This window comes from Bradyrhizobium sp. SZCCHNS1022, assembly GCF_032484835.1.
Lineage (GTDB): Bacteria > Pseudomonadota > Alphaproteobacteria > Rhizobiales > Xanthobacteraceae > Bradyrhizobium.
On record NZ_JAUETT010000001.1, the window covers coordinates 1 to 56,934 of the forward strand.

54 protein-coding genes (1 of these 54 only partly in view) are annotated in these 56,934 nt (G+C 63.7%); 20 read left to right on the forward strand and 34 right to left on the reverse strand.

Translation table 11 applies throughout. The features are described from left to right. Positions 1-777: 777 nt before the first annotated feature. The 6 genes from arsA to QX071_RS00030 form a co-directional block, all read right to left on the reverse strand. Positions 778-2,535: an arsenical pump-driving ATPase gene (gene arsA / locus QX071_RS00005; RefSeq protein WP_315702883.1), complete on the reverse strand. Its 1,758-nt coding sequence runs from the start codon at positions 2,533-2,535 to the stop codon at positions 778-780. 1,109 nt (positions 2,536-3,644) lie between these two features. Then, a complete protein-coding gene (locus tag QX071_RS00010; protein ID WP_315702882.1) occupies positions 3,645-4,397 on the reverse strand; it encodes a hypothetical protein in 753 nt (250 codons plus the stop codon). A gap of 185 nt (positions 4,398-4,582) precedes the next feature. Continuing rightward, entirely contained in the window at positions 4,583-5,059 is a 477-nt protein-coding gene (locus tag QX071_RS00015; RefSeq protein ID WP_315702881.1) for a DUF3237 domain-containing protein, read from the reverse strand. Then, complete coding sequence (locus QX071_RS00020) at positions 5,059-6,378, reverse strand: TRAP transporter permease (protein WP_315702880.1); 1,320 nt, start codon at positions 6,376-6,378, stop codon at positions 5,059-5,061. Before QX071_RS00020 ends, QX071_RS00015 begins: the two co-directional genes overlap by 1 nt. Positions 6,379-6,384: 6 nt before the next feature. Further along, positions 6,385-6,894: a TRAP transporter small permease gene (locus QX071_RS00025; RefSeq protein ID WP_315702879.1), complete on the reverse strand. Its 510-nt coding sequence runs from the start codon at positions 6,892-6,894 to the stop codon at positions 6,385-6,387. Positions 6,895-7,181: 287 nt separating this feature from the next. Then, entirely contained in the window at positions 7,182-8,198 is a 1,017-nt protein-coding gene (locus QX071_RS00030) for a TRAP transporter substrate-binding protein (RefSeq protein ID WP_315702878.1), read from the reverse strand. 314 nt (positions 8,199-8,512) lie between these two features. Here QX071_RS00030 and QX071_RS00035 point away from each other — a divergent pair, with 314 nt between their 5' ends. Next, the gene (locus tag QX071_RS00035) at positions 8,513-8,932 is read left to right on the forward strand and encodes a PaaI family thioesterase (RefSeq protein ID WP_315702877.1); all 420 of its coding nucleotides are present in this window, start codon (positions 8,513-8,515) and stop codon (positions 8,930-8,932) included. A gap of 5 nt (positions 8,933-8,937) precedes the next feature. Here the strand turns inward: QX071_RS00035 and QX071_RS00040 are convergent, their stop codons facing one another. Beyond that, positions 8,938-9,822 (reverse strand): LysR family transcriptional regulator, encoded by an 885-nt coding sequence (locus tag QX071_RS00040; protein WP_315702876.1) that lies wholly within the window; start codon positions 9,820-9,822, stop codon positions 8,938-8,940. Between the two features lie 123 nt (positions 9,823-9,945). Here QX071_RS00040 and QX071_RS00045 point away from each other — a divergent pair, with 123 nt between their 5' ends. Further along, positions 9,946-10,575: a pyridoxamine 5'-phosphate oxidase family protein gene (locus QX071_RS00045; RefSeq protein WP_315702875.1), complete on the forward strand. Its 630-nt coding sequence runs from the start codon at positions 9,946-9,948 to the stop codon at positions 10,573-10,575. On the opposite strand, the gene QX071_RS00050 is transcribed toward QX071_RS00045, so the two are convergent. Continuing rightward, on the reverse strand, positions 10,576-11,304 hold the full coding sequence (locus QX071_RS00050; protein WP_315702874.1) for a glutathione S-transferase family protein: 729 nt from the start codon (positions 11,302-11,304) through the stop codon (positions 10,576-10,578). 210 nt (positions 11,305-11,514) lie between these two features. Between QX071_RS00050 and QX071_RS00055 the strand changes: the two genes are divergently transcribed. Further along, positions 11,515-12,213: a YafY family protein gene (locus QX071_RS00055; protein ID WP_315702873.1), complete on the forward strand. Its 699-nt coding sequence runs from the start codon at positions 11,515-11,517 to the stop codon at positions 12,211-12,213. Next, positions 12,206-12,517 carry a YkgJ family cysteine cluster protein gene (locus QX071_RS00060; RefSeq protein ID WP_315702872.1) on the forward strand — a complete coding sequence of 104 codons (312 nt, stop codon included), beginning with the start codon at positions 12,206-12,208 and terminating at the stop codon, positions 12,515-12,517. The genes QX071_RS00055 and QX071_RS00060 overlap by 8 nt, the downstream gene beginning before the upstream one ends. A 78-nt stretch (positions 12,518-12,595) precedes the next feature. Here QX071_RS00060 and QX071_RS00065 read toward each other — a convergent pair whose 3' ends face one another. From QX071_RS00065 to QX071_RS00080, 4 genes are all read right to left on the reverse strand, one after another. Then, a complete protein-coding gene (locus QX071_RS00065) occupies positions 12,596-12,988 on the reverse strand; it encodes a hypothetical protein (protein WP_315702871.1) in 393 nt (130 codons plus the stop codon). Positions 12,989-13,116: 128 nt separating this feature from the next. Then, the gene (locus QX071_RS00070; protein WP_315703189.1) at positions 13,117-13,467 is read right to left on the reverse strand and encodes a DUF3307 domain-containing protein; all 351 of its coding nucleotides are present in this window, start codon (positions 13,465-13,467) and stop codon (positions 13,117-13,119) included. A gap of 366 nt (positions 13,468-13,833) precedes the next feature. Further along, complete coding sequence (locus QX071_RS00075; protein WP_315702870.1) at positions 13,834-14,718, reverse strand: DUF6537 domain-containing protein; 885 nt, start codon at positions 14,716-14,718, stop codon at positions 13,834-13,836. 19 nt (positions 14,719-14,737) lie between these two features. Continuing rightward, on the reverse strand, positions 14,738-15,406 hold the full coding sequence (locus QX071_RS00080) for a cyclic nucleotide-binding domain-containing protein (protein WP_315702869.1): 669 nt from the start codon (positions 15,404-15,406) through the stop codon (positions 14,738-14,740). Positions 15,407-15,683: 277 nt separating this feature from the next. Between QX071_RS00080 and QX071_RS00085 the strand changes: the two genes are divergently transcribed. The 4 genes from QX071_RS00085 to QX071_RS00100 all read left to right on the forward strand — a co-directional run bounded on the left by QX071_RS00085 (position 15,684) and on the right by QX071_RS00100 (position 19,295). Beyond that, a complete protein-coding gene (locus QX071_RS00085) occupies positions 15,684-16,799 on the forward strand; it encodes a cyclic nucleotide-gated ion channel (protein ID WP_315702868.1) in 1,116 nt (371 codons plus the stop codon). After that, positions 16,796-17,596: an enoyl-CoA hydratase/isomerase family protein gene (locus QX071_RS00090; protein ID WP_315702867.1), complete on the forward strand. Its 801-nt coding sequence runs from the start codon at positions 16,796-16,798 to the stop codon at positions 17,594-17,596. Before QX071_RS00085 ends, QX071_RS00090 begins: the two co-directional genes overlap by 4 nt. A 179-nt stretch (positions 17,597-17,775) precedes the next feature. Next, entirely contained in the window at positions 17,776-18,510 is a 735-nt protein-coding gene (locus tag QX071_RS00095) for a LuxR family transcriptional regulator (RefSeq protein ID WP_315702866.1), read from the forward strand. A gap of 101 nt (positions 18,511-18,611) precedes the next feature. Further along, positions 18,612-19,295 (forward strand): acyl-homoserine-lactone synthase, encoded by a 684-nt coding sequence (locus QX071_RS00100; RefSeq protein ID WP_315702865.1) that lies wholly within the window; start codon positions 18,612-18,614, stop codon positions 19,293-19,295. On the opposite strand, the gene QX071_RS00105 is transcribed toward QX071_RS00100, so the two are convergent. The 8 genes from QX071_RS00105 to QX071_RS00140 form a co-directional block, all read right to left on the reverse strand. Beyond that, a complete protein-coding gene (locus QX071_RS00105; RefSeq protein ID WP_315702864.1) occupies positions 19,231-19,470 on the reverse strand; it encodes a hypothetical protein in 240 nt (79 codons plus the stop codon). The two genes, QX071_RS00100 and QX071_RS00105, sit on opposite strands and share 65 nt — an antisense overlap. A 379-nt stretch (positions 19,471-19,849) precedes the next feature. Next, positions 19,850-20,497 carry a nitroreductase gene (locus QX071_RS00110; protein ID WP_315703188.1) on the reverse strand — a complete coding sequence of 216 codons (648 nt, stop codon included), beginning with the start codon at positions 20,495-20,497 and terminating at the stop codon, positions 19,850-19,852. Between the two features lie 167 nt (positions 20,498-20,664). Beyond that, on the reverse strand, positions 20,665-21,912 hold the full coding sequence (locus QX071_RS00115) for an acyl-CoA dehydrogenase (RefSeq protein WP_315702863.1): 1,248 nt from the start codon (positions 21,910-21,912) through the stop codon (positions 20,665-20,667). A 120-nt stretch (positions 21,913-22,032) separates the two neighbouring features. Continuing rightward, complete coding sequence (locus tag QX071_RS00120) at positions 22,033-23,277, reverse strand: acyl-CoA dehydrogenase (protein WP_315702862.1); 1,245 nt, start codon at positions 23,275-23,277, stop codon at positions 22,033-22,035. Between the two features lie 123 nt (positions 23,278-23,400). Beyond that, positions 23,401-24,528, reverse strand: coding sequence for an acyl-CoA dehydrogenase family protein (locus tag QX071_RS00125; RefSeq protein ID WP_315702861.1), 1,128 nt, complete (start codon positions 24,526-24,528; stop codon positions 23,401-23,403). A 131-nt stretch (positions 24,529-24,659) separates the two neighbouring features. Further along, positions 24,660-26,534 carry an AMP-binding protein gene (locus QX071_RS00130; RefSeq protein ID WP_315702860.1) on the reverse strand — a complete coding sequence of 625 codons (1,875 nt, stop codon included), beginning with the start codon at positions 26,532-26,534 and terminating at the stop codon, positions 24,660-24,662. Positions 26,535-26,752: 218 nt separating this feature from the next. Continuing rightward, positions 26,753-27,511: an SDR family NAD(P)-dependent oxidoreductase gene (locus QX071_RS00135; RefSeq protein ID WP_315702859.1), complete on the reverse strand. Its 759-nt coding sequence runs from the start codon at positions 27,509-27,511 to the stop codon at positions 26,753-26,755. Positions 27,512-27,605: 94 nt separating this feature from the next. Then, entirely contained in the window at positions 27,606-28,265 is a 660-nt protein-coding gene (locus tag QX071_RS00140) for a TetR family transcriptional regulator (RefSeq protein ID WP_315702858.1), read from the reverse strand. A 138-nt stretch (positions 28,266-28,403) separates the two neighbouring features. On the opposite strand from QX071_RS00140, the gene QX071_RS00145 reads away from it, so the two are divergent. The 4 genes from QX071_RS00145 (at position 28,404) to QX071_RS00160 (ending at position 33,079) form a co-directional block, all read left to right on the forward strand. After that, on the forward strand, positions 28,404-29,576 hold the full coding sequence (locus tag QX071_RS00145) for an acetyl-CoA C-acetyltransferase (protein ID WP_315702857.1): 1,173 nt from the start codon (positions 28,404-28,406) through the stop codon (positions 29,574-29,576). Between the two features lie 171 nt (positions 29,577-29,747). Beyond that, complete coding sequence (locus QX071_RS00150) at positions 29,748-31,289, forward strand: acyl-CoA synthetase (protein ID WP_315702856.1); 1,542 nt, start codon at positions 29,748-29,750, stop codon at positions 31,287-31,289. A gap of 216 nt (positions 31,290-31,505) precedes the next feature. Beyond that, positions 31,506-32,579, forward strand: coding sequence for an alpha/beta hydrolase (locus tag QX071_RS00155; RefSeq protein WP_315703187.1), 1,074 nt, complete (start codon positions 31,506-31,508; stop codon positions 32,577-32,579). A gap of 113 nt (positions 32,580-32,692) precedes the next feature. Further along, a complete protein-coding gene (locus QX071_RS00160; RefSeq protein ID WP_315702855.1) occupies positions 32,693-33,079 on the forward strand; it encodes a hypothetical protein in 387 nt (128 codons plus the stop codon). 74 nt (positions 33,080-33,153) lie between these two features. On the opposite strand, the gene QX071_RS00165 is transcribed toward QX071_RS00160, so the two are convergent. Next, the gene (locus tag QX071_RS00165) at positions 33,154-33,876 is read right to left on the reverse strand and encodes a hypothetical protein (protein ID WP_315702854.1); all 723 of its coding nucleotides are present in this window, start codon (positions 33,874-33,876) and stop codon (positions 33,154-33,156) included. 201 nt (positions 33,877-34,077) lie between these two features. Between QX071_RS00165 and mbfA the strand changes: the two genes are divergently transcribed. The 4 genes from mbfA to QX071_RS00185 all read left to right on the forward strand — a co-directional run bounded on the left by mbfA (position 34,078) and on the right by QX071_RS00185 (position 38,057). After that, entirely contained in the window at positions 34,078-35,049 is a 972-nt protein-coding gene (gene mbfA, locus QX071_RS00170; protein WP_315702853.1) for an iron exporter MbfA, read from the forward strand. 12 nt (positions 35,050-35,061) lie between these two features. Then, a complete protein-coding gene (locus QX071_RS00175; protein ID WP_316201060.1) occupies positions 35,062-35,934 on the forward strand; it encodes a hypothetical protein in 873 nt (290 codons plus the stop codon). Between the two features lie 30 nt (positions 35,935-35,964). Further along, a complete protein-coding gene (locus tag QX071_RS00180; protein ID WP_315702851.1) occupies positions 35,965-36,507 on the forward strand; it encodes a cytochrome b in 543 nt (180 codons plus the stop codon). Positions 36,508-36,587: 80 nt separating this feature from the next. Next, complete coding sequence (locus QX071_RS00185) at positions 36,588-38,057, forward strand: amidase (RefSeq protein WP_315702850.1); 1,470 nt, start codon at positions 36,588-36,590, stop codon at positions 38,055-38,057. Positions 38,058-39,122: 1,065 nt separating this feature from the next. On the opposite strand, the gene QX071_RS00190 is transcribed toward QX071_RS00185, so the two are convergent. Then, entirely contained in the window at positions 39,123-40,907 is a 1,785-nt protein-coding gene (locus QX071_RS00190; RefSeq protein WP_315702849.1) for an acyl-CoA dehydrogenase family protein, read from the reverse strand. Positions 40,908-41,143: 236 nt separating this feature from the next. Here QX071_RS00190 and QX071_RS00195 point away from each other — a divergent pair, with 236 nt between their 5' ends. Further along, positions 41,144-41,845, forward strand: coding sequence for an SDR family NAD(P)-dependent oxidoreductase (locus QX071_RS00195; RefSeq protein ID WP_315702848.1), 702 nt, complete (start codon positions 41,144-41,146; stop codon positions 41,843-41,845). Between the two features lie 99 nt (positions 41,846-41,944). On the opposite strand, the gene QX071_RS00200 is transcribed toward QX071_RS00195, so the two are convergent. Then, the gene (locus QX071_RS00200; RefSeq protein WP_315702847.1) at positions 41,945-42,568 is read right to left on the reverse strand and encodes a GNAT family N-acetyltransferase; all 624 of its coding nucleotides are present in this window, start codon (positions 42,566-42,568) and stop codon (positions 41,945-41,947) included. Positions 42,569-42,593: 25 nt separating this feature from the next. After that, positions 42,594-42,773 (reverse strand): DUF1127 domain-containing protein, encoded by a 180-nt coding sequence (locus QX071_RS00205; protein WP_409977457.1) that lies wholly within the window; start codon positions 42,771-42,773, stop codon positions 42,594-42,596. Between the two features lie 117 nt (positions 42,774-42,890). On the opposite strand from QX071_RS00205, the gene QX071_RS00210 reads away from it, so the two are divergent. From QX071_RS00210 to QX071_RS00220, 3 genes are all read left to right on the forward strand, one after another. After that, the gene (locus QX071_RS00210; protein WP_315702845.1) at positions 42,891-43,802 is read left to right on the forward strand and encodes a transcriptional regulator GcvA; all 912 of its coding nucleotides are present in this window, start codon (positions 42,891-42,893) and stop codon (positions 43,800-43,802) included. Positions 43,803-43,949: 147 nt separating this feature from the next. Then, a complete protein-coding gene (locus QX071_RS00215) occupies positions 43,950-45,263 on the forward strand; it encodes an MFS transporter (RefSeq protein ID WP_315702844.1) in 1,314 nt (437 codons plus the stop codon). 70 nt (positions 45,264-45,333) lie between these two features. Beyond that, on the forward strand, positions 45,334-45,816 hold the full coding sequence (locus tag QX071_RS00220; protein WP_315703186.1) for a CinA family protein: 483 nt from the start codon (positions 45,334-45,336) through the stop codon (positions 45,814-45,816). Positions 45,817-45,835: 19 nt separating this feature from the next. Here the strand turns inward: QX071_RS00220 and QX071_RS00225 are convergent, their stop codons facing one another. From QX071_RS00225 to QX071_RS00270, 10 genes are all read right to left on the reverse strand, one after another. Next, positions 45,836-47,173 (reverse strand): HlyD family type I secretion periplasmic adaptor subunit, encoded by a 1,338-nt coding sequence (locus QX071_RS00225; protein WP_315703185.1) that lies wholly within the window; start codon positions 47,171-47,173, stop codon positions 45,836-45,838. Positions 47,174-47,195: 22 nt separating this feature from the next. Continuing rightward, positions 47,196-48,926 carry a type I secretion system permease/ATPase gene (locus QX071_RS00230; protein WP_315702843.1) on the reverse strand — a complete coding sequence of 577 codons (1,731 nt, stop codon included), beginning with the start codon at positions 48,924-48,926 and terminating at the stop codon, positions 47,196-47,198. Between the two features lie 180 nt (positions 48,927-49,106). After that, positions 49,107-49,376 (reverse strand): GlsB/YeaQ/YmgE family stress response membrane protein, encoded by a 270-nt coding sequence (locus QX071_RS00235; RefSeq protein WP_315702842.1) that lies wholly within the window; start codon positions 49,374-49,376, stop codon positions 49,107-49,109. A 119-nt stretch (positions 49,377-49,495) separates the two neighbouring features. Continuing rightward, complete coding sequence (locus QX071_RS00240) at positions 49,496-50,479, reverse strand: ABC transporter ATP-binding protein (RefSeq protein ID WP_315702841.1); 984 nt, start codon at positions 50,477-50,479, stop codon at positions 49,496-49,498. Between the two features lie 253 nt (positions 50,480-50,732). After that, positions 50,733-52,145 carry an amidase gene (locus QX071_RS00245; RefSeq protein ID WP_315702840.1) on the reverse strand — a complete coding sequence of 471 codons (1,413 nt, stop codon included), beginning with the start codon at positions 52,143-52,145 and terminating at the stop codon, positions 50,733-50,735. Further along, entirely contained in the window at positions 52,142-52,339 is a 198-nt protein-coding gene (locus tag QX071_RS00250; RefSeq protein WP_315702839.1) for a hypothetical protein, read from the reverse strand. Before QX071_RS00250 ends, QX071_RS00245 begins: the two co-directional genes overlap by 4 nt. Before the next feature lie 24 nt (positions 52,340-52,363). Next, on the reverse strand, positions 52,364-53,410 hold the full coding sequence (locus QX071_RS00255) for an oligopeptide/dipeptide ABC transporter ATP-binding protein (RefSeq protein WP_315702838.1): 1,047 nt from the start codon (positions 53,408-53,410) through the stop codon (positions 52,364-52,366). Between the two features lie 4 nt (positions 53,411-53,414). After that, entirely contained in the window at positions 53,415-54,317 is a 903-nt protein-coding gene (locus QX071_RS00260) for an ABC transporter permease (protein ID WP_315702837.1), read from the reverse strand. 2 nt (positions 54,318-54,319) lie between these two features. Beyond that, positions 54,320-55,273: an ABC transporter permease gene (locus tag QX071_RS00265; protein WP_315702836.1), complete on the reverse strand. Its 954-nt coding sequence runs from the start codon at positions 55,271-55,273 to the stop codon at positions 54,320-54,322. 186 nt (positions 55,274-55,459) lie between these two features. After that, positions 55,460-56,934: the 3' portion of an ABC transporter substrate-binding protein gene (locus QX071_RS00270; protein WP_315703184.1), read on the reverse strand. Its footprint extends 142 nt past the window's final position; only the last 1,475 of its 1,617 coding nucleotides appear in the window; its start codon lies beyond the right edge, outside the window; its stop codon occupies positions 55,460-55,462.

Below are 56,934 nucleotides of genomic sequence, written 5' to 3' on the forward strand. Positions count from 1 at the left end.
CTTCGCGAGCCTCCTCGAAAACGCAAGTATCAATCGATGCTCGCGCTACCTTAACGCCTATGGGGAAGGCCGGGCGCCGGCTGGCGCCCGCGGCCCGCCTGCAGAAAAAAATGCAGGCGGCAGGTACCACAGGCTCAGCCGAGACAACCCGGCCTTCCCTGCGCGATGGTCTTCACGCTTATACGTAGTCTCCCTGGTGCGCCGGGCTTTCTGGCCACCATTCGCGACAACGCGCTGACGCGCGTTGCGCGGGACACCAGCGTCGGGGTGTCAGGACGCTACGACTTCACGTCCGCAAGCTGCCGTTCGTCGGCGCGCCAAACACGCGCTGCGGCATCATCGCGGCCATCGCTCCCCGCCCCGCGTGTCGTGACGATCGCGCGCAACGCCCCTCTCGTCGAGGCGGGATGAAAGGCATGATGCACGATTTCTGGAAAAACGAAAGTTGAAAATTACGTCGATTGGACGGCGCGCATCGCCATGCATTGAGAGCGCTTACAAAATGAGCTTTTCCGCGCAGGCAATTTCTCGCTTCTCAACGGCGTCGCCGGCAATGACTTCCCACAAAATTGGCGAGGTGATTCGCCCGACAGGCGGGAGCCAGGTCCCGTCATTGCGAGCGAAGCGAAGCAATCCAGGCCACGGTACGGGCCCATTGGCGCGCAGCCTCGCCCCTTCAGTCGCAGGGCAACCGCATATGGCGCCTTGCCCATTCGCGCCGGAGCTTCCTCATCGCCATCGCGAGCTTGTGCCGGCCATTGAGGGAATCGGAGTCGATCATGACAACGCCTCAAGCTCCTTCACACCGATAGGAGGCTTGCTTCGCCAGCCGATCATGAATGCTCGTTTTGCCAGTCCATTCTGAACACGAGCAATCTGTATCCTCTCTCTCGCGAGCCGCATCCGCAGCAAGGGATCGTGAGTTCCCGAACCTACGAGGCATTTGTTGATGACCCAACCGAACGGCTCGACGCCGGCGCGCCGCAAGTCCTCCTGAAGAGCAGCGGCCTCTGAAACTGGAGTTGTCTCGGGCAAGGTCACCAGGACCACCCGGGTGAGGGCAGGATCTTGCAGCCTCATCAGCGGCGTAACGATACGCCCCGGTCCGCTTGGGTCCAGTTGGCTTGTCATCTGGCGATGATAAGCACCGGTCGCATCGAGCAAGAGCAGGGTGTGGCCTGTCGGAGCCGTATCGAGCACCACAAACGCGCTTCGTGCCTCCGCGACAATGTGGGAGAAGGCATGGAACACTGCGACTTCCTCAGTGCATGGCGAAGCCAGGTCCTCAAGAAGCAGCGCCCTGCCCTGTTCGTCTAGGTCGCGGCCACGGCTCGCCAATATTTTCGCGACATAGCGTTCCGTCTCAACGCGAGGATCAATCCGATCCACGGTGAGGCCCGGCATCACTCCCTCGACGACGAAAGTGACGTGGGCTGCAGGATCGGTCGTGCTGAGGTGGACGGCATGCCCGCGCTTGGCGAGCCCCACGGCGATGGCAGCGGCAATCGTCGTCTTTCCGACGCCTCCCTTGCCCATGACCATGATGAGGCCATGCTTGCCCCGGGAGATCTCATCGACCAACCGGTCGAGACCTGGCAGGTCAACCGGCTCGGCATCCGGCGCGCTGGCCGTCATCGGAGGCGATGCACTGGATGCCGACAACACCGCCCTAAGGGCCGTCAGACCCACGATATCAAAGCCAAACAATGGGATTTCGTCGCGCGGTAGTTTCGTCAGCGACGCTGGCATCGCGGCGAGAGCCTCGTCCTGATCCCGCTCAAGGGCAACTGCCACGGCATCGGTTCGGTCCGTGGCACGAAAGCGCCCGTTGACGGCGAGTGTCTGGTTCGAGAGATTGAGCGCATCGAGCTCGCCCGAAGTTCTGGCCGCCTCGCGTATCGCCCCGCGATCGGCCCGGGTGACGAGGACGATGGTCGTCCGCTTGGGATCGCCCAGTGCCTGAAGTGCCTGGCGAAAGCGATCCTCCTGCATCTTCAACCCTGAATGTGGGCCGAGGCAGGATGCCCCTCGATCATTGTCTTTCAGAAAGCCGGTCCATGCCTTTGGCAGGCTAAGAAGCCGCAACGTGTGTCCGGTCGGGGCCGTATCGAAAACGATATGGTCGAAGCCCGTCATATCGCCATCCAGCAGTCCTACGAACTCATCGAAGGCGGCGATCTCAGTGGTGCAAGCGCCGGAAAGTTGCTCGCGAACAGTCGATTTCTCCTCAAGAGTAGCCGCTGGCCCGAGTTGCTCGAGCACGCGGGTTCGATAGCTCTCGGCTGCTGCCTCCGGGTCAATGTTCATCGCGAAGAGCCCAGCCACGTGCGGCACCGACAGCGGGCTATCGGTTAGGCTGATCTCCAGCATCTCGTCCAGGTTCGATGCAGGATCGGTGCTGACCAGGAGGATACGCAAACCACGATCGGCGAGACCGATGGCAGTAGCACACGCCAGCGAGGTCTTGCCGACACCGCCCTTGCCGGTGAAAAAGAGAAACGGTGTCGGAGCGTCGAGCGTGCGCAAGCGGAGCATCAAAATCCATCCTAAGGCTGGCGCGCTGATGTGAGGGGGGCGTGCATCGCCTCGCGATGGAGATTAGTTAGTAAGCCTCTGACCAACCCCTGTTGCGATGGATCAATAACCAGACGGCCCCCAAGCGCAATGAGACACAGGGCGGTCATGGTCCGCTCATGGCTCAATAGCGAATGAGCGACAACCCTCGTGAGATCTGCTGAGTCGGGCATTGCGGACGAAGTTTCCGCCGCGTGAGGGCGTCCCCGGGGTGACGGGAGCGTGCCTGCGCCCTTGCGTCTACAACACCACATGCACATCGACCACCACGCGGTTGGCGACTGCAATTTCGTCTTCTCCTGCGGAGGCCAAAGAGCATATCTTCGGGAACGGCTCGACCCTTCCCGCGATCACGGTTAGCTCCCCTCCCCGTTGCGGGCAGGGCTATCGCATATGGCTGGAAATAGTCCGTAGGGTGGGCAAAGGCGCGAACGCGCCGTGCCCACCACCGATCGAGCGCGCTGCGTGGCGGTGGGCACGCTTCGCTTTGCCCACCCTACGGACTACATCTACCAAAGCTCAATTTGTCTTCCCGATAGGTTGATCCCGAACGCCGATCAGGAGCACCGCCGTCTTTACTTCTTCGTTTGGCTGGAACCGGTCGGGGCCGTTGTGCCGGCGTTGGAGCTCTTCTTTCCGCTTTTCGTGTCCGTCTTAGTGGCCGGGGCCGTCTGACTGAACGCAGATGATACATTCGCGGCCATGAACGCGATTGCAGCCAATATCGCTAGGGCTTGTTTCACGTCGTATCTCCTTCCCATGGTGCTCCCAGTGGATTGCAAATATCGTGATATTTGGCGGCCAGAACGTTGATGGAGATCAATCGACGTTTTAGCGGCCAAGAGAATTGAGTCGATTACTTCCGGCTATGGCACCTGGCTGACCTCTAGGCACGGCTCTGCCGACGTTCGTTTGTGGCCTTTAGCGAAGTAGCGACAGCTCTCATGAGGTAAGCTTGGTCGGACGCAGCGGAGAGATTCAGCGCGTGAGCGCGTCCCGCGATGACGGCGGCGTAGCCGCGGCCTTGCGCCTACAGCACCACATGCATCCCGGATTGCCTCGTGCCGCGGCTAGTTCGCCTTGACGATTTGCGCGATGGCTAGAAGATTATGAGGACGCACGCGAATGACGCCGCCGCTTGGGCTGTCGATATCTGCGATGAGGAACAGCGAAACGGAGACCACGACCGGCAAGACAAACAGGAGGAGCTCCCCTTGTCGGCGTTCGCCGTACCCCACCAGCAAGTTGCAGCAGATTGCCATGAGCGCCATCATTGCCCATGCCCCGACGGGTATTCGATTCCACCAGGCCGCCTGCGTATATCCCTGCGCGTTGAGGACGTCGTTCATGCCGGAAATCGCCAGCGCCGTCGTCGGTGTCGGCTGGCTCGCTGCTGCCAGCGCGACCAGAGCCCAAAGTTGGTCCTGCACCTGCACGGTCTGCTGGTCGATGCCGGCTTCATCGCTCTGCTCGTAGAAGGCAATGCGCAGCTCGAGATATCTTCTCAACATGGTGCGCGCGCGCACACGGCCGTCCGGGAGCAACAGATCGGCGCGCAGATATTCGGTGCCGATGGCATTTGCTTCCGCCTCCTCCAACGCCTTGCGCTGATCGTACCTGTTGACCGCCATCGAGAACGTAAATCCGATGATGAGAGCCAGCAGCGTCAGCGTAGCAGCCTGCACGGTGTTGAAATCGTGACGCTCGCCTTGCTTGAAGGAAACGGCGCGCTTGCGAAGGAAGTCGCCGGCGTAGGCGGCGACGGCTTGTGCAATCAGCGCAATCGCGAAGACGACGAAGGGGCTATCGAAATGAGCGGACATTGATGGCCATGAGGAGGCATGGCGCTATTGTGGGCACCGTCCGCGATGGACCGTTGATTTAGGTCAAGGTTCGGTTGTTCACTACGAGCGAATTGGCGACAGCTCTCCTGGGTCCGCTTGGTCGGGCATAGCGGATGAGATTTCGGCGCGTGACCGCGTCGCAATGACGGAGGCAGCCTTCGCCTTCATAACACCACATGCACATCGACCACCACGCGGTCGGCGTGGCGGGCGGCCGAGGCGACGAAGAGGTGCTGCATCAGCCAGCGATATTTCTCGTGGCCGGTCTCGAAACGCGGCGTGGTGCGGAAATAGATCCGGGCGGGATCGACCGGCTCGCCGCGCTTGAGCTTCTGCAGCAGCTCGACCGGCCCGAAGCGGATGCCGCGGTTCTCGACGTAGACGATCGCACCGTCCTCGGTCTCGAAGGCGTATTTGGCCTCGAGCTCGATCAGCTCGTTGGGCCGAATGATCTGGAAGTCGGCGCCGAAGGCGCAGACGTTGCCCCAAATGCCTGCGCCATCCAGACCCGGGCCCTTCACCTCGCCGCCCGTGATCGGGATGATCCGCCTGACGCCAGTGCCGATCTCGCCGGCGGAGGTGACTTGGCCGATCCGCGCGGTGATGGTGAAGACGTATTTCGTCTGCAGCACGGGTGTCATCAGCGGGCCATCATCTGTTGCGGCAACCAGGTGGCGAGCAGCGGAAAGGCGATCAGGATCACCAGCCGGATCAGGTCGGTGACGACGAAAGGCAGCACACCCTTGAAGATCGTGGAGAACGACACGTCCTTCACCACGCTCTTGATCACGAACACGTTCATGCCGACCGGCGGATGGATCAGGCCAAGCTCGACCGTCATCACGATGATGACGCCGAACCAGATCGGATCGAAGCCGAGATGCTGGATCACCGGGAAGATGATCGGCACGGTCAGGATGATCATCGCCATAGCATCCATCAGGCAGCCGAGGACGAGATACATCACCATGATCAGTGCCAGCACGCCGTATGGCCCGAGCCCTAAGCCGGTGAGGAACTCCGTCACCTTCTGCGGCGTCTGCGTCACCGTGAGGAAATAGCCGAAGATCAACGCGCCGATCAGCACCGTGAACACGGCGGCCGCGGTGCGGGTCGCCTGCAGCAGCGAGGCCAGGATCTTGTCCTTGTCGAGCCTCCCGGTGACGACGCCGATGATGAACGCGCCGGTGGCGCCGACGCCGCCGGCTTCGGTCGGCGTGAAGCGCGGCAGGAACGGCAGGCCATAGAGGCCGCCGATGACGAACAGGAACAACAGCACCGGCGCCCAGATGTCGCGCAAACCCTGGAAGCGCTTGCGCCAGGGCAGCGACTCGCCCTTGGGCAGAAAGCCGGGCATGACGCGACCGATCACCGCGATCGTGATCATATACATGCTCATCGCGAGCAGGCCCGGAATGATGCCGGCGATGAACAGCTTGCCGATGTCCTGCTCGGTAATGATGCCGTAGACCGCCAGCACCGTCGACGGCGGCAGCATCGCGCCCAAGGTGCCGCCGGCCGCGATCACGCCGGTGGCGAAGGATTGCGGATAGCCGAAGCGGCGCATTTCCGGATAGGCGACCGCGGAGAAGGTGGCGGCGGTCGCGACCGACGAGCCGCAGATCGCGGCAAAGCCGCCGCAGGCGGCCACGGTGGCGATGCCGAGCCCGCCGCGCATGTGCCCGACGAAGCCGTTGGCGGCACGGAACAGCTCGCGGCTCATGCCGGAATTGGAGACGAAGGTCCCCATCAGCAGGAACATCGGGATCACACCGAAGGTGTAATCCGTCACCGTGCGCATCGAGGTCTGGCCGACCAGCTTGAGCGCGGCGGGACCTGAAACGAGATAACCGAAGCCGGAGACGCCGACGAGCCCCATCGCCATGCCCACCGGCACGCGCAACAGCATCAGCGCAAACAGCGATACGAAGCCGATGAGGGCGACCGCATCCGTGCTCATCAAGACTTACTCCGTCACCTTGACCTTGGGGTCATGGATGTCCTCGGGATGGAAGATCAGCCGATAGGTCCTGATCGCGATCAGCAGCACCGCCGAGACGTCGCCGATCCAGGCGATCGCGAAGAACGGCCAGGTCGGCATGTGCAGGTCGAAGGTCAGCACGTTGTCCTGATAGGTGCCGCGCACCTTGTCGAACAGCGTATAGGTCTGCACCGTCACCACGAACAGCAGCACGAGGGTCGCAAAGATGTCGATCCAGCGCTGATAGCGCGGCCCGACATTGCCCCAGACCAGATCCACCGTGATGTGCGTGCCGCGATACGAGGTCGCAGCAATGCCCCAGAAGATGAGGATGCCGAGCAGCATGCGCCCGATATCGAACGAGTCCGGGATCGAGTAGTTCAAGGTGTTGCGCAGCAGCACCGACAGGAAGATGTCGAGCGCGACGATGCCGACGAAGAACGCGGCGATCCACTCGATCCCGTCGATGATCCGGTCCATCACAGCGCGATTCATGACATCTCTATCCGTGCGTCAGGCATGCACCGTCCTTAGAAGTTCGTTCGCGAGCTGTTGCGTAGCAAGCGGATGGCCCCTGTCTTTCCGCTCCCGTCCGCCGCAGCTCGAAAGAGGAAAGGCGGATGCGGGAGGTTCGATCGTCTCGGGCCTCATGGTTCGAGACGCGCCGCGAGCGGCGCTCCTCACCATGAGGATCTTAGATTCGCCCGGAACTCGGCCCTCGTCCTGAGGAGCCCGCCGGAGGCGGGCGTCTCGAAGGACGGATGATCTGGGACCTGCGTGCTCTATTGCGCCAGCGCGTTGTACTTGGCGAGCGAGGCCTTCAGCTCGGCCATGGCCGCATCGGCATCGACGCCGGTCTTCTTGACGCCGTCGGCCCAGGTCTTGAACAGCGGCTCGGAGGCCTTCTTCCACAGCGCGGTCTGCTCGGGCGTCAGCTTGTAGACCTCCTGACCGGACTCGGCCTTGATCTTGTCGACGCCGGCGTCCTCGAACTGTCCCCAATGCGCGCCGACCTTGCCGGCCATCTCGGTGGTACAGTTGTCGTCGATCGCCTTCTTCTGGCGGTCCGACATCTGGTTGTATTTGTCCTTGTTCATGACAAACACGAAGGTCGTGACGTACATCGGCGCGTCGATGTGATACTTGGTGACCTTGTCGACGCCGAACAGCACCAGCGAACCTGCGGGGAAGAAGACGCCATCGGCGACGCCTCGCTCGATGATGTCGCGCACCTCGGGCGCCGAGGACTGCACATTGGTCCCGCCGAGCTGGGTGACGAAGTTCGCGATCGTCGCGTCCGCCGGGCGGATCTTCATGCCCTTGATGTCCTCGGGCACCAAGACCTTCTTGGTCCTTGTGTGCAGCGACGACGGGGTATGGACGAAGGCGAGACAGTATTTGACGTCCTTCATCTCCTTCTCGGCATATTTGCGGTACCACGCATCCAGCCCTTCGGAGCCGCCCTTGGCGTCCGAGACCAGGAACGGCAGTTCGCCGGCGCCGACGATCGGGAAACGGCCAGGCTGATAGCCGGGATTGACGTAAGTGACGTCGGCGATGCCGTCGCGCGCCATGTCATAATGGTCGAAGGCCTTGCCGAGCTGCTGGGCCGGAAACACCTTGGACTTGATGGTGCCGCCGGAGGCCTTTTCGACCGCCGCAGCCCAGTCTTCCAGCGATTTCTGCAGCGGATGGGAGGCCGGAACCCAGTGCGAAATCTTCAGATCGAACGTCTTTTCCTGCCCGAACGCGGGCGTCACGGCGGCAGCAAGCCACAACGCCAAAAGCGCCTTCCTCATCGAGATCGTCTCCTCATGCCGGGCCTTCGAGGGCCCTTTGGTTCATTGTTATATGATATAAACATCAATGCAAGCGCCGCGGCATCGCGCGCGACTGCCCGGCGAGGCCAAGCTATAGCATCGCCAGATGCAGGGAATGCGAAGAAAGTTGCAGGCGCAACCGCGCGCTCTGAACGCACCGTTGGCGGCGGACAACCCAAAGTATCAAGCGGAAGACGGCGTGACGCAAAAGCCGTTTAAAACTTTGTAGGCGGTGCAAACCGCGCACAGCTGGCGTTCAATGCGGGCAACCGACAGAGCCGGGGAAGACGCATATGAGTTTCGAGGCGATCCCGCCGGGATTCGAACCGCATTTCCGCAAGAGCCCGTTCACCGATCCTTGGGAGCCGCTCTACGCGCGCAAGACGGAGAAGGCCGTCATCCTGGGACTCAGGCTTGCCACACCGCACACCAACGCGCGCGGCCTGATTCATGGCGGGCTGATCGCGTCGCTCGCCGATAATGCGATGGGCTATAGCTGCGCCCAGGCGCTCGGATGGGAGGTGTCGCTGGTGACGATCAATCTTGCGGTCGACTATGTCGGCAGCGCGCAGACCGGGCAATGGCTGGCGGTGGAGAGCGACGTGATCAAGACCGGCCAGACCATCTGCTTCGCGCAGAGCCTGATCAAGGCGGATGAGACCATAATCGCGCGTGCGAACGGCAGCTTCCGCGTGGTGCCGAAGAGGGTGTGAGAGGTTCAGCCGAAGCGCCAGTCGCAGGTTTCGGTGACGAGATCGATGAAGGCGCGCACTTTCGCCGACAACAGCCGCGAGGTCGGATAGACGATGTGGATCGGCAGCTTGGGCTGTTCGAACTTCGCCAGCACGATTCGAAGCCGGCCGCGCCGGATCGCATCTGCCGCCTGATAGGCCAGCACGCGCGTCAACCCACCGCCGGCTTCCGCATATTGGACCGCCACGTCGGCATTGTTGGTGACGAAGCGCGGCACGGTCGGCACGCGCAACTGGTGACCATCTTTCACGAAGCGCCAATCCGACGCAGGCCCGAACTGGATCGTCTGGTGTTCAGCCAGCGCCTCCGGCGACCGCGGCTCGCCGCGCGCTTTCAGATAGGCGGGCGAGCCGACGACGATCCGGCGCATCTCTCCCACGTGGCGGGCGACCAGCGAGGAATCCGGCAGCTGGCCGATGCGGACCGCAAGGTCGACGCCGTCCTCGACCAGGTTGACGACGCGATCCTCCAGCCGCAACTCACCCGCGACCTCGCGATAGCGCTTGAGATAAGCGCTCATCACCGGGCCGACGTGAAGCCGGCCGAAACCGACCGGGGCTGACACCACCAGCCGCCCGCTCGGCTTCTGGCGCTCGCCTTCGGCCGCAAGCTCCGCCTCTTCGATATCGGCAAGAATGCGCCGGGCGCGTTCCAGGTAGCGGCGGCCGGCATCGGTCAGCGCCACCGAGCGCGTGGTCCGCTGCATCAGCCGCGCGCCGAGATGCTTTTCGAGCGCTGCCACCAGCCGTGTCACCGCCGACGGCGAAAGCCGGAGTTTTCGCGCCGCCGGCGCAAAGCCCTGAAGCTCGGCCACGGTGACGAAGGCCTGCATGGCGTCGATCCGGTCCATGCGGATTATTGCATATCCGGCAACGATGAAGTGTCAAGCGGATGGATTGTTTCAGAGGACTGCGCCGACCATTTTCCGAAGGGAGGCGGGCCGGACGACCGGTCCGGTCAAGGAGCAACTCCAATGACGGATACCCTGATCTATCCGAGTGACGTGGCCTTCTCACCGGCGGTGAAGGCGATCCAGACGCGAAAGGGCTCGCGCGAGACCTATGCGCATGTCGAGCAGGGCCGCGGCTGGCGCACCGCGATCGATCCCGATCTGGCCGCGTTCCTCGCCGAAACCACGAGCTTCTATCTTTCGACCGCCTCGGCGGACGGCCAGCCCTCAATTCAGCATCGCGGCGGGCCGAAGGGCTTCCTCAAGGTGCTCGATGCGCGCACGCTCGGCTTTGCCGACTACAGCGGCAACCGGCAATACATCACGCAGGGCAACCTGTCGGAAAACCCCAAGGCGCACATCTTCATCATGGACTACGCGCACCGAAGGCGCGTGAAGATCTGGGGCGAGGCGCGCGCGATCGAGGACGATCCGGCGCTGGTCCGCAGCCTCATGCCACAGGGCTACAAGGCGCGGTCGGAACAGGCGATCCTGTTCACGATATCGGCATGGGACACCAATTGCCCGCAGCACATTCCACAAAAATTCGACGCGGCCGATGTCGCGGCAGCACTGGCCGCTCGCGACGCCCGTATCGCAGAGCTCGAGGCCGAGCTGACCCGATTGAAGGGCCAGCCGGCGACGACGTTTTGATCAGGCCGCTTCCGCCGCCGTGCGCCACGCAAACTCCGGATAGTACTGCGCCATCATCCGCTCGACATAGGCTGCGAGGTTGGCGAAGCCTTCGGTGCGCCGGCGCAGCTCCGATTCGAAGTACGGCGTCAGCAGGCCGGCCAGCATTGCAAATGCGGTTGCATCGGTGCCGCACGGCCTGTCGCCCAGCAGATAGGGCTTGTCGCCGAGTTGAACCGACAGCGCACGCACCGAGCGCGCGGCGAGCTCGACATCATCGCCGGGCGCATGGCGGCCGAGCCCCGAGATCAGGTAGTTCTCGGCAACCCGGAATTGCGCGTCCTCGCGCAGCCGCTCGCGCCTGTCGTCGGGCGCGCCGTCGAAGAAATGCGACGGCCCCTTGGCGAAGTTCACCGGATCGACCCAGCGCGCGCCGACCAGCCCGAAATAGATATGGTGCTCGAGCATGCGCTCGAACGCCCAGGCCTGCGCACGGGCCGCCGTATCGTAGCCGTCATCGAAGTCGATCGCGTATTTGCGCTCGAGATGGGCGCGGATGAAGGTCGAATCCGCGATCAGTTCGCCGTCGTCCTCGATGAACGGCAACTGTCCCTTCGGCGAGGACGGCGGCATCGCCCGCTGCTTGCGATAGGCGAGGCCCGCCATCTTCAACTGCACCTCCGTCTTGGTGACGAAGGGGCTGATCTCCGGCAGGCTGAAGCCTGCGCCCAAGCCAAACAGCGTGATCATCGAAGCGCTCCCGATTTCTTCAACAGCCGCCGAACGCTATCGAGACCCTGCTGCCACCATGGTGTCAGCAGCGGCTGTAGCGCCGTCCAAAGTCCCAGGCCATAAGCCATCATCATCGATATCACCCCTTCAATTGCAGCATGAGCTCGGTATAAAACCCAGCTGCTGCCAACATGCTGTCAGCATCAGGGAGCCTGCGCAGGACGAGCCATGAGACGCGCCGACCGGCTGTTTCAGATCATTCAAGTGCTGCGACGATCGCGAAACCCGCTGACCGCGGACGCGATCGCGGCCGAACTGGAGACATCGAAACGCACCATCTATCGCGACATCGCAACCCTGATCGGCCAGCGTGTGCCGATCCGCGGCGAAGCGGGGATGGGCTATATTCTTGAGAAGGGTTTCGACCTGCCGCCCTTGATGCTGACGCCGGACGAGATCGAGGCGGCCGTGCTCGGTGCACAATGGGTGATCGGACATGCCGACCCGGTGCTGGCGCGCGCCGCCGAGGACCTGATGGCCAAGATCGCGGACACCGTGCCGGAGCGGCTGCGGCCGTTCGTGCTGGAACCCGCAAGCCGCGCGCGGCCACCCTGGGCCCGCGAGCCCGACCGCATCGACATGGCGCGCACGCGCACCCAGATTCACGAGGGCAAGAAGATCGCGCTGCGCTATTGTGACGAGCAGGGCCGCCACAGCGAGCGCACGATCTGGCCGATCGCGATCGGCTATCACGAGGCGGTGCGCATTCTCGCCGCCTGGTGCGAGTTGCGGCGCGACTTCCGCAGCTTCCGGACCGACCGGGTGGTCGAGGCGGATTATCTCGACCAGAGATACCCTGAAAGACGCGAGGCGTTGCGCGCGAAATGGCGGCGCAGCCTGGTCTGGGAGGCACCAAAGGATGTCTGACCTGCAAGCTTCCACGGCGAGCCCGTGCCAGGCCTGCGGCGCCTGCTGCGCCTATTCGGAGAACTGGCCGCGCTTCACGATCGAGGAGGATGCTGCGCTGGATCTGATTCCGGCGGCGTTCGTCAACGCGCGGCTGTCGGGCATGCGCTGTGACGGCAATCGCTGCGCGGCGCTGCAGGGGACGATCGGCGAAGCCACCGCCTGCGGCATCTATGCGTTGCGGCCGGAGGTGTGCCGCACCTGCATGCCCGGCGATCCCGAATGCAACATGGCGCGCCGAAAATACGGCCTGTCGAAGCTCTGATCACGCACCGGCTCGCCCAGCCGGAACCGTTCACCGAGGTCTTGCGCAGGAAGGGCTCACGTGACGTGGGCTGGCCGATCAGCCTGCGGCCGGCGCCAGATCATCGTCGAGATCGTCATCCAGGGGAGCGAGGACCGAGAGAGGCTTGGTCGAGAGCGAGATCGGCTTGCGACCGCCCGAGGCGGCGCCCGCGCGCAAACCCTTGCTGTCGCGCGATTGGGCGTAGAGCACGCCGCCGACCCTTCCGCCACATTGCAGCAGGTCGCGCTCGCTGCAGCTTGCGGCGATCGCGAGGGCCAGCGAATGCAGATGGCTTCGCCGGTAGCAGAACAGCGCCAGCATCGCCCTTACGTCACCTGACACGCTGTCGACCAGTGCCGGCAGGCCGTTCTCATTGGCGCGATACATCTCGCCCAGCAGTTCCTCGCCGACCGGGCAGGACTCGTCAAACGCGTCGCGGTTTGGAAACATCGGTCGATCCCCTCATGCGCAGATTGCATGGGAATCGCTAACGAAGGATTAACCACGATGGCCAGTAGTTGTACGGAGACCATTGACACAGCGTCGATCGCTGCGCGGCGACCCGTTTATGAGCCGGATCAGCCGTTCGCAGCCATGAAAATCGACAGTCCGAACCCGGTCAGGTGATGCAACGCCTGATCGACCCCGATCAGGGTCCAAAACCAGGGATGCTCCAGCGTCATACCGAAATGGGACGAACAGATGCCCTTGGCGCGATCGATGGTGATGTGGATGACGAAGTCGACGAAGGCGACGAACCAGAATCTTGGCGCAACGATCAGGATGAGAGCCAGTGCGACGGCAAGGTGGATCAGGCAGTGCACCAGGAGCGGCAGAGCCCAGCCCTTTCTCTGATCCTTGCCGTGGGCCATCCAGGCGTTCTGCAGGACGAAATCGCCGATGATGTGCTTGAAGGTGAGCAGCAGCATCCAGCCGAGCAGCGCACCGAGCGGAACCGACGACGACAAAGAGGGAAAAGACAAAGCTGACGCTCTCGCTACGACTCACCTTGGACGCACCGGGAACGGGAGGCGTTCAGCGGCATCGGTTCGAAGGCCGGCCAGTTCGACGCGTGTGCTGCATTTATGACATCTCTGATGCAAATTTGCACGAAAAAGGGAACTCAGCAGCCGACCTCGCTGCACCGGCCCGTCCATAGGGTAAATTTGTGCATCGCACGATCAGAAGACGGTCCGCGTGCTCGCTCTCTAGAAAATTGGTCTCGCCATCTGGAGGATTGCGAAATTGGATACTGCCGGAATACGCCAGCCCCGGACTGCGACCTCGTCGCAGCTTCATTCGGCGGCCTTAGCGCCGGGATGGTCTGCGAGAGTCCGCGCCCGGATCTGGGCGATGGTGCGCTTGAGCGAGGCCTGACGGGGATCGGGCATCGCCGCCGCCCGCGCTTCCGCGATCGCCTCGGCGAGATCGGCAAGCGGCAACCCGCCATCGAAGGTCGGCTTGGCCAGCCCTCCGACGATTGCGTGCCAATCGGCGAGGCCCTGCCAGTAGGCGTCGCCCTGCCCCTGGATCATGGTCGCAGTTTCAACGACCGCGGCGGCCGAGGCTGGCTGCTTATCCAAGCAGCGGGCAATCATGTGGAGCCAGCGCTCGACCCAAATCCGCTCCTCGGCGTATCGCACCGACTGCAGTCGCCACCGCTTGAGCCCGGCGAAAAGCTTCAACCGGCCGACTGCCCGTTTGGAGGCGGTCGAAAAGCGGACCGATACGCGCCTCCGGCGCAACCAGCCGATCTTCTCGAACGTGCTCATCAGCGAATCCGCGGCGAACTTCGGCAGCACGCCGACCAATTCGTCGAGTCGAAACCGCCGCACCTCTGCGGCGGCGTGAGCTCGGGCCGCATGGCCCGTTTCCATTGCCGTCAGCTTGAGCTGCGCGATCCGGATCAAATCCTCATAGGCCATCCGCAGCGCGAGCAGGCGCGCGATCTCGCACAGCAGAGCCGCATCGACATGCGGCCGACCGATGAAGCGCTTGACGCGATCGACATAGAGCTGGGCATAGCTCGGCCCCTGATAGTCGATCAGCAGATGAACGCCTTCCGCGACGATGGCCGCCGCAGCCTCGGGCAGATTCTCGGGCAGGAATGGTACGGGCGCATCGTCATCGCCGAGAACATCGGCAAGCAGGTAACGCAGTGAGGAGAGAATGCTCGTCACAGCCGCACCAGCCTCCCGATCAGGCCGACTTCACGGTCACAGCGGCCGCGGCGGTCTGCTGGGCCAAGCGTCGCTCCAGGGTTTCGATGTTCTGGAACAATCGCGCGCTCGCGAGCCGCAGGAAATAGAAGGCGAAGGCGGGGTTCTGCACGTAGAGCTGCTCGACCTGGTCATAGCTGACCGAGAGGATCAAGCCGTCCTCGTCGCATTCCAGCGTCTGTGTCCGCGTGTTGGAGGGCGAGATCATGCCGAACTCGCCGACGATGGCGCCAACCGGCAGCACGATGCCGGATTCGACCAGGCGAAAGCGGCCACTGACGATGTAATACATGCTGTCCGCCTTCTCGTCCTTGTAGAACAACACTTCGCCGGCGGTGCATTTCCGCTCGGTCATGAACGGCTTGAGCCATTCCATCGACAGATCGCTGTTGACCGACCGCTTCACGTCACGAACCAGCTGCAGCATCTGATGCAGGCGGTAGCTGTTCAACGGCAGCAGCACGCCGTGAAGCGCCAAGACCGCATAGTTGTGGGTCGGAATAGCGGTCGCGATCAAAACGACATTGGTCAGGATCGCAAAGACCCGTAGCGGGATCATCGTCCGCATCGAGAGCGTCGCAACCACGAAGATCGACGCAAACAGGCTGCCGGCGGCGCCTGCGTGCTGTACGAGGTGTGAGGTATCCATTCGGATCAACCAGACTTTCTGGATCCACGGCGGAGGCGGAGCCGTACCAGCGTTTCCGCCCCCATCTCAATATGTCAGCCAGGACTCGTGATATACGGCGAAAAAGCGACGTTTTAACCGGCTTCCGGCGGTTTGCGGTGAAATTCCGCTCCGCAGGGCGCCCGATAGCGGACATAGGGCGCGTCGTTGACGCGGCTTACCCTGACAGGCACCTTGGCCTGCCATTATCCGTAAACACCCCAGGCGGGATTTTCATCGCGACAGGCCCCCATTTTCGATGTCCAAACCGTTGCATTTTCCCGCTTTGGCGGCGTTCATGGCCGCCACGGCCGGTCGTCAGGCGACGAGGGCGAGCTATGCGGCGGTCGTCATCGGCGTTGCCGCCATGGTCCTGCTCACGGTGGATGCGGTATATGACGCCGCGCCGCGTTCCATCTGCGGCGTGCTCTGGGCTTGCCTCGCCTTCTTTGTCTTCGAATGGGGGGTGAGAGTTCACGCGGCGCTGCAGTCCCGCTACGCGCTCGCCTATCTCTGCTCCGAGCCTGGCGTGCTTGACAGCGCCTCGGCCTTGGCCGTGCCGGTCACGCTCCTGTTCGGCGTCGACCAGCGGTCCGCCTGGGTCTTGGCCATGGTTTGGATGATGAAGATCATCCCAGCTATTCCGGGATTGCAGCAGCTGAGCAGGGTGCTGGTAGTGGAAGCGAGACCCCTGCTGAGCGTCCTCGCCCTGTTCCTCCTGGTCCTGTTTCTGGGCTCCGTCGCCGAATACATGCTGGAGCACGAGGCACAGCCGGCCACCTTCGGCAGCGTGCCGCAAAGCTTGTGGTGGGCGGTGGCCACCCTCACCACCACGGGCTATGGCGACGTCGTACCGGTCACGCCGCTCGGACGGGTGATCGCAGCCATGGTGATGATCTCGGGTCTCGGCGTGTTCGGACTATGGACCGGTATTCTCGCCACCGGCTTTGCCGCCGAGACCAAGCGGGACAACTTCCTCAAGACCTGGGAATCCGTCGGCAAGGTTCCGTTCTTTGCGACGCTCGGCCCCTCCGCGATCGCTGACGTGACTCACATGTTACGCACGATCGACCTGCCGGCGCGGACCATGGTGATCCGCAAGGGTCAACCGGGCGACTGCATGTACTTCATCGCCACCGGCGAGGTGGAAGTCGACCTGCCCGGTAAAAAGGTACGGCTCGGTGAAGGCGCCTTTTTCGGCGAGATGGCGTTGCTCGGCAACAATCTGCGGTCGGCCAACATCTCGACGACCAAGCTGTCCAAGCTCCTGGTGCTCGACCTCGTCGATTTCCGGCTGCTGATGGCCCGCCATCCCGATCTTGTTCAGAGCATCGACGCCGAGGCCAAACGGCGCGCATTGGAGAATACGACATGACGAATGCACAGGCCGACCAGGCCGCCGCAGAGACGAGCACCCCGCCGCTGCTGTCCATCGAGGGCGCCCGCGCGACCATCCGCCTCAACCGGCCGCGGCACCTGAACCGGCTGCAACGCGAGGACCTCGAGGCGCTGCTTGCGCTATTCGATCGCATCGAAGCCGACGCGGCCATCAGGGTGCTGGTGCTGACCGGCACCGGCCGTGCGTTCAGCGCGGGCTATGACCTCGGCTCGATCGCCCAGCGTGCCGAGAGCACCGAGCAGGACAACCCCGGCGCCAATTTCGAGGTCGTGGTCAACCGGCTCGAAGACCTGGCGCTTCCCACCATCTGCCGACTCAATGGCGGCGTCTATGGCGGCTCGACCGATCTCGCCCTCGCCTGCGATTTCCGGATCGGGATCGATACGGCTGAAATGTTCATGCCGGCCGCGCGGCTCGGGCTGCACTACTATCCGAGCGGGATCAGGCGTTACGTCTCGCGGCTGGGAGCCGACAATGCGAAGCGTTTGTTCCTCACGGCGGAGAAGATCGATGCCCAGGAGATGCTGCGCATCGGCTATCTCACGACCATGGTGCCGGCCGAGACGCTCGATGCTGCAGTCGACCGGCTCGCCAGCCAGCTTGCCGGCAATGCACCGGTCGCGATGGCCGGCATGAAGCGCGCGATCAACGAATTCGCCCGTGGCTGCCTTGACCAGGAGGCCGCCGCACAGCGGCACCGCGATAGCATGTCTGGCGCGGAGATCCGGGAAGGGATCAAGGCCTTTGCAGAGAAACGCCCGCCGAGATTTTGAACAGGCATACAAGTTGAGCAGTATACAAAGACGAGCAGATTGGGCGGTCGGCGGCGCGCATTTTAGTTAGATACGCCGCATCCCGCACCGGTTGCTAACAGCATGTGTAGCTTAGCTGTAGTTTATCATTGACAGCCATCCGTCGGCGGCTAGCTTGACCGTGGGCGGAGATCTGCAGCATGGACGGGACTGATGCATATTGGGGACGCCGCGCGCTCGACTTTGTCGACGCCCTCGAGAAGTCGACGACGAGCGCAAGCGTCATCTCCCAGTTCGAAAGACTCATCGGCGAGATCGGGTTCTATGCCTACATCATCGCCGGCATACCGACCTCGAGCCAATCGCTCGATCAACTGACGCTGGCCAATGGTTGGCCGGAGGGATGGTTCGAGTTCTACACGCGCCAAAACCTCCATATCGCCGATCCGATCCCGCGCCACTGTCTGGCGACCCTGAACCCCTTCCTGTGGTCGGAAGCGCCGTATGATTGCGAGCGAGATCGTTCGGCACATGAGGTGATGATGCGGGCGCGGGACTTCGGCCTTCACCAGGGCTTCTGCATCCCGATTCATTACGACGATGCCGTCGGGGCGATCAGCCTGGCCGGCGAGCAACCGCATCTCGACGCCGAGAGCAAGAGTGCGGTGCATCTGATTAGCATCTTCACTTACGGCCGCTTGCGCGCGTTGGCGCGTCCATCGGTCGCCAAACCGGGCCGGCGACTGTCCGAGATCGAGGCCGAGGTCCTCCGCTGGGCGGCCCGAGGCAAGACTGCTTGGGAGACGGCACGAATACTCGGCCTCTCCGAACGCAACGTGCGCTGGCATCTCGAAGAGGCGCAGCGCAAGCTGATGACCAACAACAAGACCGCGACCGTCGCGACGGCGCTCGTTAACGGAGAGATCATCCTCTAATTGTGTCAATGAAGAGGTGATGTGCTGGCGTTTCTACCAGTAGAAGATCTCGATCACTTGGGCATGCTCAAGCTTGATAAACTATTCAAGCGGGAGCTGCGATGCCTGAGATCCACGTCGTTCGAAAGGATAACAGACACCTCTACGAGTCCTACTTCGACCCGTACTTCCGGCTGCGCCATGACATCTACGTCAAGCAGCGCAAATGGATGGCGTTGGACCGGCCGGATGGGCGAGAAATAGACCAGTTCGACACCGAGGATTCGGTCTACTTGTTCTGCCTCGATCAGGGACAACTGATCGGCGCGATGCGAGCGGTACCGACTTTGCTGCCGACCTTGATGAGCGAGATATTCCCGTATCTCAACATTCGCGGGCCCATCCACCGCCCCGACATCTACGAACTGTCGCGCATCTTCGTCATTCCGGAGCGGCGCGGCGAACATGCTGGACCACGGATCGACATGCTGCTGCTCACCGCGATCATGGAATACGGCATTTCGATCGGCCTGAGCGGTTTCTCCATCGTGCTGGAGAGCTGGTGGCTGCCGCGCTTCGAGCGCTGCGGCTGGAAGGCTCGCCCGCTGGGGCTACCGCGCATGATCGACGGGATGTCGGTGCTGGCGGTGCTTGTCGATTGCGATGAAGCAACTTGGAAATCGCTGTGCCAGCAGATCGGCCTCAACCGGCCGACGCTGACGTGGCAAGGTCTCGATGACCTCAGTCGTCAGGCTCTGCCGGATATTTTTCTTCCTCTTCCACCAGCCATTCAGCCATCGCGATGAGTTGCTTGCGATGCCGCTTCAGACGCAGCTTGTGGAACGATTTCAGGAGACGATGGCCGAGCACCGTCGTCTCGTCCAGTTCCAGAGCTGCGCGCTCAGGCGACATCTGCGTGGGATCCATCGCTGACTTTTTGAGGGTTTGAGCCGTGACCGAAGCTTCACTCGAGAAGATCATTGAGCGTCTGCAATTTTGCATCGTCGACGCCCGAGCCATGCAACTCAAGATGTTGGAACGGGTTTTGTCAATATCGCTGCTGGAGGCTCACGAACTCAAGGAGAGCTTGGGCAAGCACCGCAATGGAAGCCTTTGCCACTAACGGGCGAATTTGAACTTCCGATCAATTTTTCCGCGCACGCGTCATCGGAACTTCAAATTCAAGTCCCTCATGAGACGCCCTCATTAAAGGCAATGACTTGCAGGGAGTCGCAGGTGCAATGATCTGCCGGCGCGCTTCGGTTCCGAAATTCGCCGGCACGCCCCATGGGCCGACGCCGGATTGAGGGCGCGCCTGGCGCAATGCGGTAAACGAGGCCGTTGATCGTCGAAGACGTCGTTAGTCATCTAAGAAGCGAACAGCCTCGGAGATGGCGGCGCGGCTGGTGCGGTATGAATTCGCCTTGTGGTCGCGGTCGGGATAACCGAACGAAATGCCGCAAACCACTTTGCGGTCTTCGTCCAGGCCGAAATGCTCCCGGACCACGTCGGAATGAAAGGCGAGCGCCGCCTGCGGGACAGTCGCCACGCCGAGCGCCTGTGCCGCCAGCATGAAGCTCGTGACATAGCCGCCGCAGTCGACCGCACCATAGACCCCCAGCGCCTCGTCGGTGTGGATGATCGCAACATGCGGCGCGCCGAAGAAATTGTAGTTCTCCAGCGCCTGCTTCGCATAGCCGGCCTTGTCGCCGCGCGCGATGCCGACCGCATTATAGAGCTGAAAACCGCTCTCTCGCCGCCGCTCCAGATAGACCCCCCTGTATTCGCGCGGAAACTCGAAATCTCCGACTGTAGGCCTGCCGCTCGAGGCCGCAGCGTACATGGCCTGCCGGAACTTGTCGGTCGCCTTGCCCGAGGTGATTTCGACGCGCCAGGGCTGGCTGTTGCACCAGGAGGCGGTGGTTTGCGCGGCCGACAAAATGCGTTCGATGGTCGCGCGCGGCACCGCATCGCGCCGAAAGCTGCGGCACGAGAAGCGCGCACGCATCAAGGATTCGAGCGTGGTGATGGCGTCTTGTTCGGGTTTGGCGGCGATCGTCATGCAGAACCTTTCCTGACCGATGGCACGGCTGCTCGAAACTCAATATTATTCCGAGGCCGCGGCGTCGCCATGAAAATAGCGGCGCCATTTTGCACCGAACACCGGCACCGAATCTAGCGTCGCCCCTTCGTCGGCACCTTGTTGAACGGGACGTCCTTGTCGACCCGGATATCGCCCGGCAGTCCGAGCACGCGCTCGGCGATGATGTTGCGCAGGATCTCATCGGTGCCGCCCGCGATCCGCATCGATGGCGACGTGAGCAGCATCTGCTGGAACTGCCCATGCGTCGTCGCTTCGTCGGTGCCTGTGAGAACGCCGGCTGCGCCTTCGAGGTCCATTGCGTAGGCCGCGATGTCCTGCAGCATGGTGCCGGCCACCAGTTTGCCGATCGAATTCTCCGGCCCAGGCCGTTCGCCCTTCGAAAGCGCCGACATGGTGCGGTAGCTGGTGTATTTCAGTCCACTCGCCTTCACCGCCCATGAGGCAAGCTTGCTGCGCACTGCGCGGTCGTCGATCGCAAGTCCGGTCTCGGTCATCAGGTTGGCGCAGAACGCGAACATCTCCGGGAAGCCCGTCGCGAGCCGGGCGCCGATAGACATTCGCTCGTTCATCAACGTCGTGAGCGACACGTTCCAGCCGTCGCCGATGGCGCCAAGCCGCTGACTGTCCGGGATCACCACATCCGTGAAATAGACCTCATTGAATTCCTGCATGGCATTGGCCTGCCTGATCGGACGGACTTCGACGCCTTTGCTCTTCATGTCGAGGAAGAACATCGTCAGCCCCTTGTGCTTGGGCACGTTGGGATCGGTGCGCGTGATCAGGAGGCCGTAATCGGAATAATGCGCGCCGGAGGTCCAGATCTTCTGGCCGTTGATCACCCATTCGTCTCCGCGCCGCTCCGCACGGGTGCGAAGGCCCGCGACGTCGGAGCCGGCAGCGGGCTCGGAAAACAGCTGGCACCAGATCTCCTCGCCCGAGGCGAGCTTCGGCAGATAGCGGCGTTTATCGGCCTCGCTGCCATAGGCCATCACGGTCGGGCCGCACATCCCCTCGCCGATCTGGAACGGCTGCGTCAGCTTGCCGTAGACACCTTCTTCCTGCTGCCAGATCACACGCTCGATCGGCGAAGCGCCGCGGCCGCCATACTCCTTCGGCCAGTGCAGACAGGCCCAGCCCCCCTCGAACTTCTTCTTCTGCCAGTGCTTGCCGACCTCGACGATATCGGCGTGCTTGAGGCGGATGCGCCCAAGCGACGAACTGGCAAGCTCCGCCTCGAGCTCCTTCGGCGCGTTGGCCGCGATCCAGCTCCGCGCCTCGGCGCGGAACGCGGCTTCTTCTGGGGTGTCATCGAAGTTCATCATCCCATCCTTCCCGGCACCGTCATTCCGGGGCGCGTCGCAGACGCGAACCCGGAATCTCGATATAATAAGCTCTAGATTCCGGGTTCGGTCGCTGTGCGACCGCCCCGGAATGACCCGTTAGTTCCGTCCCTTGGTCGGGACCTGATTGAACGGCAGATCCTTGTCGACCCTGATGTCGCCGGGCAGACCGAGCACGCGCTCGGCGATGATGTTGCGCATGATCTCATCGGTGCCGCCCTCGACGCGGGTGCCCGGCGCACGCAAGAGCATCGCCTGGAATTTGCCGGCGAGCTCGGCTTCGGGTCCGCTCAGCACGCCCGCCGCCCCCTGCAGATCGAGCGCGAAGGTCGCAATGTCCTGAACCATGGAGGCGGCGACCAGCTTGCCGATCGAATTCTCCGGGCCTGGCCGCTCGCCCTTCGAGAGCGCCGAGATCGCGCGGAAGCTGGTGTATTTCAGGCCGCTCGCTTTGACGGCCCAAGTCGCGAGCTTGGATCGCACGTTGCGATCCTCGATCGCCAGCTGATCATCGAGCCTCAGATTGGAGCAGAACTCGAACAGTTCCGGAAAGCCGGTGGCAACGCCGGCGCCGATCGACATACGCTCGTTCATCAAAGTGGTCAGCGCGACGTTCCAGCCGTCATCGACCGCACCGAGCCGCTGCGAATCCGGGATCACCACGTCGGTGAAATAGACCTCGTTGAAATCCGAGTGCCCGCTTGCCTGCTTGATCGGGCGCACCTCCACGCCCTTGCTCTTCATGTCCAGGAAGAACATCGTCAGTCCCTTATGCTTCGGGACCGTGGGATCGGTACGGGTGAGCAGGATGCCGTAGTCGGAATAATGTGCGCCCGAGGTCCAGATCTTCTGGCCGTTGATGACCCACTCGTCGCCGCGCTTCTCCGCGCGCGTGCGCAGGCCCGCGACATCGGAGCCGCCGGCGGGCTCGGAAAACAGCTGGCACCAGATCTTCTCGCCCGACGCCAGCGGCGGCAGATAGTGTCGCTTATGGTCTTCGGAGGCGTAGGCCATCATGGTCGGACCGCACATGCCGTGACCGATGATGAACATCGCGGAGAGCTTGCCGAAGGGGCCCTCCTCCTGCTGCCAGATCACGCGCTCGATCGGCGAGGCGCCGCGGCCGCCATATTCCTTCGGCCAGTGCAGACACGCCCAGCCGGCATCGGCTTTCTTCTTCTGCCAGGCCTTGGCGACCTCGAGGATATCGGCATTCGTGAGCGCGGTACGGCCGAGCGAAGACGCGCGCAGCTCGGCTTCGTATTGCTTCGGCGCGTTGGCGGCGATCCAGGCGCGCGCTTCAGCGCGGAAGGCAGCCTCTTGCGGCGTATCGTCGAAGTTCATTTCGTTCCCCTTTCCGTCATTCCGGACGACACGCGAAGCACGTCGATCCGGAATCCAGAAGTTGTTCATCTCGGGATTCCGGGTTCGTCCGCGACGCGGACGCCCCGGAATGACAGCCATGGTTCAAGCGGCATTGCGCTTGCGCATGCGCTCGATCAACTGATCTTCCCAGTAGCTCAGGCTGCCGAGGCCCAAGGCCAGCGCATTGGCGCGGCGATAATACATGTGACAGTCGAACTCCCAGGTGAAGCCCATGCCGCCATGAACCTGGATGTTGTTCTTGGCGCAGTGCTGGAACGCCTGCGTCGCGCTGATGCGCGCCGAGGCTGCCGCTTCAGGCAATTCAGGCGCATTGGTCGAGAGCGCCCAGGCGCCGTAATAGCAGTTGGAGCCCGCAAGCGTGGCCGATACATACATGTCCGCCAGCATGTGCTTGACCGCCTGAAACGAGCCGATCGGCCGGCCGAAGGCGATGCGGTCGAGCGCATAGTCGCGGCCCATCTCCAGCGCACGGTCGGCTCCGCCGACCTGCTCGAAGGCAATCAGGACCGCAGCGCGGTCGAGCAGTTGCGTAACGAGGCTCCAGCCTTCGCCGGGCGTACCGAGCGGCTCGGCCTTGCAGCCGCTGAAGGTCAGCTCGGCCTGGCCGCGTGTCGGGTCGAGATTGGTAAGCGACTTGGCTTCGATGCCGCCGGCCTTCACGTCGACCAAAAACAGCGAAACATCGCTGTCGCGGCCGGTGGACGCGGTGCGCGCGGCGACAACGACAAAATCCGCGATCGCGCCATCGGCGACCGGCTTCTTGCTGCCGTTCAGCACACCATCCGATGCTTCCAGCTTGATCGCCTTCGACGACGGATTGCCGGCGCCTTCGAACAAAGCGAGCGTGCCGATCGCCTCGCCGGAGGCGATCTTGGGTAGCCATTTTCGCTTCTGCGCCTCGCTCCCCGCGAGCATCAGGGCCTCGGCCGCCAGATACACGGTCGAGGAGAACGGCACCGGCGCCAAGGCACGGCCCATCTCCTCGGCGATCACGCAGAGCTCGAGATGGCCCGCGCCGGCACCGCCGAATTCTTCGGGAATGGCGACACCGAGAAAGCCCATCTCGGCCAGCCCCTTCCATAGCTCACGATCGTAAGACTCTTTGCCATCGAGCACGACCCGCACCGCCTTGGGCGGGCACTTCTCGGCGAGGAATTTGCGGGCCTGATCGCGGAGCTGCTTCTGGTCGTCGGAGAAATCGAAATTCATCGCCCACCTTTTTTGGCTGTCATTCCGGGGCGCGCGTCAGCGTGAACCCGGAACTCGATATGAATAGGCTCTGGATTCCGGGTTCGAGGCTTCGCCTCGCCCCGGAATGACATCGTATTGCGAGACGTCGTTCACTGCAGCACGATCACGTCGTCGGCGGGAGGATCGGCATAGAGCTTATCGACCAGCGCCGCGCGGCGCTCGAGGCCCGCGCGCTGGTTGATGTAGCCCTTGTCGGTCAGCTCGTGCCCGTCGATCGAGGGCGGCTCCACCATCAGCATCGCGCGGGCGATGCGCCGGCTGGTCGCGCCCTCGCACTCTTCGTTGTGAGCTTCGAGCCCGCGCTTGAGGCAGGCGATCACCGCAGGGTGTCTGACGACATCGTCAAAGCCGGCATTGGGATCGCCGACCAATTGCCGGCACGCGTGCAGATTCGGCCAGGCCAGCAGGCCGACATGGTCACGGTCCTGTCCCGTGACGAGAGCGTCCTGGATCACGGGCGTGGCGGCCGCGATCGCATCGGTGCGAAGCGAGCCGACATGCACGAAGGTGCCGGTCGTCAGCTTGAAATCCTCGACGACGCGCCCCGCGAAGATGATTCCCTGGACCGGATCGTCGGGATCGACGAACACCCCGGCATCACCGATGCAATAGAAGCCTTCCTCATCGAAGGCCTTCGCGGTGAGCTCCGGCTGACCAAAATAGCCCGGCATCACGTTGGCCCCGCGCAGCCGCAGCTCGTATTTGGCGCCCGTCGGCACCATCTTCAATTCGACGCCGGGGAACGGCAGTCCGATCAGGCCGACGCGTTCGGTGTTCCAATAGGTGCCGGTGGAGGTCGGCCCGGTCTCGGTCGAGCCCCAGCCGGTGTAGAACACGATACGCTCGCCGGTCGTCTTCACCGCAAGCGCCTGCATCCGGTCATAGAGATCGTCCGGCAGGCGCGCGCCGCCATAGGCCATGATGCCGAGATCCCTGAAGAAGCTGCGGCACAAGGCGTCGTCCCGCTCCATCGCCGCAGCGAGTGCGGCATAGCCTGCCGGCACGTTGGCGTAGTAAGTCGGGGACACCTCGCGCAGGTTCCGGATCGTCTCCTCGAACTGGCCGGGCAGCGGCCGGCCGTCGTCGATATAGAGCGTGCCGCCTTCGATCAGCAGCGGATTGAACAGCGCGTTGCCGCCCATGGTGTGATTCCATGGCATCCAATCCAGCACGGTCGAGATCGGCGCATCAGATCCGCGCGGCCGCACCTGCATCATCATCGCGGCATTGGCGCACATCATCCGCTGGGTGTTGATGACGGCCTTGGGCATGCCGGTCGAGCCCGAGGTGAACAGCAGCTTGCCGATCGTGTCCGGCGTGATCCTCGCAATCGAGGCTTCGACCTCCGCGGTGGCGGGCGTGGCGGCCAGCTCGGCAAAGCCGATGCTCTCGATGCCGTCGCACGGACGCGCGACATGGATCACGGTAACGCCATCGAGCTCGAGTGCCTTCAGCGCTTTCTCGAAGGTTGGCCCATCCTGCACCATCACCGCGGCCGGCTTGATCAGGTCGAACAAATATCTGAGCTTGAGGTGATCATGGCTCATCAGCGAATAGGCCGGCGACACCGGCGCGGCCGGCAGTCGTGCCTGCATGGCGGCCTGCGTCAGCAGTGCGTGCCCGATCGAATTGCCCGAGAGGATCGCAATCGGCCGCCCCTCTTCGAGGCCAAGGTCGAGCAGGCCTTGCGTCAGGCTGTCGACCATGCGCTTGGCTTCACCATAGGAGATCTTGCGCCATTGCCGCTCCGGTCCCGTGCGCTGTGCCAGCCAGGTGCGCTCGGGTGCCAGCTTCGCCCATTTGGCGAGGGATGCCGGAATGTGCGGCTCGTAATCCTGCAGCGGGATCCGCGACTTCATGACGATGGCGCCATCGGGGCGCCGTTCCACCGCGATATCGCGCTTCAGCCAATCCACTTTGCGAAAGGCCGGTTTATCCAGCACAGCCGCAGCGTTTCCGTCCATCTTGCGTCTCCCGAATGCAATCGTCCTTTGCGGATCTGATGTTCGTTCGTCGGTGTTAGACGAGCTTGCTGTCCCCGTCGTCCCGGCCACGCGAAGCGCGAGCCGGGTCCCATAACCACGGGATGTCGTTATGGAGCACCATGTCGGCCGCCTGATTCCTATGGTAACGTCACGCGGTATGGGTCCTGCTTTCGCAGGGACGACAGCAGAGCGCGTAGTTAGCGCGGCGCCATGCGGATAGCGCCATCGAGACGAATGGTCTCGCCGTTGAGCATGGGATTCTCCACGATGTGGACCGCGAGATTGCCGTACTCCGACGCATCGCCGAGCCGCGCCGGATGCGGCACCTGCGCGCCCAGGCTCTTGCGCGCCTCTTCGTTCAGGCCCATCAGCAGCGGGGTCAGGAACAGACCCGGCGCGATCGTATTGACGCGGATCTTCTGGCTGGCGAGATCGCGCGCCGCAGGCAGCGTCAGGCCGACCACGCCGCCCTTGGATGCCGAATAGGCGATTTGACCGATCTGGCCTTCGTAGGCCGCGACGCTCGCCGTGTTGATCGCGACGCCACGCTCCTCACCGATGGGTTCAGCGGTGACGAGACGCTCGGCGAACAACCGCAGCACGTTGAACGTGCCGATCAGGTTGACATTGATGATGCGCGCGAATTTGGCGAGCGGGTAGACGCCGTCCTTGCCGACGATACGTTGCGAGCCGCCGATGCCAGCGCAGTTCACCAGCACGCGGGCGATGCCGTGGGCGGCCTCGGCCTTGGCAATGGCGGCTTTGACCTGCTCCTCATCGGTGACGTCGGCGTGGAGGGCGACACCCTTGATCTCGGCCGCAACCTTCTCCGCGTTCTCCTTGCTCTGGTCGAGCACGGCGACCTTGGCGCCCTTGGCCGCCATCGCCCGCGCGGTCGCGGCACCGAGCCCCGATCCGCCGCCGGTGACAAGAACGGGAATGTCTTTGAGCTGCATGGGTGTTTTTCTCCCTCAACGTTTCTTCGGATTGGCGAGTGGCGAATAGGGAGTAGCGAATAGGGAAAAGGAAGTTTTGCCCTGCTCGCTTTCGCTATTCGCCACTCGCCCTCTTGAGTATTCCGCCGCAGATCAGCGCCTCCATATGGGCAACGTATTGGCGGCAGACTTCATCGGTCACGGGCCCGACGCCGGTCGCGCGCGACATGGCGTGGCGGCCGAAGAACAGATGATCGCAGGCGCCGATCAGGCTGGTGTAGAACAGCACCGGATCGACCTCGCGGAACTCTCCGACTTCGATGCCCTCCGCGAGCAGGCGGCGGTGAAAGTCCAGGAGCGGCGCGACGAAGAATTTCGACACCTCATCGGCCGCCTCAGCACTGCTCTCGTGCAGCAGGTAATGGATCAGCCGGTTCATATAGGGAAAGCGGTAATAGGCGCGGATGATGCCGCCGATATGCAATTTCAGCTTTGCGGTCGGCGAGATCGGCTGGGCCAGCAGGTATTCGAGATTGGCCACTTCGGTGGCGGCGTCGCGCGCCAGCAGCACGAGCAACAATCCGTCCTTGTTGCCGAAATGGTATTTGACCAGCGCAGCATTCGCGCCGGACTTCTGGGCAATGTCGCTGAGCGAGACGTCGATCGAGGAGCGCTCGATCATCAGCTCGCTGGCCGCGACCAGGAGCTTCTCCGCCGTGGCATTCCGCCCCGCGGGAAGCTTATTCGGCGCGCTGCTCTGGAGCTGAGGTCCCATCTTCGCCTTCCAAAAGATCGAGCCAGATAAGCCGAAGGCGTCCCAGATCACAAGATTTAATTGATCGATTGACTAAGCCCTAATTGCTCGTTTAAATCGAGACCAATCACAGAAGACCAAGTCTAGGGAGGAAACGCCATGGCGGAAGCCTATATCGTCGCGGCTGCGCGCACTGCGGGCGGCCGCAAGGGAGGCCGCTTGGCTGGCTGGCATCCGGCCGATCTCGCCGCCAAGGTCTTGAACGAGCTGGTCGAGCGCTCCGGCGCCGCTCCCGACCAGATCGAAGACGTCATCATGGGATGCGTCATGCAGACCGGCGAGCAGTCCAACAACATCGCGCGCAACGCGGTGCTCGCGTCCAAGCTGCCCGAGAGCGTGCCGGGCACCTCGATCGACCGGCAGTGCGGCTCCTCGCAGCAGGCACTGCATTTTGCCGCGCAAGCCGTGATGTCGGGCGCGATGGATGTAGTGATCGCCGCCGGCGTCGAGTCGATGACGCGGGTGCCGATGGGCCTCGCCTCGACCTTGCCGGCCAAGAATGGTTTTGGGCATTATAAGAGCCCCGGCATCGAGAGCCGCTATCCGAACATCCAGTTCAGCCAGTTCACCGGCGCGGAAATGATGGCCGAGAAATACGGCCTGTCCAAAGACGAGCTCGACGAATTTGCCTACAACAGTCACCAGCGCGCGATCGCTGCGACGCAGGCAGGCTATTTCAAGGACGAGATCGTTCCGCTCGAGATCACTCGCGCCGACGGCTCGAGCGACACGCACCATATCGACGAAGGCATCCGTTTCGATGTCAGCCTCGATGGCATCAAGAGTGTGAAGCTGATCGCCGAGAACGGCAAGCTGACGGCGGCGACCGCAAGCCAGATCTGCGATGGCGCCTCCGGCGTCTTGGTTGTCAACGAGCGCGGGCTGAAGTCGCTCGGCGTCAAACCGCTCGCCCGTGTCCATCACATGACGATGACGGGCGGCGATCCCGTCATCATGCTGGATGCTCCGCTGCACGCGACCAAGCGGGCGCTCGAAAAGGCCGGCATGAGCATCGACGACATCGACCTGTTCGAGGTGAACGAAGCCTTCGCCTCGGTGCCGGCGGCGTGGCTGAAAACCACGGGGGCCGATCCTGACAGGCTGAACGTCAATGGCGGCGCGATCGCACTCGGACATCCGCTCGGCGGCTCCGGCACCAAGCTGATGACCACGCTCGTGCATGCGCTGAAGCAGCGCAACAAGCGCTATGGCCTGCAGACCATGTGCGAAGGCGGCGGAATGGCGAACGTGACGATCGTGGAGCGGTTGTAGGCGTCAGCCGCATCGATGGTGTCGTCCCCGCGAACGCGGGGACCCATAATCATCTGGTTCAATTTGGCGACGAGTTGGAGCCTCAGCTCGGTGTACCCACAGAGTTCTGTGGCTATGGGTCCCGGCGCAGGGCCGGGACGACACTTTATCAATTCTCTCCGTGGTGTGCCCGTGACCCATCCATCGATCCACGCCCGCAACTCACCCGACAAGATCGCCTACCAGATGGCCGGAAGCGGCAAGGCGATCACCTATCGCGAGCTCGACGAGCTCTCCAATCAAGGCGCCCATCTGTTTCGAGCCCTAGGCCTCAAGCCGGGCGATCACATCGCCTTCCTGATGGAGAACCGGCTGGCGTTCATGGAAATCGCCTGGGCGGCGCAGCGCTCGGGACTCTACTACACCGCGATCAGCCGGTACCTGACCAAGAACGAGATCGCCTACATCATCAAGGATTGCGGCGCGAAGGTCTTCATCACCTCGCCGAAATGCGCCGAGCAGGTCAGGGAGCTCGTGACCGGCGCAGCGGACGAGCCGCTCTTCTTCATGCTCGACGAGGCTGAGCCCGGCTTTCGCTCCTGGGACAAGGAAGCCGCGGCACAGCCGAGGGCGCCCATTGCCGACGAGGTTGCGGGTTACGACATGCTTTATTCGTCCGGCACCACAGGCCGGCCGAAGGGGATCAAGAAGGCGTTCGAGAACAGCCGCATCGATCAACCGAACCCGTTCCTGCGCGTGCTGTGCGCCGACATGTGCGGCATGAACGCCGACAGCATCTATTTGTCGCCTGCGCCGCTGTATCATGCCGCCCCGTTGCGCTTCAACATGATGGTGACGGTGCTCGGCGGCACATCGATCATCATGGAGCATTTCGACGCAGAAGAGTTCCTTCGGCTGGTCGAGACACACAAGGTGACGCAATCGCAGCTGGTGCCGACGATGTTCGTGCGCATGCTGAAGCTGCCGGACGAGGTGCGGACCCGCTACGATGTCTCGTCATTGAAGGGCGCGATCCACGCCGCCGCACCATGCCCGATCGACGTCAAAGCGAGAATGATCGACTGGTGGGGCCCGATCCTGATCGAGTATTACGCGGGATCGGAAGGCAACGGCGTCACCGTATGCACGTCGGAGCAATGGCTTGCCCATCGCGGCAGCGTGGGGCGAGCCGTGGTCGGCAAAGTCAAGATCCTCGGTGAGAACGGCGAGGAAATGCCGACCGGCGAAATCGGCTCGGTCTATTTCGCCGACGCACCGCAATTCACCTATCACAACGATCCCGAGAAGACGCAGCGCGCCTACAACGACAAGGGCTGGTCGACGCTCGGGGATGTCGGCTACCTCGATGCCGACGGCTTCCTCTATCTGACGGACCGCAAGTCCTACATGATCATCTCCGGCGGCGTGAACATCTATCCGCAGGAAACCGAAGACGTCCTGATCACCCATCCTGACGTCGCCGACGTCGCCGTGTTCGGCGTCCCGAACGAGGAGATGGGCGAAGAGGTCAAGGCGGTAGTGCAGCCGCATGACATGAGCCGTGCCGGCAAGGAGCTCGAGCAGCAGCTCATTCTGTTCTGTCGCGAGCATCTATCCGCTATCAAATGTCCGCGGTCGATCGACTTTGAGCCGGAGCTGCCACGCACGCCAACCGGAAAGCTCATCAAACGCCACCTGCGCGAGCGCTACTGGCCGAAGAAGGCCACGGCATAGCCCTCCTTCCGCAAATTCCGTCATGCCCGGCCTTGTGCCGGGCATCTACGTCTTGCGAAAGAAGACGTGGATGGCCGGGCTCTCCATAGAGGCTTCGGTCGCGCGGGCGGTCAAGCCCGGCCATAGCGGAGAAACACAACAATGACCTCCCTTCCACCGCCGCCACTCCCTCCTACGATTCGCTCCCGCCAAGTCGAAGCCATCAATGGCCTCTCGGTGCATGTGCTGGAAGCCGGCTTCGAGACCAAAGGTCGTCCTTGCATCCTGCTGCTGCACGGCTTTCCGGAGCTCGCTTTCAGCTGGCGCAAAATCATGCCGGCCCTCGCTGCGGCGGGCTATCACGTGATCGCGCCAGACCAGCGCGGCTATGGCCGGACGACAGGATGGAGCGCGGACTACGACGGCGATCTCGCGCCCTTCCGACTGACCAATCTGGTACGCGACGCGCTCGGTTTGGTCTATGCGTTCGGCTATCGCAAGGTCGATGCCGTGGTCGGGCATGATTTCGGCAGCGCCGTCGCGGCGTGGTGCGCCATGATTCGCCCCGACGTCTTCCGGTCGGTCGTGATGATGAGCGCGCCGTTCGCGGGGCCGCCGTCGCTGCCATTCGACACGGCCGAAAGGCCTGCCGCGCCTCCCGCAGAAGATCCCGTGCATGGCGCGCTCGCCGCGCTGCCGCGGCCGCGCAAGCACTATCAATGGTACTACACGACGCGACAGGCAAACGCCGACATGCATCGGGCGCCGCAAGGGCTGCATCAATTCCTGCGCGGCTATTATCACCACAAAAGCGCGGACTGGCCGGGCAACCAGCCCTATCCGCTTCGCGCGTGGTCGGCCGCGGAGCTTGCCAAGCTTCCTACCTACTATGTGATGGACCTCGACAAGACGATGGCGGAAACGGTTGCAGAAGCGATGCCGGACCAACGGACGATTGCCGCGAACAGATGGCTGCCGGATGTGGAACTCGGCTTCTACAGCACCGAATATGAACGCACCGGATTCCAGGGCGGACTGCAATGGTATCGCTGCGGGACATCCGGGGCTTTCGACGCGGAGCTGCAGATGTGGTCCGACCGCCGCATCGAGATTCCATCGGCGTTCATCTCAGGCAAGCAGGATTGGGGCACGTATCAGAAACCTGGTGCGTTCGAAGCGATGCAAACGCGCGTCTGCACCAACATGACGATGTGCGAGTTGATCGATGGTGCCGGACATTGGGTGCAGCAGGAGCAGCCGGAGTCTGTTAATCAGTTGCTGCTTCGCTTTATGAACGAATTGACAGCATGAATGAATTGACAGCCTGAATTTCGACGCCGTGCTGAACCAATAAGCGAATCGAGGAACGAACATGATGGGCTGGCGTTTCCGCATCCGGGCGATGCGCATCAAGAGGAGAATTTATGGATAAGAAGATCGCAGGCTTGTTGGGCGCGGTGGCCGCTATCGGCGCGCTCGGCACAGCACAGGCCTCGCCGGCACCGGCACCCGCCGATGTCTTGAAGGCCAATTCCTACGCCGATCTGCTCGAGCCGATTCCGAATGCAGCGAAGGTGCTGCAGGCGCTCGACGAGCAGGCGCCGGCAACGGAGCCGAAGGTCGAGTTGGCGCAGTGGTACCACCACCACCACCATCATCACCACCATCATCACCATCACGGCTATTGGGGCGGCGGTGCCTACTACGGGTACGGACCACGCGTCTATGTGGTCCCGCCGCGCCGCTGGTACCACCACCACCATCATCATCACCATCATCATCACCATCACTGGTATTACGACGGCTATTGATCGCAGGCCGAATGGTGTGACGATGAGGCGCCGGCCCCGACGGGACCGGCGCCTTCTTCTTAGGGCGGCAGGAGTCAGGACTTGCGAGCCTTGTCCTTCGCGGCGCGGTGCAGATGACGGTAAGTGCCGTCGAACACCGTGTCGGTGGTGGACGTCCATTCCGTGCCCTGCGCCAAGTTCGGACGGCTCGCATGGATTCGGCGCGCCTGCAGCTCGCGCTCGGCCGCTTCATCCGGGCCCATCGGCTCGATCGCAAAATTCGCCTCCTCCGGGATCACGATCACCTGGGCGAACGGCTCGCCGGGCCGGAAGATATGCGTGCGTCCCTCCGCCGGCGCTTTGAACACGCAGAAGAACAGCATCGGCCACCAATTGCGGATCAGCGCGGGCACCGCAATCGGCACGGTATCGGTGCGATCGGTATAGAAGCGGGGATGCGGCTCGGTCCGGATCGCAAACCCCTTCGGCGCCTTGAGATCGAGCAGGATCTGATAGGTGTAGAAACTATCGCCGAAGTTGCGGAACGGCGGCCATTGCAAGGTAGGCGACGGAGGTTCGCCCCAATCGCCTGTGAGATTCAGCTTGCCGTCCCGCGTGGTGACGTGCAGTTCGAAATCATATGGATAGAACAGCTCGATGCCATATTGCGCGCCTTCTGAGAATGGCACGCAATGCCAGACCTGCTCATGCGACCCGTCTGCGCGCGGCTCACGCTCGCCGGCCCAGCCCGGGATGTCCATCTTGGTCCGCCGTGGCGCGAGCCGCGGATCGTTCATGCGAAATTTAACGGTCTCCATAACAACTCCCGGGCTTTGATCCGAAATGCGGAACTCGAACGGCGACCGCATCAACGGGTTCCGTGGCCGCGCGGCCACGCCTGCAAAAGTTTCGCGTAACCGGCGCGGCAGCAATTTGACCGGTTGGCGGCAAATCCCATATAGCTTTTAGAAACGTTCTAAAAGAGAAGGCGTTGAACTGGGCCATCCGGGGACTTTGGAATGAAGAATTTCGCCGATCTGACCGAGCGCGAGATCCTGGCGATCGCGATTTCGGCGGAAGAGGAAGACGGCCGCATCTACATGACCTTCGCCGAGGACCTGGCGGAAAGATACCCGGATTCGGCAAGACTTTTCGAGCAGATGGCCGAGGAAGAAAAGGGCCATCGTCACATGCTGCTGGAGCTGTATGAGCAGCGCTTCGGCCCCAATCTCCCCCCCATCCGCCGCGATGACGTCAAGGGATTTCTGCGCCGTCGCCCGATCTGGCTCACCAAGAACCTGTCGCTCGACACCATCCGCAAGGAAGTCGGCACGATGGAGTTCGAGGCCGAGCGCTTCTACGCCAAGGCCGCCGAGCAGGCCCAGGACGTCGGCGTGCGCCGATTGCTCGGCGATCTCGCCGAGGCCGAGAAGGGACATGAACAGGTCGCGGCGAAGCTGACCGACAAGATCCTGACCGAAGGCGTACGCGAGAAGGAGGACGAGACGCGGCGCCGCATCTTCGTCCTGCAATATGTCCAGCCTGGTCTCGCCGGATTGATGGATGGCTCGGTCTCGACGTTGGCGCCGCTGTTCGCGGCCGCCTTTGCCACCCATCAGAACTTCCAAACCTTCCTGGTCGGCCTCGCGGCCTCGATCGGCGCCGGCATCAGCATGGGGTTTGCCGAGGCACTCTCCGACGACGGCTCACTGACCGGCCGCGGCTCCCCCTGGCTTCGCGGCGCCGTCTGCGGCGCCATGACGGCGCTCGGTGGCCTCGGCCACTCACTGCCTTATCTCGTGCCGGACTCATGGTCGAACGCGTTCTGGATTGCGACCGCGATCGCCGGCATCGTCGTGTTCTTCGAATTGTGGGCAATCGCCTACATCCGCGCCCGCTACATGGATACGCCGTTCCTACAGGCGGTGTTCCAGATCGTGCTGGGCGGCATCATCGTGCTCGGCGTCGGCATTCTCATCGGCGCAGCCTAACTGGGGAAATTGATGGTACGCTTTTTCGATTCGACGCCTGGTCGCGCCTCGATCTCGCTCGCCTTCGCAACATGGTGGTTGGCGCTGTCGCCGGCTGCTCACGCCACCGATGAAATCCAGGTCTACAATGCCGGAATCGCTGCCCCCGGGCAGTTCACGATCCAGCAGCACCTGAACTACATCCCGCTCGGCATCAAGGAGCCGCCGTTTCCGGGCGGCATCGTCTCCAATCACAGCCTGAACGGCACGCCGGAATTCGCCTATGGCGTCACCGACTGGTTCGAGCTCGGGCTTTATCTGCCGTTCTCGGTGCAGGACAACCGCTTCTACTCGGACTACTTCAAGATCCGCACCCTGTTCGTGACGCCGCATGCCGAGCAGAAGACCTTTTTCTACGGCCTCAATTTCGAGCTCTCCAACGACGCGCCGGGCTTCTCGCAGACGCGCTGGGCATTGGAAGTTCGTCCCATCATCGGCTGGCGCAACGCCGACTACGAGTTCATCGTCAACCCGATCGTCGATGTCGGCTTCGGCAAATATGGCGAGGCGGATTTTGCTCCCGCCGTCCGCCTGGTGCGCAAATTCGGCGAGGATCTGTTTGCCGGCTTCGAATATTACGCCGATTTCGGCAAGATCGGCTCCTTCTCGCCGCTCCAGGAGCAACAACACACGCTGTTCGCGGTTACCGACTTCAAGGTCGGCGTGTTCGATGTCAATTTCGGCGTCGGCTACGGCCTGACGTCGTCTTCCGATCGTTGGGTCGTGAAGAGCATCGTCGGCTATGCCTTCCCGGTGCCGGGTGGGGATCCATCGTCCAGCGAGCACACGCCGACCGGCGGCATCAATCCGATGGCGCATTCTTCAATGCGCAACTTCCAGCCGTAACGACGCCGCATCAGGAAAGGATAGCAGGCCATGACGCCTCAGCTGCATTACGGTACGCCCGCCAAAGTGTTCCATTGGCTGGTGGTCGCACTGCTCGCCATACAATATCCGATCGGCTGGCTGATGCCGGACCTCCATCGCGGCATGCAGCCGGGCGCACCGATGACGTTCCATGTCTCGTTCGGGCTCACCATCCTGATCGTGATCGTGCTGCGTCTCATCTGGCGGCTGACCCATCCGGTCGCGCCGGAGAGCACGCTGCCCACCTGGCAGCGGCTCAGCTCCGAAGTCGTGCACTGGATGCTCTACGTCGCGGTGCTCGCGACCACGCTGACCGGCTGGCTGTTCGCCTCGTTCCGCGGCTGGTCGGTATCATTCTTCTATCTGTTTCCGATACCGATGCTGGCCTCCGACAACGCAGCAGCCGGCCGCGCCATCGACGGGCTGCATCAGGCGGCGGAATGGCTACTGCTCACGCTGATCGTGATCCATGTCGGCGCGGCGCTGGTCCATATCTTCGTCTATCGCGACCGAATCATGGAACGCATGCTGCCGGGCAAGCCCGCCGCGTAGCAATTTGGTCCAGCAAAGGCCGCCCGCTTCGGCTAAAGAACTCTCCTGGCACATCCGATGCGCAAAACGGGGAGTTCGCCTTGGCCACATCGCAATGGAGTTTCGCAACCGCCGTCGAGGCTGCGCAAGCGCTCGCAGCAAGGCAAGTCTCGGCCGTCGAGCTGGCGCAGGATGCGATCGCGCGCATCGAGCGGCATGACGGCAAGATCAACGCCGTCTGCGTGCGCGACTTCGATCGGGCACTGGAGGCCGCCCGCGCTGCCGATGCCGCGCTGGCCCGCGGCGAGACCAAGCCGCTGCTCGGACTGCCGCTGACAGTCAAGGAATCGTTCAACGTCGCCGGCCTGCCGACCACCTGGGGCTTTCCGCAGCACAAGGATTTCAGGCCGACGGAAGACGCGCTGGCGATCACGCGGGTGAAGCAGGCGGGCGGCGTCATTCTCGGCAAGACCAACGTGCCGATCGCGCTCGGCGACTGGCAGAGCTACAACGAGATCTACGGCACCACCAACAACCCCTTCGATCTCGGCCGCACGCCCGGCGGCTCGTCGGGCGGCTCCTCGGCGGCGCTCGCGGCCGGATACGGTCCGCTGTCGCTCGGCTCGGACATCGGCGGCTCGCTGCGGGCGCCGGCCTTCCATTGCGGGGTCTATGCGCACAAGCCGACCCATGGCCTCGCGGCCACGCGCGGACATCTCCCGCCCGCCTTGCCCGCCGTGCCGGTCCAGCGCGATCTGAGCGTGATCGGCCCGATGGCGCGCTCCGCCGCCGATCTTGCGCTCCTGCTCGACGTCATGGCCGGGCCGGACCCGCTCGACGCCGGCAAGGCCTATCGGCTGGAGCTGCCGGCCCCCCGCCACACCTCGCTGAAAGATTTTCGGGTGCTGCTGATCGCAAGCGATCCGGTGATGCCGACCGACAGAGCGGTGCGCGGCGCGATCGAGACGCTCGCGGCCAATCTCGAGAAGGCCGGTGTGACGGTGATACGCGAAAGCCCGCTGCTGCCGGACTTCGCGGCCTCCAGCCGGCTCTACATGCGGCTGCTGCTGTCGGCGCTGAGCGCCGGCATGCCGCCGGACGCCTACGCCGGCGCGCAACAGGCCGCGGCCAACCTGCCCGCCGAGGATGTGAGCCTTGCCGCGGAGCGGCTGCGTGGTCTCGTGCTGAGCCAGCGCGACTGGCTGATCGCCGACGGCGCTCGTGCGCGACTGAAGGCGCAATGGGCCAAACTGTTCGAAAGCTTCGATGCCGTGATCTGTCCGATCATGCCAATCCCCGCCTTCCCGCATGACCACTCGGCGGACCAGGAGCAACGCCGCATCGAGATCGACGGCGTCGACCACGTCTATACCGATCAGCTCGCCTGGCCCGGCATCGCCACCCTGCCCGGCCTGCCCGCCACCGCGATTCCGCTCGGCTTGGCGGACGGGCTCCCGGTCGGCGTGCAGATCGTCGGGCCATGGCTGGAAGACCGCACCCCGCTCAAACTCGCCGAGTTGATCGAGCGCGAATTCGGCGGCTTCGTGCCACCACCGATGTTCGATGATTGAGAATATAGATCCGGCTGTCGTCCACGCCTATTCCTGTTTCACATCTCAAACAGCGGGAGGACACGATCTCGCGTTCTCGCGGCGAATACGCCCGAGCTTTGCATCGATCGGCCGCTCTCAGAAAATCGAGAGGGCGCAGGGAATGCCGGGTGAAGGCCTCACCCATGGCCCGCCTGCAGAAAAGAAAGCAGGCGGCAGTCACCACAGGATCAGCCGATCAACCGGCATTCCCTGCGCGATGGGCTTACGCCTTATACGTGATCTCCTCGGGGACCGGCTTTGTTGCCCCCGTGTCGCGACAACGCGCGAGGCGCGTTGCGCTCGGCGCCAGCACCGGGACGCCAGGACCACACGATTTCGTCGTCCGCGGCTGCGGCAGTCGTCCACTGTCGCGCCCACGGCCATCGCATCCCTGCCCCACGGATCGTGACGATCGGCCGAAACGCCCCTCTGCTCGGGACAGGATAGCGATAGACAACCATGATTTCTGAAAAAGAGAAACAGAGATATTTTTCGCGAAGAGACTGGACAGGCCAAATCAGCTTGAAGCGGCTGGCGAATTTCGCCGATTGGCGCTGGCAATTCACCAGCATTGGACGGCTCGCAAAGCTCGCTCGCAGTGCATTGACTGCCTGTCGGGCGACTCGCTCTCGTCGCAGTGACGCGCTTCAAGCGTCTACGGATCACGCTTTCTCCACCATGCGATTGCGTGCTCAGCGGATCGGTTTTTGAAAAACGCAGCAAGCTTCACAGCCTTGTTGCCGAAAGCGATGACGTGCTTGGCGCCAGCGCCTCACCAGGAGCTTGCGCCGATGACTACGCCCTCTCCCCTTGCGGGAGAGGGCTACACCAACGCCTGCGTCACATTCTCTTGGGTGAGGGGTTCGTCCCCACAAGCGCATCGTCGCTGCGGAGACAGACCCCTCACCCGGCATGATCGAGCTTCGCTCGATCATGCCACCCTCTCCCACAAGGGGAGAGGGTGCACCGACTCGGAGCGACCGCTTCGAAACAACATCATGTATCGCCAATATCGCGCCTCGTCGTTGCGGCATGCTTGCGAGGCTATTTCGGTCCAAGCAGTTCGCCAACCTCAGCCATGCCGGCGACGCGGTCGCCGAGTAGCAGCGTCGCGATCGCGTCATCGGTCTTTCGATCCTCAAGCCGGAACGGATCGGCCGGCGTCAGCCGATGCTCCACGACGAGCTTCGACAACAGCAACCGGCGCGCGTCGCCACGCATCTCGTCGATGTGCCCGGCCTCCCAGGCGAGGCTCACAGCGCTGGCGACGTGATAGAGCAGGCTGGTGGCGCGACGCGCTTCGGCTTCGTTGTTGGGATCGGCGGCAACAGTCCTCGCAAAGCCGATGGCGCGATCGACCAGCCCGCGCAGCTGATCGCGCCACGCCGTCGGCACCCGGCCGCTCTCATCCAATCGCGCGTGCAGATCGGCCGCCAGCGCCGCTTCCGCACCATGGCGGCCGACCGCGCGCTTCAGTGCATCGAGCGCGACGATGTTGCCGGTGCCCTCCCAGATCGAGCCGAGATGCGCATCGCGCAACAGGCGGGCAGTGGCGAACTCCTCGACATAGCCGATGCCGCCGCGCATCTCCAAGGCGTCGCCGCAGACCTTGCGGGCGTCGCGGGTGGCGCGGAATTTCAAGGTCGGCGTCAGGATGCGGAGCAGCGCCGCGGCATCCTGGCTGCCGGCCTCGGCACGGTCGAGCGCATCTGCCGTGAGGAAGCTCATCGACAGCGCCTGCTCGGTCGCGAGCATGATCTTCAGCAGCTGACGGCGTCCGAGCGGCAGGTCGACAATGCGGCTGCCGAACACCACGCGGTTGGTCGCAACAGTCATCGCATCATGATAGGCGCGGCGCATCAAGGCGGTGGATTTGACGCCGTTCGAGAGCCGGGAGGAATTGACCATCTCCGCCATCTGCACGAAGCCACGATCGAGCCGTCCGACTGCATAGGCGATCGCGCCCTCCAGCTTGATCTCGCCGGAGGCCATCGAGCGGGTGCCAAGCTTGTCCTTCAGCCTGACGATGCGATAGTGGTTGGGCGAGCCGTCGTCGAGGAAGCGCGGCATCAGGAACAGACCGACGCCGCGCGTGCCGGTTTCAGCGCCTTGCGGTCGCGCCAACAGCATCACCACCTTGGCGTCGGCGTTCGAGCAGAACCATTTCTCGCCATGCAGGCGCCAATGGTCACCCTCCGGCACCGCAACCGTGGTCAGCGTGCCGACGTCAGAGCCCCCTTCCTTCTCGGTCATGAACTGGCCGCCCTGGGTCAGCTTAGCCATGTCGGTCTGGGTCAGGCCGCCCAGATATTTGTCCTTGAGCGCCTGGCTGCCGAAGCTCGCCAGCAACTTGGCGCAGCCGTCGGTCACGTTGATCGGGCAGCCGAGCCCGAACTCGGCCTGGTTGAACAGGAAGGTGAAAGCGTGCTTGGCGACCACGGGGTATTTGTCGGGCCAGCCCAGAATGCCTTTGCGGAGCGACATCGCGTGAATGCCGAACTCGCCGAAGGCGGCGCGCTCGAGCTCGCGGTAGGCGGGATGATATTCGAGCCACTGCACGTCGCGCCCGAAGCGGTCGCGTTGATGCAAGACGGGCGGATGGCGGTCGGCCAGTCGCGCGCACTCGTCGAGATAACCACCGGCCAGTTCGCCCAGCCGGTGGAGGTGCGGCTGGAGGTGGCGAAACAGAGCATCGGGCAGATGGATGCGCAGCAGATCCGGCAATGACGGATCGGCGCGATAGAAGTTCAGGCCGGTGGTGTCAGGTGCTAGCAGGCCGGGCCGGCTGCCGCCCGTCATCACGTCATCGCGCCGCAGATATTGATGCATCCGGCAACGTCCTCGTTCGTTTCCACCTATGGATTTTTGCGGGACTTTTCGACAGTCCTTTCGCCGAAATAGACCATGTTCGACGCCGCGACGCCAGAACGGCTGGTGGAAGCGGCGTTCGAACTTTCGTCAACGCCGGCTCCGCCGCACGGAAATATTTCGCCGAAGCGCCATAGGCAGCCGGCCGCGGGTGCATTAGCTTTCAGCCTCTGCCGCTTTCGAGAAGGACGAGCCCGATGGACATCCCGACCTACAAGATCGCCCTGATCGTCGGCGCCGGTGAAGGCCTGAGCGCCTCGTTGGCGCGGCTGTTTGCCCGCGAGAAGATTCGCGTCGCGCTGGCGGCCCGCAAGACCGAAAAGCTCGGCGCACTGTGCAACGAGACCGGCGCGCGCGCCTTCGCCTGCGACGCCGCCAATGCGGAAGAGGTCGAGCGGCTGTTCGGGCTGGTCGAGCGCGAGCTTGGGACGCCCGACCTCGTGGTCTACAATGCGAGCGCCCGCGCGCGCGGCCCGCTGGTCGATCTCGTCCCCGCCGACGTGCAGCAGTCGATTGCGGTCAGCGCGTTCGGCGGCTTCCTGGTGGCACAACAGGCGGCACAACGGATGCTGCCGAACAAGCATGGCGCCATCCTCTTCACCGGCGCCTCGGCCAGCGTGAAAGGCTACGCGCAGTCAGCCCCGTTCGCGATGGGCAAGTTCGCGCTGCGCGGATTGGCCCAGAGCATGGCGCGCGAGCTGGCGCCGCAGGGTATCCATGTGGCGCATTTCGTGATCGACGGCGGCATCAGGAGTGCTGCGAGGCAAGAGGCCCAGGACCGCCCCGACTCCATGCTCGATCCGGACGCGATCGCGGCGAGCTATTGGAGCGTGCTGCAGCAGCCGCGCAGCGCCTGGACCTGGGAAATGGAACTGCGGCCCTGGGTGGAGAATTTCTGAGTCGTCATTGCGCACCATCCGGTCCACGCAAGGCGAGCCGGATGGCAGCCTTCGCAAGGCAGCCCGGCATTGATCGACAATTCTGGATTGCGTCGTCGCTTACGCTCCTCGCAATGACGCCTCTACCCCACGGGTTGGGCTCGCAACGAGGCGCAGACTGGTGCAGCCCGCGGCCGGATCAAGCGCCACCGGCTTCTCGAACCGCACCAGGGTCCAGTCCTGCGGATGCTGATGCAGGACGAAACCAGCCGCCTTCGCCACCGCGATCATGACCTCGTTGGTACGCAGCGTATCGCCGAACAGGCTGACGGCGCCGAGCGCCGCGGCACGGCTTTCCAGGTTCTTGAGCAGCGCCGGGCCAATGCCGTGGCCCTGCCAGCGATCGTGGACCGAGAGCCCGAACTCGAGACCGCGAGTCTCGGCATGCAACGCATAGCGCGCCTCGCCGACGATCCCCTCGCCGCCAACGCCATCCATCGTCGCGATCAAGGTGAAGCGGTCATCCCTCCCGGTATCGACGAAATCGTCGAGCACGGCCTTCGGCAACTCGCTCATCGCGCCGAGAAAGCGATTGTTGCGCGAGCGTGAGCTCAGCGAGCGCACATAGGCCTGCAGATCGTCGGCATCGGCAGGCGCGACAAAGCGCAACGCGACTCTCTCACCACGGCGCGTATGGATGACGTCGGGATGCCCGGTGGCTTCGGCGAGCTTCGGCTGAAACATGACGCTCTCCGGCGCGGCGGCTTGATCACGCCCGCCAGAACGGCTTGTCGATCTCGGCGGCGATATCGCTGCGCGACAGACCGAGATCATGCAATTCGCGTTCGGACCAACCGGCCAGCTCGTGCCGGGTCCGGGAGCGATCGCGCCAGAGCTGAAGCAGGGCGGCAAATCCGGCCAGTGCCCCGAGCGCATGATGATTTGTCATTGTGTGAGGGACGCAAGTAGACATGAGAGCCTCCTGCAATTAACTTCCCGTGCAATATCTGCCGCGCTTCCGTCGGCTACAAACGACACTTTGTACCGGTTCGGATGAAATAAATTCATGCAAAAGCTGACGCAAAGGCTCGCCCGCCTGCCCTCGCTCAATGGCCTGCGCGCGTTCGAGGCCGCGGCGCGCCACCTGAGCTTCACCCGCGCCGCCTCCGAGCTGAACGTGACCCAGACCGCGGTCAGCCATCAGATCAAGCGATTGGAGGATGAGCTCGGGGTCCGCTTGTTCGTGCGGCAGAACCGCAGCCTGGCGTTGACCCCCGAAGCGCGCGACTACCTGCCGCTGGTGCGGGCCGCATTCGATGACCTCCGCCTCGCGACCGAGCGGCTGGTGCGCAGAGACGGTGGCAAGGTGCTGACCGTCTCCACCATGGCCTCACTCGCGGCAAAATGGTTGCTGCCCCGACTCTCAACTTTCCAGGAGATCCATCCCGAGATCGACGTGCGCATCACCACCTCCAGCAGCCTGGTCGATTTCGCAACCGAGGATGTCGACGCCGCTATCCGTTACGGCAGGGGGCACTGGCCGGGTGTGCGCTCCGAATGGCTGATGGGGGATGAGCTGTTTCCGGTCTGCAGCCCGGCGCTCCTGAACGGCAGCAAACCGCTGCGCTCTCCTGAGGACCTTGCCCATCACACTCTGCTGCACAGCAGCTATGATGATGACTGGCGGCTGTGGCTGACCGCTGCCGGACTGCCCGCATCGATCTCGAAGCAGCGAGGCGTCAGCTTCGACCTGATCTTCATGACGATCCAGGCCGCGATCGACGGACTCGGCGTTGCAATCGGCCGCACATCCTATGTCCAGGACGACATCACCAAAGGCCGCCTCGTCGTGCCGTTCAAGATCGCGTTGCCGGTGGACGCCGGCTATTATCTCGTCGCGCCGGAAGGCCGGACCGATCCGCCGAAGCTGCGGGCGTTCCGTGCCTGGCTGAAAGCGGCGGCTCAAAACAAGGCCTGAGCATCGCACTGCTTTGCCTATGCTGCGCCGCCGCATTGTTTTCCGGTTGGCCCAGCCACGAGGGCGTGGCAAATAGCCTCAGGTCATCATCACGGCTGGCGAAGATCTTCTTCCGCACGGGCCATTCGACGGGAGGAGCGAGTCCAGATGTCGCAGACCACGACAACTCAGCCGGCTACGATCAAATCACGTATCGGCGCGATCATGCGCGCGACCAGCGGCAATTTCCTCGAGCAGTTCGACTTCTTCCTGTTCGGCTTCTATGCGAGCGCAATCGGCAAGGCATTCTTCCCTTCTCACGATGAGACCGCCTCGCTTCTCAATACGTTCGGCGTGTTCTGGCTGGGCGCCTTGATGCGGCCCGTGGGGGCGATCGTGCTCGGCGCCTATATCGACCGTATCGGCCGTCGCCAGGGCCTGATCGTGACGCTGTCGATCATGGCGATCGGCACCGTCGTGATCGCCTTCTGCCCGAGCTATGCCAGCATCGGCGTCGCCGCGCCGATCATCGTCCTGCTCGGTCGCCTGCTGCAGGGCTTTTCCGCGGGCGTCGAGCTCGGCGGTGTGTCGGTCTATCTGTCGGAAATCGCCACGCCCGGCCATCGCGGCTTCTACACGTCCTTCCAGTCGTCGAGCCAGCAGGTTGCGATCTTCGTCGCTGCGATCCTCGGCTATCTGCTCAGCGAATCCATGCCGGCAGCGACCGTGGCAGCCTGGGGCTGGCGCATCCCGTTCTTCATCGGCTGTCTGATCATCCCGCTGATCTTCTTCCTGCGGCGGACGCTGGAGGAAACTCCGGCGTTCCTCGCGATGAAGAAGCACCCGACGGCACACGAAGTGTTCGCCTCTGCGCTCGCCAACTGGCGCATCGTGCTGCTCGGCATGATGATCGCGATCCTGACCACGACGACGTTCTATTTCGTCACCGTCTACACGCCGACCTTCGGCAAGAACGTGCTGAAGCTGTCGACGGGTGACGCGCTGCTGGTCACGCTTCTGGTCGCGGTCACGAATTTCATCTGGAATCCGGTCGGCGGCGCCCTGTCCGACCGTTACGGCCGCAAGCCTGTGCTGCTCGCGATCGCAACCCTGTCGCTGCTGACAGCCTATCCGGCGCTGCACTGGCTGGTATCGGCGCCCACCTTCGGCAAGATGCTGGCAGTCGAGATGATGTTCTCATTCTATTTCGGCACCTATAGCGGCACCATGCTCGGAGCCCTGGTCGAGATCGTTCCGGCCCATGTGCGCACCACCTGCTTTTCGCTGGCCTTCGCGCTTGCGGCTGCGCTGTTTGGCACCTTCACGCCGTTCGCCTCGACCTGGCTGATCGAAAAGACCGGCGACAAGGCCTCGCCCGGCTTCTGGCTGATGTTTGCGGCCGTGCTCGGCATCATCGCCGCATTGACGGTCTATCGCAGCGGCGGCCGGACTGTGGAAGTCCGCGATGCGGTGACTGCATGAGCCTTCGCGGACGGAGCCGCCGTGCTCCGTCCGCGGACACGTCGAGGCAATCGTGATGCATGATGTCGTGATGCATGATCTCGTCACCGTTGCAGAAGAGGTTGCGCGCCGGCTTGTCGCGCGCAAGCAGACGATAGCGGTCGCGGAATCCTCGACCGGCGGGCTGATCTCAGCAGCGCTGCTCGCCGTCCCCGGCGCGTCCGCATATTTTCTCGGTTCCGCGGTCGTCTACACGCGCGAGGCAAGGCGCATCCTGATGGACATTCCGGACGACGCGATGCGCGGCATCCGCTCGGCCTCGGAGATCTACGCGAAGCTCTTGGCCGAGCGCATCCGCGAGCGGTTCTCTGCCGATTGGGGTCTGTCCGAGACCGGCGCAGCCGGACCGACCGGCAACCGCTATAGCGACGCCGCCGGACATAGCTGTTTTGCGGTGGCGGGCAACGAGACCACTGCGGTCACGCTGGAGACCGCGAGCAGCGATCGGCAGGCCAACATGCAGGCGTTTGCGAAGAGCGCCCTCGAGCTGCTGTTGAAGCGGCTGGATCAGTAGCTCGCCGTCGTGCGGCTGACTACTTCTCCCGGAACGCGCGCATGAGCTGATCGCTGAGCGGCTTCATCAGGTAGGACAGCACGGTGCGGTCGCCGGTCTGGACGAAGGCCTCGACCGGCATGCCCGGAATCAGCTTGACGTCGCCGAGCCGCGCGACCTCTTCCGGCGGCATCGAGACGCGGATCGTGTAGTAGCTCTGGCCGGTGCGCTGTTCGGTTGTCACGTCGGGCGACACCCGGCTGACGATGCCGTTCAATTCCGGCGTGGTGCGCTGGTTGAACGCCGACAGCCGCAGCAGCGTCTTCTGCCCGACCTGCAGCTTGTCGATGTCCTGCGGGTTGACCTTGGCCTCGACCTGCAGATCGTCGCTCTGCGGCACGATCAGCATGATGGCGTCGCCTGCGGTGACGACGCCGCCCACCGTATGCACGGTCGACTGCAGCACCATGCCATCCTGCGGTGCGCGGATGTCGACGCGGCGGAGCTGGTCCTCGGCCGTGACCTTGCGCTCGACGAACTCGCCGATCTTGTCGTTGGTCTCGCGCAGGTCCTTGGAGACCTCGCTCACCATGTCCTTGTCGACCTGAATGATCTGCAGTTCGGTCTCGGTGATCTTGCCCTTGGTTTGGGCACGCGATGCGATGTATTGCGCGCGCTCGCCGTTCAGCCGCGCGGCATCGCGCTCCAAGGCGGTCAGGCGCGAGATCTGCACCAAATGCTGATCATAGAGCTGGCGGACGCCTTCCAGCTCCTTCATGACCAGCGAGATCTCCTGGTCCTTCGACTGCACCTGCGCGGTGAGACCTTCGACCTCCTCGTTGAGCTGGGTGACGCGCTCGCGCAGTTGCGCCTTCTGACCGGTGCGGCCGGTGACCCGCACCTCGAACAGCTTGCTCTCGCTCGCCATCAGGCTTTTGACGTCGGGATCGCCAGCGCGCATGAGAAGCTGCGGCGGGAAGGTGATCCGGTCGAGACCGCGCTGCTCGGCTTCCAGCCGGGCGGCACGGGCCCACAGCGCATCCAGATTCTTGGTAACGATAGCAAGGCTCGCCTTGGTCACGGTGTCGTCCAGCCGGACCAGGATGTCGCCGGCCTTGACCACGTCGCCGTCGCGCGCGCGCAGTTCGCCGACCACACCGCCGGTCGGGTGCTGCACCTTCTTCACATTGGACTCGACGACGATCTGGCCCGGCGCGATCAGCGCGCCGGAGATCTGCTGCGTCGCAGCCCAACCGCCGAGGCCGCCGGCCAGCACGACGACGACGGCGAGCCCCACAATCAGGTGCAGCCGGATCGAATGGCGGACGCTGTACGCCTGAGTGCCGATGGCGGGCCCGGTGACGAATTGGCTGTTCAGGATTTGGCTGCTCACGACGTCGCTACCCGGCCTCGGAGACGATCTTGATCGGCGCCGTGGGCCGTGGCTGCAGCACCTGCGCCAGCACCGTCTCCTTCGGCCCGAACGCCTGCATGCGGCCGTCCTTCATGACCAGGATCTGATCGACCGCTTCGATCCCGATCGGACGGTGCGCCACCACCACCACGATCGCACCGCGTCCCCGCGCTGCGCGGACCGCGCGCGTCAAAGCCTCGTCGCCCTCGGTATCGAGATTGGAATTGGGCTCGTCGAGCACGATCAGGAACGGATTGCCGTAGAGCGCACGCGCCAGCGCGACCCGCTGCGCCTGACCGGCGGAAAGCGCGGCGCCCTGCTCGCCGACCTGCGTATCGTAGCCGTCGCGCATCTTGATGATCATGTCATGGACGCCGGCATCCTTGGCTGCGGCAATAATGCTGTCTGCCGAGGCCTGCGGATCGAAGCGGCAGATGTTTTGCGCGACCGTGCCGGCAAACAGCTCCACATCCTGCGGCAGATACCCGATGTGGCGGCCGAGCTCGTCGGAGCTCCATTGATCGAGCGCGGCGCCATCGAGCCGGACATGGCCGCGCCCCGGCCGCCAGACCCCGACCAGCGCCCGCACCAGCGAGGATTTGCCGGACGCGCTTGGCCCGATGATGCCGAGCCCTTGGCCGGCCGACAGCGCGAAGGTGACGTCCTGTACCACGACCTTCTGGTCCCCGGGCGCCGCGATCGAGATGCCCTCGACCGACAACCGGCTCGCGGGCGGCTGCAGCAGGGTCGGCGCCGGCCGGGCCGGCATCGCCTGCAGAAGCTGGTTGAGCCGCCGCCAGCTCTGCCGCGCCGTGACAAAGCTCTTCCAATGCGCAATCGCGAGGTCCACCGGCGCCAGCGCCCGCCCGCTGAGAATCGAGCTCGCGATGATGATGCCGGCGGTCGCTTCCTGATGGATGACGAGATAGGCGCCGACGGCCAGCACCGATGATTGCAGCATCATGCGGAGCACCTTCGCGATCGCGCCAAGCCCGCCGGCGACGTCGCTGGCGCGCTGATTGCCGGCGAGATATTTCTCGTTGGTCTCGCTCCAGCGCTGCAGCAGCCGGCCGGCCATGCCCATCGCGACCAGGACCTCGGCGTTGCGGCGGCTCGCAGTGGCGAGATCGTTGCGCTGGGCCGCCAGCCCCATCGCCTGCTTGGCCGGCTCTCGGGTCAGATATTCGGTGACCAGCGTGAGGATCACCAGGACGATCGCCCCGGCCAGAGCGGTGACGCCGATCAGCACGTGGAAGGCGAAGCAGATCGCCAGATAGAGCGGCAGCCATGGCAGATCGAAAAACGCGCTCGGGCCCTGGCTGCCGAGAAACGCCCTGACATTGTCGAGATCGCGAAGCGGCTGCAGTCCCTCATTGCGCCGGCCGACCGTGAGCGGCAGCCGGACGATGGTGTCGAACACGCGCCCGTTCAAGCTCTCGTCCAGCGCGGTTCCGATCCGACCGAGAACCCGGCCGCGGATCAGATCGAGCACGCCTTGCGCCAGATAGAGGCCTGCGGCGAGCAGTACGAGACCGATCAAGGTCGGCACGCTGCGGCTCGGCAGCACGCGGTCATAGACCTCGAGCATGAAGATCGAGCCGGTGAGGTAGAGAAGATTGATGATGCAGCTCATCACGCCGACGCCGAGGAAGGCGCTACGGCAGCTGCGCAATGCGTCGCTGAGTTCGGAATGCCTCACACCAGGTGCGGCCGCCATCAATCCCATCTCTTCAACTGGGCAGCAGCACCGCCGGCGAACGAGCTCAGCGGTACGCTCCGCGATTCATACTGATTTCCGTCACAGGCGTCCAACGCCGCGGCGATTAACGTAAACGTGCGTTAGCACTCTGTCGCGCGATCGGATGAAATGTTCAGCACCATGCAAAGATACGCATAATTAGAGCCGGCCGCCGGTCCGGACCAGGCGAACGACCAGCAGCAGGATGACGGCGCCAAGCGCCGAATAGACGATTTCCGAGACCAGACCGACCCCGAGACGAATGCCAAGGCGGGGGAACAGGAGGCTCGCGATCAGCGCGCCGCAAATACCGACGACGATGTCACCGATAATACCGAAGCCGGTCCCGCGCACGATCTTGCCGGCCAGCCAGCCTGCCACCAGGCCGACGAACAGAATGACCAAAATACCTTCATTGGACACGTACATGGCACGTCCTCACATCGCATCGCAGACTGCTCGGCTGCGCGACCATAAACTGGCGCGGGCCAACCGACGACTCCGGTGAATGCTTGTAACGTGTTACAGCACGGCTTTGTTGCCGACCGTTACGTCGCAGCAACAGTTGGCGGCTGCGACGCCAGAACGCAGCGCGCCAGATGATCCGATGCGATCGGAACGTTCGGCGGCAGCGCCTCGGTGCAGCGCGCCTCGGCCAGGCTGCAGCGCGGGGCGAAGGAACAGCTGCGCGGCGCCTGGTCCAGCGAGGGCGGTGTGCCCGGGATGGTCTGCAGCCGCTCCCCGCGCTTCGCACCGTGGATCGTGGAGGCGAGCAGCCCACGGGCGTAAGGATGCACGGGCGTACGGACGATGTCGCGCAGGCCGCCCTGTTCCACGATCTGGCCGGCATACATGACCGCGACGCGATCGCAGATCTCGATCGCCACCCCGATATCGTGGGTGACGAAGATGACGGACATGCCGAACTCGCGCTGCAGTTCCCGCAACAGGAGCAGGATCTGGATCTGGACGGTGGCATCGAGCGCCGTGGTCGGCTCGTCCGCCAGCAGCACCTTCGGGCGGCACGCCAGCGCCAGCGCGATCATCGCCCGCTGGCGCATGCCGCCGGACATCTCGTGCGGATAGGAATCGAGCCGTCGCTTGGCGGAGGGAATGCGGACCACATCGAGCATTTCCAGCGCACGGGCGCGCCCGTCCGCATAGCTCTTGCCCTCATGGCGCATCACGGTCTCGGCGATCTGCCGGCCGATCGGATAGACCGGATCGAGCGCGAGTCCCGGCTCCTGGAAGATCATCGAGACCGTACGGCCACGGAACTGCGACAGCTCCTCGTCGTCGAGCGCGAGCACGTCGCGTCCCATGACGTTGACGCTGCCCGTGATCTGGGTGCGCTTCTTCGGCAAGAGCCGCATCAGCGCCCGCAAGGTCACGCTCTTGCCGGAACCGGATTCGCCGAGCAGCCCAAGCACCTCGCCATCCCCGAGCGTGAGGCTGACATCGTTCACGGCGTGAACCGTGCGCTCGCCGGTGAAGCGGATGCTGAGGTTCTTGATCTCGACGAGAGGGGTCATGAGAGGGCTATGTCAACTGGTGATCGGAGCGGCTTGGCAACGTTGCTCAGGCGAACTGCCACCCTCCCCCTGGAGGGGGAGGGTCGGCTCGCATGAAGCGCAGCGGAATGCGAGACGGGGTGGGGTGAGGCCCCCATTGACTTGCGAGCTAGAGGAGAGGCCGTCACCCCACCCCGATTGCTCGTTACATTCGCGATCGACTCTCCCCCTCCAGGGAAGGGTGAAGCGACGCGGCAGCATATATCAGTCCTACTCATGGCAGGCTCGGCACCCTGGCGTGGAAGTCGGTGGCGCGTTGGAACGCGGCGCCGATCGTGAGCAACGTCGCTTCGTCGAAGGAACGTCCGATCAGCTGCATGCCGACCGGCAGGCCCGACGGCGTGAAGCCCGTCGGGATCGCCAGCGACGGCAGGCCGAGATAGTTGACCGGACGGGTGAAGCGCGTCAGCCGCTGGATCACCGCTTCCGCGCCGGGCGCGCCGCCGACGTCGCTCTCGACGATCGAAGGCGCGATGACCGGCGCCACCGGTGCGATCACGGCATCGAGGCTTGCCGTCGCCGCGACATGCGCGGCAAGGGCGGCGCCGCGCCAGCGCAGCGCCTCCAGATAGGTGACGCCCGGGATCGCGAGCGCGTTCTGCAACCGCATCAGCACCTGCGCGCTGTAATCCTGCGGACGTTCGATCATCCAGCGCTTGTGGAAGGCGGCCGCCTCGACCGCCAGCACCAGCTGGCACGCGGAAGACAGCTGCCGCTGGTCCGGCAGTTCGACCTGCACGACGTCGGCGCCTTCGGTCTTCAGCAGCGCAATCGTCGCATCGAGCGCCCGCGCCACCTCGGCATCGAGGTCATCGACATAGAACGATTTCGGCACGCCGATCCTGAGACCCTTGATCGAGGCCGCCGTGGCCGCGACGTAATCCTGGACCGGAGCCGCGCTCGCAGTCGGATCCTCCGGATCAGGCCCCGCCATCAAGCCGAGCAGCAGCGCGCAATCCTCCGCCGTCTGCGCCAGCGGGCCGACCGTGTCGAGCGATTGCGACAGCGGCATCGCACCGGCGCGGCTGACGCGGCCCCAGGTGACCTTGAGCCCGGTGACGCCGCAGAAATGCGCGGGCATGCGGATCGAGCCGCCGGTGTCGGAGCCGAGCGCCGCGAAGGTCAGGCGTGCGGCCACCGCGGAGCCGGAGCCGGAGGACGAGCCACCGGTGACGTGGCCGAGCTTCCAGGGGTTCTGCACCGCTCCGTAATGCGCGTTATGGCCGGTCGGGCCATAGGCAAACTCCGCCATCTGCAGGGTGCCGAGCCTGATGGCGCCGGCATCCTTCAGCCGCTGCAGCGCGGTCGAGGTCGTGGTGGCGACGAAATCGCGCCGGATCAAGGAGCCGCAGGTCGCGATGTGACCGGCGTCGTAGTACATGTCCTTATGCGCGAGCGGCACGCCATGCAGCGGGCCCTTGATATGACCTTTGGCCAGCTCCGCATCGGCCTCGGCCGCCGCCTTCAGCGCGGGCTCCGACTCGATCGCCATGAAGGCGTTGAGATGCGGCTGCCACTGCGCGATGCGGTGCAGACAGGAGCGCGTCGCCTCATAGGACGAGAGCTGCTTGGCGGCGATCGCTTTCGCAACCTCGGTGAGCGTCATCAAGGCCGGCTCGGTGCTCATCGCGCCACCTTGATCGCTTGCGCCACGACAAAGCTTTCGGGCTCCAGATCCATCGGCAAGGTGCCGGCAATCGGAGCGAAGCCTTCGAAGGCCGGCCCGACCGAATTGGCGATTCGCGTCGCGACGTCCTTGTCGACAGGAAGGCCTACGACCTCCGCGATCGCGCTCACAGCTTGTGGGGTGGGTTTGGTCATTCGCTCTCTCGTTCTCTTCGTCTCTCAGGGCGCACGGCTATGGCCTGATCCCGGGACCGCCATGTGACAGGCGGCCTGATGCCCCATTCTATCGAGCTCGGTCAATTTTGGTGCGGCATTTGCGCAGAGCGGCTCCGCGAACGGGCAGCGGGTGTGAAACCGGCAGCCGGGCGGCGGATCGATCGGGTTCGGTGGATCGCCTGAGATCGGCGGCACCTCGGTGCGCTTGTCCGGATCGGACGACGGCATCGCCGCGAGCAGCGCGCGCGTATAGGGATGCGCAGGCCGTGCCCACACCTGTTCGACCGGACCGAGCTCGACCACCTCGCCGAGATACATCACCAGCACGCGATCCGAGATGTAGTGCACGACGTTGAGATCGTGGCTGATGAAGAGATACGTCAGACCGAATTCGCGCTTCAGGTCCATCAGCAGGTTGAGCACCTGCGCTTCGACCGATTTGTCCAGCGCGGACACCGCCTCATCGAGAATGACCAGGCGGGGCGATAATGCCAAGGCCCGCGCGATGTTGACGCGCTGGCGCTGGCCGCCGGAAATCTCATGCGGATAACGGTTCGCAAAGGTCTCCGGGCGCAAGCCGACCTTGCCCAGCAACTCGCGGGCCAGTGCACGCGCCGGTCGGTCCGCCATGCCATGCACCTTCGGACCGAACGCGATCGATTCCTCGATGGTCAGGCGGGGATTGAGCGAGGCATAGGAGTCCTGGAACACCATCTGCATGCCGCGCCGCAGCTCGCGCAACGAGAGCTCGTGCCCGACCTGCATGCCGTCATAGATGATCTCGCCGGCATCGCGGTCCATCAGCTGCATCAGAAGCCGCGCGGTGGTCGACTTGCCGCAGCCGGACTCGCCGACGATGCCGACCGTCTCGCCCTTGCGGATCGCGAAGGACACATCGTCGACCGCGCGCACCGTCTTGCGCGCGCCGAACAGACCGCCGCGCACCGGGAAATGCTTGGTGAGGCCATTGACCTGCAGCAGCGGCTGCGCCGCGCCGCCGCGATCCTCGATCGGCTCCAGCCTGTGGGCGATGGAAGCACTCTCGCTCATCTCATCAGCTCCGGATGTCCATGGCGCTGCGCAGGCCATCGCTGAGCAGATTGAAGCAGATCGAGACCGCAAAGATCATGACGCCCGGCAGCGCCGCCACCCAGGGGTTGACGTAGATCGCAGTGCGCAGCGTGTTCAGCATCAATCCCCATTCCGGCTCCGGCGGCTTGGTGCCGAGGCCGAGGAAGGACAGGCCCGCGGCCAGGATCATCGACACCGAGATCAGCCCGGTCGCGTAGACGAAGATCGGCCCGAGCACATTGCCCAGCATGTGCGCGCGCATGATCGTGAAGGGGCCGGCGCCGGAGGCGCGCGCCGCCTCGACGAAATCGCGATTGCGAACGCCGGTGGTGACGCTTTCGGCCACCCGCGTGATCTGCGGCACGAACACGATGGTCAGCGAGACGATCGAATTGACGATGCCGGCGCCGAGCGCGCCGGAGATCGCGATCGCCAGCAGCACAGACGGGAAGGCATAGAAGACGTCGATCGTGCGCATGATCGCGGTGTTGACCCAGCCGCCGACATAGCCGGCGACGAGACCGAGGCCGGTGCCGATGCCGAAGGCGAAGATCACCGGCGAAATGCCGATCAGCAGCGACAGCCGTCCGCCATAGATCAGCCGTGCCAGCATATCGCGGCCCAACTCATCGGTTCCGAGCAGATAGCCCGGCGTGCCGATGTGGCGGAGGCGGCGGATCATCGAACCCTGATAAGGATCGGCCAGCCCGAGCCATGGCGCGACCAGCGCGGAGACGAAGATCAGCAGCAGGACCGCGACGCAGATCATGCTGACCTTGTCCCGGACGATACGGCGGCCGACCGTGGCCCAATAGCCGCGCCCTTTGGCAACGGGCGCGGCCTGGACGACCGCATCGGGCATTGTGCTCGACGGAGTGACGCTCATCGCTATCCCCGCTTGATGCGCGGATCGATCGCGGCTTGCGCGATATCGACCAGCAGGTTGAGGATCACGAAGAACATCGCGAGCACCAGGATCGTGCCCTGCAACAGCGGCAGGTCGCGCTGGAAGATCGCGGAATTGAGCAGCAGCCCCGAGCCCGGCCAGGAAAACACGGTCTCGATCAGGATCGAACCGCCGAGCATGTATCCCAGCTGCAGCCCCATCACCGCAAGCGCGGTGGGCGCGGCATTCTTCAGCACGTGACGGAACACCTGGGTTTCGCGCAGGCCCTTGGCGCGCAAGGCCTCGACGAAATCCTGGCTGAGGATGTCGCCGGTGAGTGCGCGCACCGTGCGCGTGATGATGCCCATCGGGATCACGGAGGTCGTGATTGCCGGCAGCACCAGATAGCGCAGATGCGCCCAGTCCCATGACCATGCGCCTGAGCCGGACGGACCGGCGCCGACCGCAGGCAGCCAGTTCAGCTCGACCGAGAAGATGATGACCAGCACCATGCCGAGCCAATAATGCGGCAGCGACACGCCGGCGATCGCGATCGAGGTCGCGACCTTGTCGATCCAGGTGTCACGGAAGTAGCCGGCGACCAGGCCGAAGAACAGGCCGAGCGAAAAGCCGATGATCGCAGCTGCGATCGCGAGCGTCACGGTGTTTGAGACCGCGCGCAGCACCTCCGCGAGCACTGGACGCCCGGTCGCGATCGAATTGCCGAGATCGCCATGGAGGGCACGCCACAGCCACAGCCCGAACTGCACCGGCAGCGGACGATCGAAGCCATAAGCCGCACGCAATTGCTGCGCGAGCTCCTGCGATGCGTCGGCCGGCAGCACCGCAACCAGCGGGTCACCGGGCGTGATGTGGACGAGCATGAAGCAGACCAGCGCGACTCCGAGAACGATCGGGATCGCATAGACGCTCCGCCTGGCAACGTAAGTAAGCACGTATCACCTGAGTTCTTCTCATCTCCCTTGGGAGACGTTGCTTCAGCTCCCCTCCCCCTTGCGGGGAGGGGGCGGGGGTGGGGTCCACAAAAGACTGCCGCCGGAGTCCCCCCCTCCCCAACCCTCCCCCGCAAGGGAGGAGGGAGCGCAGCGGCGCAAGAGGAGCGGGTTAGCAGCACATGAGACCTATGGCTCCACGGAGATCGGCGAGAAGTCGATGAACCAACTCTTCGGCTGGATCACGCCCTTCACCTTTGGACTCATGGCGCGCGGTCCGACGTCGTGCGCGACATAGAGGAACGCCGCATCGTCGACCGAGGCTGCATGCAACTCGGCCAGCGCCTTGTCGCGCTCGGCCGGATCGAAGGTCTGGCGCGCCTTCTTCACGAGCTCGTCGAACTTCGGATTGTTGATGTAGCCCCAATTGTTCGAGACCGGCGGCGCCATCGAGGACTGCAGAAAGCGCACCAGCGCGAAGAACGGATCCATCGCGGCATAGGTCACGTTGGTGGCATTAGCACCGTTCGCCGACGGATCCTTGGCGCCGCGCCGCCAATTGGTGAACAGCGTGTTCCACTCGATCACGTCGAGCTTGACGTCGAAATAGCACTCGGCGAGCGCCTGCTGCAGATACTCGTTCATCGGCAGCGGCTGCATCTGGCCGGAGCCGGAGGCCGAGGTCTGCACCTTCACCTCCAGATGCTTGTTCGGGCCGTAGCCGGCCTCCTGCATCAGCTTCTGCGCCGCGGCCTTGTCGTACTTGATCTGGAAGGTCACGTTGCCGCGCCAGGGATGCCCCGGCTCGAACGTGCCGGTCGCCGGCACCATGAGGCCGGCCAGCAAACCGTCCCTCAGGCCTTCGCGGTCGATGCAGAGATTGGCCGCCTTGCGGACGCGGATGTCGTTCCAGGGCGAACCTTCGACGCGGGAGAACTGCCAGGGCCAGACATGCGGCTGCTCATTGGCGTAGAGCTTGAATCCGCGCTGCTTGATCTCGGGCAAGGCATCGGGCGCCGGCGCCTCGATCCAATCCACCTGCCCCGACAGCAGCGCCGCCGTGCGCGCATTGGCTTCCGGCATCGGCAGCAGCACCATCTTGTCGACATGCGGGATGCGCCCCTTGTCCCAGTAGTTCGGGTTCTTGACCAACTCGAGCCGCTCGCGTGGCGTAAATTTCGCCATCATCCAGGGACCGGTGCCCGAGGCATCCTTCGAGAACGCATCCCAAGCTGCCTGCGACTTGGCCTTCGCATCTCCACTCGCGGCATCATAGAACTTCTGCCACTTCGTAGGGCTCGCCATGAAGAGGTTGGTGAGATTGATCGGCAGGAAGCTGTCCGGCTCCTTCGTCGTCAGCTCCACGGTCATGTCGTCGATCTTGCGCGCCGAGACCAGCGTCGGCATGCGCGAGGCCGTGACACCGACCTGGCTCGCATCGAATTGCGGCGCGTCCCGCTTCAGGACCTTCTCGACGTTCCACACCACCGCATCGGCATTGAACGGCGAGCCGTCGTGGAACATGACACCGGGACGCAGCTTGAAGATCCACTTGGTCTTGTCGGCATCATCGATCTTCCACTCGGTGGCGAGGCCCGGGATCACCACGCTGGGCTTCTCCGCCGACGACAGGTCCCACATCGTCAGGCTGTCGAACATGGTGA

Bases quoted from the DNA above. Each gene is read 5' to 3' on its own strand.
- QX071_RS00220 (WP_315703186.1), top strand. From the start codon at position 45,334: ATGCATGATCTCGTCACCGTTGCAGAAGAGGTTGCGCGCCGGCTTGTC.
- QX071_RS00020 (WP_315702880.1), bottom strand. From the start codon at position 6,378: ATGAGCACGGATGCGGTCGCCCTCATCGGCTTCGTATCGCTGTTTGCG.
- QX071_RS00030 (WP_315702878.1), bottom strand. From the start codon at position 8,198: ATGAGGAAGGCGCTTTTGGCGTTGTGGCTTGCTGCCGCCGTGACGCCC.
- QX071_RS00105 (WP_315702864.1), bottom strand. From the start codon at position 19,470: ATGATCTTCTCGAGTGAAGCTTCGGTCACGGCTCAAACCCTCAAAAAG.
- QX071_RS00215 (WP_315702844.1), top strand. From the start codon at position 43,950: ATGTCGCAGACCACGACAACTCAGCCGGCTACGATCAAATCACGTATC.
- QX071_RS00100 (WP_315702865.1), top strand. From the start codon at position 18,612: ATGCCTGAGATCCACGTCGTTCGAAAGGATAACAGACACCTCTACGAG.
- QX071_RS00260 (WP_315702837.1), bottom strand. From the start codon at position 54,317: ATGAGCGTCACTCCGTCGAGCACAATGCCCGATGCGGTCGTCCAGGCC.
- QX071_RS00245 (WP_315702840.1), bottom strand. From the start codon at position 52,145: ATGAGCACCGAGCCGGCCTTGATGACGCTCACCGAGGTTGCGAAAGCG.
- QX071_RS00045 (WP_315702875.1), top strand. From the start codon at position 9,946: ATGACGGATACCCTGATCTATCCGAGTGACGTGGCCTTCTCACCGGCG.
- QX071_RS00165 (WP_315702854.1), bottom strand. From the start codon at position 33,876: ATGGAGACCGTTAAATTTCGCATGAACGATCCGCGGCTCGCGCCACGG.
- QX071_RS00110 (WP_315703188.1), bottom strand. From the start codon at position 20,497: ATGCGTGCGCGCTTCTCGTGCCGCAGCTTTCGGCGCGATGCGGTGCCG.
- QX071_RS00235 (WP_315702842.1), bottom strand. From the start codon at position 49,376: ATGTACGTGTCCAATGAAGGTATTTTGGTCATTCTGTTCGTCGGCCTG.
- QX071_RS00050 (WP_315702874.1), bottom strand. From the start codon at position 11,304: ATGATCACGCTGTTTGGCTTGGGCGCAGGCTTCAGCCTGCCGGAGATC.
- QX071_RS00135 (WP_315702859.1), bottom strand. From the start codon at position 27,511: ATGCAGCTCAAAGACATTCCCGTTCTTGTCACCGGCGGCGGATCGGGG.
- QX071_RS00195 (WP_315702848.1), top strand. From the start codon at position 41,144: ATGGACATCCCGACCTACAAGATCGCCCTGATCGTCGGCGCCGGTGAA.
- QX071_RS00080 (WP_315702869.1), bottom strand. From the start codon at position 15,406: ATGGATACCTCACACCTCGTACAGCACGCAGGCGCCGCCGGCAGCCTG.
- QX071_RS00210 (WP_315702845.1), top strand. From the start codon at position 42,891: ATGCAAAAGCTGACGCAAAGGCTCGCCCGCCTGCCCTCGCTCAATGGC.
- QX071_RS00015 (WP_315702881.1), bottom strand. From the start codon at position 5,059: ATGACACCCGTGCTGCAGACGAAATACGTCTTCACCATCACCGCGCGG.
- QX071_RS00010 (WP_315702882.1), bottom strand. From the start codon at position 4,397: ATGTCCGCTCATTTCGATAGCCCCTTCGTCGTCTTCGCGATTGCGCTG.
- QX071_RS00175 (WP_316201060.1), top strand. From the start codon at position 35,062: ATGGTACGCTTTTTCGATTCGACGCCTGGTCGCGCCTCGATCTCGCTC.
- QX071_RS00085 (WP_315702868.1), top strand. From the start codon at position 15,684: ATGTCCAAACCGTTGCATTTTCCCGCTTTGGCGGCGTTCATGGCCGCC.
- QX071_RS00140 (WP_315702858.1), bottom strand. From the start codon at position 28,265: ATGGGACCTCAGCTCCAGAGCAGCGCGCCGAATAAGCTTCCCGCGGGG.
- QX071_RS00255 (WP_315702838.1), bottom strand. From the start codon at position 53,410: ATGAGCGAGAGTGCTTCCATCGCCCACAGGCTGGAGCCGATCGAGGAT.
- QX071_RS00230 (WP_315702843.1), bottom strand. From the start codon at position 48,926: ATGGCGGCCGCACCTGGTGTGAGGCATTCCGAACTCAGCGACGCATTG.
- QX071_RS00145 (WP_315702857.1), top strand. From the start codon at position 28,404: ATGGCGGAAGCCTATATCGTCGCGGCTGCGCGCACTGCGGGCGGCCGC.
- QX071_RS00065 (WP_315702871.1), bottom strand. From the start codon at position 12,988: ATGTTTCCAAACCGCGACGCGTTTGACGAGTCCTGCCCGGTCGGCGAG.
- QX071_RS00250 (WP_315702839.1), bottom strand. From the start codon at position 52,339: ATGACCAAACCCACCCCACAAGCTGTGAGCGCGATCGCGGAGGTCGTA.
- QX071_RS00205 (WP_409977457.1), bottom strand. From the start codon at position 42,773: ATGACAAATCATCATGCGCTCGGGGCACTGGCCGGATTTGCCGCCCTG.
- QX071_RS00200 (WP_315702847.1), bottom strand. From the start codon at position 42,568: ATGTTTCAGCCGAAGCTCGCCGAAGCCACCGGGCATCCCGACGTCATC.
- QX071_RS00060 (WP_315702872.1), top strand. From the start codon at position 12,206: ATGTCTGACCTGCAAGCTTCCACGGCGAGCCCGTGCCAGGCCTGCGGC.
- QX071_RS00070 (WP_315703189.1), bottom strand. From the start codon at position 13,467: ATGCTGCTGCTCACCTTCAAGCACATCATCGGCGATTTCGTCCTGCAG.
- QX071_RS00115 (WP_315702863.1), bottom strand. From the start codon at position 21,912: ATGAACTTCGATGACACCCCAGAAGAAGCCGCGTTCCGCGCCGAGGCG.
- QX071_RS00120 (WP_315702862.1), bottom strand. From the start codon at position 23,277: ATGAACTTCGACGATACGCCGCAAGAGGCTGCCTTCCGCGCTGAAGCG.
- mbfA (WP_315702853.1), top strand. From the start codon at position 34,078: ATGAAGAATTTCGCCGATCTGACCGAGCGCGAGATCCTGGCGATCGCG.
- QX071_RS00180 (WP_315702851.1), top strand. From the start codon at position 35,965: ATGACGCCTCAGCTGCATTACGGTACGCCCGCCAAAGTGTTCCATTGG.
- QX071_RS00160 (WP_315702855.1), top strand. From the start codon at position 32,693: ATGGATAAGAAGATCGCAGGCTTGTTGGGCGCGGTGGCCGCTATCGGC.
- arsA (WP_315702883.1), bottom strand. From the start codon at position 2,535: ATGCTCCGCTTGCGCACGCTCGACGCTCCGACACCGTTTCTCTTTTTC.
- QX071_RS00090 (WP_315702867.1), top strand. From the start codon at position 16,796: ATGACGAATGCACAGGCCGACCAGGCCGCCGCAGAGACGAGCACCCCG.
- QX071_RS00025 (WP_315702879.1), bottom strand. From the start codon at position 6,894: ATGAATCGCGCTGTGATGGACCGGATCATCGACGGGATCGAGTGGATC.
- QX071_RS00130 (WP_315702860.1), bottom strand. From the start codon at position 26,534: ATGGACGGAAACGCTGCGGCTGTGCTGGATAAACCGGCCTTTCGCAAA.
- QX071_RS00190 (WP_315702849.1), bottom strand. From the start codon at position 40,907: ATGCATCAATATCTGCGGCGCGATGACGTGATGACGGGCGGCAGCCGG.
- QX071_RS00125 (WP_315702861.1), bottom strand. From the start codon at position 24,528: ATGAATTTCGATTTCTCCGACGACCAGAAGCAGCTCCGCGATCAGGCC.
- QX071_RS00035 (WP_315702877.1), top strand. From the start codon at position 8,513: ATGAGTTTCGAGGCGATCCCGCCGGGATTCGAACCGCATTTCCGCAAG.
- QX071_RS00240 (WP_315702841.1), bottom strand. From the start codon at position 50,479: ATGACCCCTCTCGTCGAGATCAAGAACCTCAGCATCCGCTTCACCGGC.
- QX071_RS00095 (WP_315702866.1), top strand. From the start codon at position 17,776: ATGGACGGGACTGATGCATATTGGGGACGCCGCGCGCTCGACTTTGTC.
- QX071_RS00055 (WP_315702873.1), top strand. From the start codon at position 11,515: ATGAGACGCGCCGACCGGCTGTTTCAGATCATTCAAGTGCTGCGACGA.
- QX071_RS00040 (WP_315702876.1), bottom strand. From the start codon at position 9,822: ATGGACCGGATCGACGCCATGCAGGCCTTCGTCACCGTGGCCGAGCTT.